General features: G+C 70.7%; 56 protein-coding genes and 1 pseudogene (1 of these 57 only partly in view). 21 read left to right on the top strand and 36 right to left on the bottom strand.

The features are described from left to right. Positions 1–2,166 carry the 5' portion of an ATP-dependent Clp protease ATP-binding subunit gene (locus AB0M35_RS26585; protein WP_363748694.1) on the bottom strand. 390 nt of this gene lie to the left of the window's left edge, so 2,166 of the gene's 2,556 nt are visible here — the first part of the coding sequence; the start codon lies at positions 2,164–2,166; its stop codon lies off the left edge, out of view. 293 nt (positions 2,167–2,459) lie between these two features. Here AB0M35_RS26585 and AB0M35_RS26580 point away from each other — a divergent pair, with 293 nt between their 5' ends. From AB0M35_RS26580 to AB0M35_RS26560, 5 genes are all read left to right on the top strand, one after another. Further along, complete coding sequence (locus AB0M35_RS26580) at positions 2,460–2,837, top strand: hypothetical protein (protein WP_363748693.1); 378 nt, start codon at positions 2,460–2,462, stop codon at positions 2,835–2,837. 272 nt (positions 2,838–3,109) lie between these two features. Continuing rightward, on the top strand, positions 3,110–3,370 hold the full coding sequence (locus tag AB0M35_RS26575) for a hypothetical protein (RefSeq protein WP_013734364.1): 261 nt from the start codon (positions 3,110–3,112) through the stop codon (positions 3,368–3,370). A gap of 9 nt (positions 3,371–3,379) precedes the next feature. After that, a complete protein-coding gene (locus tag AB0M35_RS26570; protein WP_363748691.1) occupies positions 3,380–4,372 on the top strand; it encodes a hypothetical protein in 993 nt (330 codons plus the stop codon). After that, positions 4,365–7,028, top strand: a complete 2,664-nt coding sequence (locus AB0M35_RS26565) for an FtsK/SpoIIIE domain-containing protein (protein ID WP_363748690.1) — start codon at positions 4,365–4,367, stop codon at positions 7,026–7,028. Before AB0M35_RS26570 ends, AB0M35_RS26565 begins: the two co-directional genes overlap by 8 nt. After that, a complete protein-coding gene (locus AB0M35_RS26560; RefSeq protein ID WP_363748689.1) occupies positions 7,025–7,687 on the top strand; it encodes a hypothetical protein in 663 nt (220 codons plus the stop codon). Before AB0M35_RS26565 ends, AB0M35_RS26560 begins: the two co-directional genes overlap by 4 nt. 144 nt (positions 7,688–7,831) lie before the next feature. On the opposite strand, the gene AB0M35_RS26555 is transcribed toward AB0M35_RS26560, so the two are convergent. The 4 genes from AB0M35_RS26555 to AB0M35_RS26540 all read right to left on the bottom strand — a co-directional run bounded on the left by AB0M35_RS26555 (position 7,832) and on the right by AB0M35_RS26540 (position 10,776). Then, complete coding sequence (locus AB0M35_RS26555; RefSeq protein ID WP_363748688.1) at positions 7,832–9,091, bottom strand: cupin domain-containing protein; 1,260 nt, start codon at positions 9,089–9,091, stop codon at positions 7,832–7,834. Positions 9,092–9,100: 9 nt separating this feature from the next. Beyond that, entirely contained in the window at positions 9,101–9,406 is a 306-nt protein-coding gene (locus tag AB0M35_RS26550; RefSeq protein ID WP_013734370.1) for a hypothetical protein, read from the bottom strand. 144 nt (positions 9,407–9,550) lie between these two features. Next, on the bottom strand, positions 9,551–10,363 hold the full coding sequence (locus AB0M35_RS26545) for an MFS transporter (protein ID WP_363748687.1): 813 nt from the start codon (positions 10,361–10,363) through the stop codon (positions 9,551–9,553). Beyond that, positions 10,363–10,776 carry an MFS transporter gene (locus AB0M35_RS26540; protein ID WP_363748686.1) on the bottom strand — a complete coding sequence of 138 codons (414 nt, stop codon included), beginning with the start codon at positions 10,774–10,776 and terminating at the stop codon, positions 10,363–10,365. The genes AB0M35_RS26545 and AB0M35_RS26540 overlap by 1 nt, the downstream gene beginning before the upstream one ends. 101 nt (positions 10,777–10,877) lie before the next feature. On the opposite strand from AB0M35_RS26540, the gene AB0M35_RS26535 reads away from it, so the two are divergent. Next, the gene (locus tag AB0M35_RS26535) at positions 10,878–11,615 is read left to right on the top strand and encodes a PIG-L deacetylase family protein (protein WP_363748684.1); all 738 of its coding nucleotides are present in this window, start codon (positions 10,878–10,880) and stop codon (positions 11,613–11,615) included. Positions 11,616–11,690: 75 nt separating this feature from the next. Here AB0M35_RS26535 and AB0M35_RS26530 read toward each other — a convergent pair whose 3' ends face one another. The 12 genes from AB0M35_RS26530 to AB0M35_RS26475 all read right to left on the bottom strand — a co-directional run bounded on the left by AB0M35_RS26530 (position 11,691) and on the right by AB0M35_RS26475 (position 20,395). Beyond that, positions 11,691–12,119, bottom strand: coding sequence for a DUF2267 domain-containing protein (locus AB0M35_RS26530; protein ID WP_363748682.1), 429 nt, complete (start codon positions 12,117–12,119; stop codon positions 11,691–11,693). A gap of 335 nt (positions 12,120–12,454) precedes the next feature. Then, complete coding sequence (locus AB0M35_RS26525) at positions 12,455–12,946, bottom strand: S26 family signal peptidase (RefSeq protein ID WP_363748681.1); 492 nt, start codon at positions 12,944–12,946, stop codon at positions 12,455–12,457. Positions 12,947–12,976: 30 nt separating this feature from the next. Next, positions 12,977–13,465, bottom strand: a complete 489-nt coding sequence (locus AB0M35_RS26520) for a MauE/DoxX family redox-associated membrane protein (RefSeq protein WP_363748680.1) — start codon at positions 13,463–13,465, stop codon at positions 12,977–12,979. A 14-nt stretch (positions 13,466–13,479) separates the two neighbouring features. Continuing rightward, on the bottom strand, positions 13,480–15,114 hold the full coding sequence (locus AB0M35_RS26515; protein ID WP_363748679.1) for an ABC transporter ATP-binding protein: 1,635 nt from the start codon (positions 15,112–15,114) through the stop codon (positions 13,480–13,482). A 257-nt stretch (positions 15,115–15,371) separates the two neighbouring features. Further along, the gene (locus AB0M35_RS26510; protein ID WP_363748678.1) at positions 15,372–15,911 is read right to left on the bottom strand and encodes a redoxin domain-containing protein; all 540 of its coding nucleotides are present in this window, start codon (positions 15,909–15,911) and stop codon (positions 15,372–15,374) included. Between the two features lie 452 nt (positions 15,912–16,363). Then, positions 16,364–16,588: a hypothetical protein gene (locus AB0M35_RS26505; protein ID WP_363748677.1), complete on the bottom strand. Its 225-nt coding sequence runs from the start codon at positions 16,586–16,588 to the stop codon at positions 16,364–16,366. Between the two features lie 60 nt (positions 16,589–16,648). Further along, entirely contained in the window at positions 16,649–17,047 is a 399-nt protein-coding gene (locus AB0M35_RS26500; protein WP_363748716.1) for a TraR/DksA C4-type zinc finger protein, read from the bottom strand. 125 nt (positions 17,048–17,172) lie between these two features. Beyond that, entirely contained in the window at positions 17,173–17,814 is a 642-nt protein-coding gene (locus AB0M35_RS26495) for a uridine kinase (protein ID WP_363748675.1), read from the bottom strand. Between the two features lie 57 nt (positions 17,815–17,871). Continuing rightward, positions 17,872–18,483 carry a winged helix-turn-helix domain-containing protein gene (locus tag AB0M35_RS26490; protein WP_363748674.1) on the bottom strand — a complete coding sequence of 204 codons (612 nt, stop codon included), beginning with the start codon at positions 18,481–18,483 and terminating at the stop codon, positions 17,872–17,874. Positions 18,484–18,825: 342 nt separating this feature from the next. After that, the gene (locus tag AB0M35_RS26485; protein ID WP_363748714.1) at positions 18,826–19,266 is read right to left on the bottom strand and encodes a winged helix-turn-helix domain-containing protein; all 441 of its coding nucleotides are present in this window, start codon (positions 19,264–19,266) and stop codon (positions 18,826–18,828) included. A 131-nt stretch (positions 19,267–19,397) separates the two neighbouring features. Continuing rightward, positions 19,398–19,889 (bottom strand): rhodanese-like domain-containing protein, encoded by a 492-nt coding sequence (locus AB0M35_RS26480; protein WP_363748672.1) that lies wholly within the window; start codon positions 19,887–19,889, stop codon positions 19,398–19,400. A gap of 44 nt (positions 19,890–19,933) precedes the next feature. Continuing rightward, the gene (locus AB0M35_RS26475; protein WP_363748670.1) at positions 19,934–20,395 is read right to left on the bottom strand and encodes a cysteine dioxygenase family protein; all 462 of its coding nucleotides are present in this window, start codon (positions 20,393–20,395) and stop codon (positions 19,934–19,936) included. Positions 20,396–20,586: 191 nt separating this feature from the next. Between AB0M35_RS26475 and AB0M35_RS26470 the strand changes: the two genes are divergently transcribed. Beyond that, a complete protein-coding gene (locus tag AB0M35_RS26470; RefSeq protein ID WP_363748668.1) occupies positions 20,587–20,979 on the top strand; it encodes an ankyrin repeat domain-containing protein in 393 nt (130 codons plus the stop codon). On the opposite strand, the gene AB0M35_RS26465 is transcribed toward AB0M35_RS26470, so the two are convergent. The 4 genes from AB0M35_RS26465 to secA2 all read right to left on the bottom strand — a co-directional run bounded on the left by AB0M35_RS26465 (position 20,957) and on the right by secA2 (position 25,705). Then, positions 20,957–21,787, bottom strand: a complete 831-nt coding sequence (locus tag AB0M35_RS26465) for a class I SAM-dependent methyltransferase (RefSeq protein WP_363748666.1) — start codon at positions 21,785–21,787, stop codon at positions 20,957–20,959. The genes AB0M35_RS26470 and AB0M35_RS26465 overlap by 23 nt on opposite strands. Before the next feature lie 77 nt (positions 21,788–21,864). Beyond that, the gene (locus AB0M35_RS26460; protein ID WP_363748665.1) at positions 21,865–22,383 is read right to left on the bottom strand and encodes a DUF2231 domain-containing protein; all 519 of its coding nucleotides are present in this window, start codon (positions 22,381–22,383) and stop codon (positions 21,865–21,867) included. A 79-nt stretch (positions 22,384–22,462) separates the two neighbouring features. Then, positions 22,463–23,203: a GAF and ANTAR domain-containing protein gene (locus tag AB0M35_RS26455; protein WP_363748664.1), complete on the bottom strand. Its 741-nt coding sequence runs from the start codon at positions 23,201–23,203 to the stop codon at positions 22,463–22,465. Between the two features lie 207 nt (positions 23,204–23,410). Then, entirely contained in the window at positions 23,411–25,705 is a 2,295-nt protein-coding gene (gene secA2 / locus AB0M35_RS26450) for an accessory Sec system translocase SecA2 (protein WP_363748663.1), read from the bottom strand. Positions 25,706–26,042: 337 nt separating this feature from the next. On the opposite strand from secA2, the gene AB0M35_RS26445 reads away from it, so the two are divergent. The 3 genes from AB0M35_RS26445 to ctaD all read left to right on the top strand — a co-directional run bounded on the left by AB0M35_RS26445 (position 26,043) and on the right by ctaD (position 30,124). Next, a complete protein-coding gene (locus AB0M35_RS26445; RefSeq protein ID WP_363748662.1) occupies positions 26,043–27,059 on the top strand; it encodes a glucosyl-3-phosphoglycerate synthase in 1,017 nt (338 codons plus the stop codon). Positions 27,060–27,302: 243 nt separating this feature from the next. Further along, positions 27,303–28,031: an STAS domain-containing protein gene (locus AB0M35_RS26440; protein WP_363748661.1), complete on the top strand. Its 729-nt coding sequence runs from the start codon at positions 27,303–27,305 to the stop codon at positions 28,029–28,031. Positions 28,032–28,117: 86 nt separating this feature from the next. Continuing rightward, positions 28,118–30,124 (top strand): cytochrome c oxidase subunit I, encoded by a 2,007-nt coding sequence (gene ctaD / locus AB0M35_RS26435; protein ID WP_363748660.1) that lies wholly within the window; start codon positions 28,118–28,120, stop codon positions 30,122–30,124. Between the two features lie 103 nt (positions 30,125–30,227). On the opposite strand, the pseudogene AB0M35_RS26430 reads toward ctaD, so the two are convergent. The 4 genes and pseudogenes from AB0M35_RS26430 to AB0M35_RS26415 form a co-directional block, all read right to left on the bottom strand. Beyond that, positions 30,228–31,082: pseudogene (locus AB0M35_RS26430) on the bottom strand (SigB/SigF/SigG family RNA polymerase sigma factor); the annotation flags it as partial. 221 nt (positions 31,083–31,303) lie between these two features. Then, positions 31,304–32,674, bottom strand: coding sequence for a hypothetical protein (locus AB0M35_RS26425; protein ID WP_363748713.1), 1,371 nt, complete (start codon positions 32,672–32,674; stop codon positions 31,304–31,306). Positions 32,675–32,965: 291 nt separating this feature from the next. Beyond that, on the bottom strand, positions 32,966–34,039 hold the full coding sequence (locus tag AB0M35_RS26420) for a thiamine pyrophosphate-binding protein (protein WP_363748659.1): 1,074 nt from the start codon (positions 34,037–34,039) through the stop codon (positions 32,966–32,968). Continuing rightward, positions 34,032–35,150 (bottom strand): Vms1/Ankzf1 family peptidyl-tRNA hydrolase, encoded by a 1,119-nt coding sequence (locus tag AB0M35_RS26415; protein ID WP_363748658.1) that lies wholly within the window; start codon positions 35,148–35,150, stop codon positions 34,032–34,034. Before AB0M35_RS26415 ends, AB0M35_RS26420 begins: the two co-directional genes overlap by 8 nt. 149 nt (positions 35,151–35,299) lie before the next feature. On the opposite strand from AB0M35_RS26415, the gene AB0M35_RS26410 reads away from it, so the two are divergent. Continuing rightward, a complete protein-coding gene (locus tag AB0M35_RS26410) occupies positions 35,300–35,839 on the top strand; it encodes a hypothetical protein (RefSeq protein ID WP_363748657.1) in 540 nt (179 codons plus the stop codon). 36 nt (positions 35,840–35,875) lie between these two features. On the opposite strand, the gene AB0M35_RS26405 is transcribed toward AB0M35_RS26410, so the two are convergent. Next, complete coding sequence (locus AB0M35_RS26405; protein ID WP_363748656.1) at positions 35,876–36,220, bottom strand: DUF3817 domain-containing protein; 345 nt, start codon at positions 36,218–36,220, stop codon at positions 35,876–35,878. A gap of 153 nt (positions 36,221–36,373) precedes the next feature. On the opposite strand from AB0M35_RS26405, the gene AB0M35_RS26400 reads away from it, so the two are divergent. Further along, positions 36,374–37,852, top strand: coding sequence for a glutamate--cysteine ligase (locus AB0M35_RS26400; RefSeq protein WP_363748655.1), 1,479 nt, complete (start codon positions 36,374–36,376; stop codon positions 37,850–37,852). Between the two features lie 86 nt (positions 37,853–37,938). Next, on the top strand, positions 37,939–39,024 hold the full coding sequence (locus AB0M35_RS26395; RefSeq protein ID WP_363748654.1) for a hypothetical protein: 1,086 nt from the start codon (positions 37,939–37,941) through the stop codon (positions 39,022–39,024). A gap of 11 nt (positions 39,025–39,035) precedes the next feature. Here the strand turns inward: AB0M35_RS26395 and bla are convergent, their stop codons facing one another. Further along, a complete protein-coding gene (bla, locus tag AB0M35_RS26390) occupies positions 39,036–39,893 on the bottom strand; it encodes a class A beta-lactamase (RefSeq protein WP_363748712.1) in 858 nt (285 codons plus the stop codon). A gap of 98 nt (positions 39,894–39,991) precedes the next feature. Then, positions 39,992–40,483 carry an FBP domain-containing protein gene (locus AB0M35_RS26385; protein ID WP_363748653.1) on the bottom strand — a complete coding sequence of 164 codons (492 nt, stop codon included), beginning with the start codon at positions 40,481–40,483 and terminating at the stop codon, positions 39,992–39,994. 76 nt (positions 40,484–40,559) lie between these two features. Between AB0M35_RS26385 and AB0M35_RS26380 the strand changes: the two genes are divergently transcribed. Then, positions 40,560–41,135 (top strand): TetR-like C-terminal domain-containing protein, encoded by a 576-nt coding sequence (locus AB0M35_RS26380; protein WP_363748652.1) that lies wholly within the window; start codon positions 40,560–40,562, stop codon positions 41,133–41,135. A gap of 61 nt (positions 41,136–41,196) precedes the next feature. Here AB0M35_RS26380 and AB0M35_RS26375 read toward each other — a convergent pair whose 3' ends face one another. From AB0M35_RS26375 to AB0M35_RS26360, 4 genes are all read right to left on the bottom strand, one after another. Further along, the gene (locus AB0M35_RS26375; RefSeq protein WP_363748651.1) at positions 41,197–42,990 is read right to left on the bottom strand and encodes a CotH kinase family protein; all 1,794 of its coding nucleotides are present in this window, start codon (positions 42,988–42,990) and stop codon (positions 41,197–41,199) included. After that, positions 42,990–43,664, bottom strand: a complete 675-nt coding sequence (locus tag AB0M35_RS26370) for a DUF4956 domain-containing protein (RefSeq protein WP_102656383.1) — start codon at positions 43,662–43,664, stop codon at positions 42,990–42,992. The genes AB0M35_RS26375 and AB0M35_RS26370 overlap by 1 nt, the downstream gene beginning before the upstream one ends. Before the next feature lie 4 nt (positions 43,665–43,668). Next, positions 43,669–44,586, bottom strand: a complete 918-nt coding sequence (locus AB0M35_RS26365) for a polyphosphate polymerase domain-containing protein (RefSeq protein ID WP_363748650.1) — start codon at positions 44,584–44,586, stop codon at positions 43,669–43,671. A 192-nt stretch (positions 44,587–44,778) separates the two neighbouring features. Further along, positions 44,779–45,780: a hypothetical protein gene (locus AB0M35_RS26360; RefSeq protein WP_363748649.1), complete on the bottom strand. Its 1,002-nt coding sequence runs from the start codon at positions 45,778–45,780 to the stop codon at positions 44,779–44,781. 283 nt (positions 45,781–46,063) lie between these two features. On the opposite strand from AB0M35_RS26360, the gene AB0M35_RS26355 reads away from it, so the two are divergent. Genes AB0M35_RS26355 through AB0M35_RS26345 form a run of 3 tightly spaced genes read left to right on the top strand, consistent with a single transcriptional unit; the run spans position 46,064 to position 47,693 of the window. After that, a complete protein-coding gene (locus AB0M35_RS26355) occupies positions 46,064–46,492 on the top strand; it encodes a hypothetical protein (protein ID WP_363748648.1) in 429 nt (142 codons plus the stop codon). Beyond that, complete coding sequence (locus AB0M35_RS26350) at positions 46,486–46,719, top strand: helix-turn-helix transcriptional regulator (protein ID WP_363748646.1); 234 nt, start codon at positions 46,486–46,488, stop codon at positions 46,717–46,719. The genes AB0M35_RS26355 and AB0M35_RS26350 overlap by 7 nt, the downstream gene beginning before the upstream one ends. Then, on the top strand, positions 46,716–47,693 hold the full coding sequence (locus AB0M35_RS26345) for an NAD(P)-dependent alcohol dehydrogenase (RefSeq protein WP_363748645.1): 978 nt from the start codon (positions 46,716–46,718) through the stop codon (positions 47,691–47,693). Before AB0M35_RS26350 ends, AB0M35_RS26345 begins: the two co-directional genes overlap by 4 nt. Positions 47,694–47,791: 98 nt before the next feature. Here AB0M35_RS26345 and argG read toward each other — a convergent pair whose 3' ends face one another. Further along, complete coding sequence (gene argG / locus AB0M35_RS26340; RefSeq protein ID WP_363748644.1) at positions 47,792–49,243, bottom strand: argininosuccinate synthase; 1,452 nt, start codon at positions 49,241–49,243, stop codon at positions 47,792–47,794. Positions 49,244–49,400: 157 nt separating this feature from the next. On the opposite strand from argG, the gene AB0M35_RS26335 reads away from it, so the two are divergent. The 3 genes from AB0M35_RS26335 (at position 49,401) to AB0M35_RS26325 (ending at position 51,423) form a co-directional block, all read left to right on the top strand. Further along, positions 49,401–49,529 (top strand): ATP-binding protein, encoded by a 129-nt coding sequence (locus AB0M35_RS26335; RefSeq protein ID WP_363748643.1) that lies wholly within the window; start codon positions 49,401–49,403, stop codon positions 49,527–49,529. Positions 49,530–49,609: 80 nt separating this feature from the next. Further along, positions 49,610–50,608: a hypothetical protein gene (locus AB0M35_RS26330; protein WP_363748642.1), complete on the top strand. Its 999-nt coding sequence runs from the start codon at positions 49,610–49,612 to the stop codon at positions 50,606–50,608. A 215-nt stretch (positions 50,609–50,823) separates the two neighbouring features. Beyond that, complete coding sequence (locus AB0M35_RS26325; protein WP_363748641.1) at positions 50,824–51,423, top strand: hypothetical protein; 600 nt, start codon at positions 50,824–50,826, stop codon at positions 51,421–51,423. 138 nt (positions 51,424–51,561) lie between these two features. On the opposite strand, the gene AB0M35_RS26320 is transcribed toward AB0M35_RS26325, so the two are convergent. The 3 genes from AB0M35_RS26320 to AB0M35_RS26310 all read right to left on the bottom strand — a co-directional run bounded on the left by AB0M35_RS26320 (position 51,562) and on the right by AB0M35_RS26310 (position 54,250). Then, on the bottom strand, positions 51,562–52,767 hold the full coding sequence (locus AB0M35_RS26320; RefSeq protein ID WP_363748640.1) for a helix-turn-helix domain-containing protein: 1,206 nt from the start codon (positions 52,765–52,767) through the stop codon (positions 51,562–51,564). After that, complete coding sequence (locus AB0M35_RS26315; protein WP_363748639.1) at positions 52,751–52,924, bottom strand: hypothetical protein; 174 nt, start codon at positions 52,922–52,924, stop codon at positions 52,751–52,753. Before AB0M35_RS26315 ends, AB0M35_RS26320 begins: the two co-directional genes overlap by 17 nt. Before the next feature lie 135 nt (positions 52,925–53,059). After that, positions 53,060–54,250 (bottom strand): helix-turn-helix domain-containing protein, encoded by a 1,191-nt coding sequence (locus tag AB0M35_RS26310; RefSeq protein WP_363748638.1) that lies wholly within the window; start codon positions 54,248–54,250, stop codon positions 53,060–53,062. Positions 54,251–54,536: 286 nt separating this feature from the next. On the opposite strand from AB0M35_RS26310, the gene AB0M35_RS26305 reads away from it, so the two are divergent. Next, a complete protein-coding gene (locus AB0M35_RS26305) occupies positions 54,537–55,421 on the top strand; it encodes a DUF6119 family protein (protein ID WP_363748637.1) in 885 nt (294 codons plus the stop codon). Positions 55,422–55,500: the final 79 nt, after the last annotated feature.

The following is a 55,500-nucleotide window of genomic DNA, read 5'->3' as shown; positions in this document are numbered from 1 at the left end:
CCGGCGCATCAGCCGGTCCCGCAGTTCGTCGCTCTCCTGGTCGCTGCCCGGCGCACCGGCACCGAAGCCGACGGCCCGCTGGCTGCCGGTGATCAACTCTGAGCCGAGGTTGCTGGTCATGATCAGGACGGTGTTCTTGAAGTTGACCGTCCGGCCCTGGCTGTCGGTAAGCCGCCCGTCGTCGAGCACCTGCAACAGGATGTTGAAGACGTCCGGGTGCGCCTTCTCGATTTCGTCGAGCAGCACCACCGCGTACGGGCGGCGGCGCACCGCCTCGGTGAGCTGGCCGGCTTCCTCGTACCCGACGTAGCCGGGTGGGGCGCCGACCAACCGGCTGACGGTGTGCCGTTCCTGGAACTCGCTCATGTCCACCCGGACCATCCGGTCCGCCTCGCCGAACAACGCCTCGGCCAGCGCTCGGGCCAGCTCGGTCTTGCCGACGCCGGTGGGCCCGAGGAACAGGAAGCTGCCCATCGGGCGGTGCGGGTCGGCCAACCCGGTACGTGACCTGCGTACCGCCTCGGCCACCGCGTTGACCGCGTCGTCCTGCCCGATGACCTTCTCGTGCAGGTGGCCCTCCAGGCGCAGCAACCGGTCCCGCTCCTCCTCGGTGAGCTGACTGGCCGGGATGCCGGTGGCCCGGGAGACCACCTCGGCGATCTCGTCCGGCCCCACCTCGGGCACGTGGCTGCCGGTACCTTCGTCGCCCCGGGCCCGGCCGACCTGCTCCTCCAACTCGGCGACCCGGTCACGCAGGGCGGAGGCGCGCTCGTACTGCTCGTCGGCGACCGCCTGCTCCTTGTCCCGGCGTACCTCTTCGAGCTGCTGTTCCAGGTCCCGTACGTCGGCGGCGGGGGTGCGGGTACGCAGCCGCACCCGGGCGCCGGCCTGGTCGATCAGGTCGATCGCCTTGTCCGGCAGGAAACGGTCGGTGATGTACCGGTCGGACAGTTCGGCGGCGGCGACCAGCGCCTCGTCGGTGAACCGGACTTGGTGGTGCGCCTCGTAGCGGTCCCGCAGGCCACGCAGGATGGCCACGGTGTCCTCGCCGCTGGGCTCGGGTACGAACACCGGCTGGAAGCGCCGGGCCAGCGCGGCGTCCTTCTCGATGCTGCGGCGGTACTCGTCCAGGGTGGTCGCGCCGATCACCCGCAACTCGCCACGGGCCAGGGCCGGTTTGAGCATGTTCGAGGCGTCCATGCCGCCCTCGCTGCCGGCACCGCCCGCACCGACCAGGGTGTGGATCTCGTCCAGGAAAATGATCAACTCCTCCCGGTGCGCCCGGATCTCGTCGATCACCTTCTTCAGCCGCTCCTCGAAGTCGCCCCGGTAGCGGGTGCCGGCCACCAGACCCGCCAGGTCGAGCTGGATGACCCGCTTGCCGAGCAGGGTCTGCGGCACGTCACCGTCGCAGATCCGCTCGGCCAGACCCTCCACGATCGCGGTCTTGCCGACGCCGGCCTCACCGATGAGCACCGGGTTGTTCTTGGTCCGCCGGGACAGGATCTCCACCGCCTGCTCGATCTCGGCGGCCCGCCCGATGACCGGGTCGATCTGGTCGTTGCGGGCCAACTCGGTGAGGTCCTGGCCGTACTGGTCGAGAGTGGGGGTGCCGCGATCCGGGCGCGGGTTCGCCATCGGCCCACGCTCGGCGTTGGCAGCCTGCAAGGACTCCGGCTGGATCCGACCGGCGGCGAGCATCCGACCGGCCGGCGACTCCGGGTTCAGTGGCAGCGCCATCAGGATGTGCTCGGGGCCGATGTAGTTCGCACCCATGGCCCGGGACAGCTGGTGAGCGTCCAGCAGGGCCCGCTTGGCCGCCGGGGTCAACGACAGGTTCGGCGGCACCTCACCCTGTGGAGCACCGTCGCCCTGCCCACCCAACGCGTTGACCAGGGTGTCCGGGTCCGCGCCGGCACGGCGTACCAGGTCCCGCAGCGGTTCACGTTGCAGGGCGGCCCAGAGCAGGTGGTCGGTGTCCAGGTCGTTGCTCTTCTTCTGCGCCGCCCGACGCGCCGCGTCGGCCAGCATCTCCCGGGCGTCGGCGGTCATCAGTCGGGTGATGTCGACCCGGTGCGCGGGCCGACGCCCGCCCTCGCCCCGGCCGAAGTACCGGGCCAGGAACTCGTCCCACGGGTCCGAGCCGAAGTCGCCGGGTCCAATCATGTCTGTCCTCCGCGGTCGGGCGCGAGACGGGTCGGCACGGGCTACCCGGCCCCCGGCCGGACAAACGCCACCGGCCGGCACCACCCGGACGGGCGAGGCCACGGGCAGCGGGCGTGATCGACTCGGCGTCGGCGGGCGGGGGCCACGGGCAGCGGACTTGATCGACTCGGTGTCGGCGCAATGGCGGTGTCCGCCGGAGCAGGATGCCGCCGTTTCGCCGATACGGCTGGCGCGGGAAGGTCGGTCGGCGCGGCTGGCGCGCGGGACGCCCGGCCGAGTGGCATGGTGAGGCGATGAACCCGACTCCGCTGCTCATCGTGGACGCCGCCAACGTGGTCGGATCCCGACCGGACGGTTGGTGGCGGGACCGTGCCGGGGCGACCGCCCGACTGCGGGACACCCTGGTGCCGTTGGGTGGGCAGGGCGTGCCGCCGGATCTGCCTCCGCCGGTGGAGGTGGTGCTGGTGGTGGAGGGTGCGGCCCGCGAAGTGCCCGAGGTCGACGGGGTGCGGGTGGTTTCCGCCGCCGGCTCCGGCGACGACGCGGTGGTCGAGCTGGTCGCCGACGCCCGCGATCGGCGGCGCCTGGTGGTCACCGCCGACCGGGCGTTGCGCGACCGGGTCACCGTGCTCGGCGCCGAGGTGTACGGCCCGCGTTGGCTCCGGCCCTGAGCCGGTCCGCGGCGACTCCGGCCCCACCAGCCCAGTCCGCGGCGACTCCGGCCACCACCAACTCGGCCCACGGCGGCGCCCCCTGGAACGGCCCGCCGACCATGTCTCGATCACTGTTGGTGATCTTCCAACCCCGGGTCCCACGAATCGGACTCACGTTGCCTGCGGTCGACAACCGGTCATCAGGGCAGGAACACTGACAGGGCGGATGTTCGTTCCCCGACCGGCATAGGCTCTAATAGGAGTCCTCCCCGCCCCCAGGAGGTTCCCGAGTGGCGAGCGTCGCCGAGCTCAAGGCAGCCATCGACATAGCGCTCCAACAGATCGGTGACGGCCAGAGCGCCGTACAGGCCGCCGGCGAGAAACTGGCCGAGGCGCAGCAGACCCTCGCTGGCGCGCTGGAGGGCAGCGGGCACACCACCGTCGAGGCGGCGCAGGCGTCGCTGACCCAGGCCAGCCAGGAACTTGAGGAGTGCCTCGCCGCGACGCTCGTCGCGGTCGAGCAGGCCCAGCAGTACGTCGCGACGCTGTAGGGGCCGGGGGTGTCCATCGTCGAGGATGTCGGCGCGCAGGTCCGCGCGGCCGCCGAGGAACTGCCGCTGGGCCTGCTGGCGCAGGCGTTGGAGAAGTTCGGGCTGGCCACCGAGCGGCTGCGCTGGGTACGCCAGGAGTCGGCCAACCCGATGGGGGTGCCGGAGCTGTCCGCCGCCACCGAGCACGCCGAGACGGCCGGCTACGCGCTGCGGGTGGCCCAGGAACAGCTGACCGCGTACCTGGCCGCGATCGGTCTGGCCCCCGACGGTGCCGCACCGCCGCCCGCCACGCAGGAACGCCGTCCCCTGCACGACGACCCCCGGGCGGCCGAGCCGGCCGCCGGAGCCACGCCGGAGCCGGCCGGCGAGGTGCGGCTGCGCCGCTGGTGGGCGGTGCGGGTGGCGGAGTTGACCGGTGGACGCGAGGGCCCGGCCGAGCAACCCGACGAACAGGTCACCGACTCCCAGGAACTGCTGCGCCGGGTGGTACGCGGTGTGCGTGCCGGCGACCGCGACCGGCTGCACCGGGACCTGCGCGGGGCCCACGCCGACGTGGGCATGGGCCTGGCCGCCGTGGCGCCGCCGCTGCTGCGCGACCTTGCCGGGCAACTGCTCGGCCACCCGCCGCGCGGCGACGATCTGCCCCGGTTGCACCGCGAGCTGGACGGCCGGGTCCGGGACCTGCTGCCCGGCCTACCCGCCCCGGTGCTGGACACCCTGCTCACCCGGGTCTGCCGGATGCCACCGCCGCGGCGCGGTGACGACGAGCAGCCGCACGCCGCCGACCCGGCGGTCACCGCGGGCGTGCTCACCGGCGTCCTGCTCGACCGGCTCGGCCGCGACCTGCCGGAAACCAACGGCGCCCAGCCGACACCGGATGCGGTGAGAAAATCCGCCGAGCATCCCCCGCCCCGGCGCGAGCCACCGCGCGCCCGGCCACCGAAACGGCCCGACACCGATGACGGGATGAACGGCCGGCCCGGGAACGGGATCGATGGCTGACCGGCGCAACCAACTGGTCGTCCGGGTCCGGGAGATGCTCGCCGAGGCACTCGGCGCGTCCCGGAACAGGTCGACCGCCGCACAGGCCGCCCTGGCCGCCGCCCGGGAACGGGCGGTACGCGTACGCCGGGCCGCCCTCGGCGTACCCGAGCGGGTGGGTGCCGAACGCGACCGGCGCCTCGCCGAGATCGATGCCCAGCACACGTCGAGGCTCGCGGCCCTGGCCCGTCAGGCGGCCGAGGCCGCGGCCCGGGAGGCGCCCGGGGCGGGCTCGGCACCGTGGGCGCAGTGGCGGCCGACCCCGGCCGGTCGGGCCGAACCGCCGGGCGCGACCCGGATCGGCACGGTGCGGCTGCCCGACGCCGAACCGGTGCCGGCGCTGGTGGCGCTGCTCGACGGCGGCCACGTGGCCCTCGACGGGGACGCCGAGGGCTGCGCCGCCGTGGTGTCCGCCCTGCTGCTGCGCGGCCTGGGCCGGGCCACGCCGGGCGGAATACGGGTGGTCGGCTACGACCCGGACCACCTGGGCGGCGGACTGGCCGGATTCGCCCCGCTTGGCACCGCCGGGCTGCTCACCTTCGTCGGCCCCGGTGGGTTGGGCCGGTTGCTGGACGACCTCGTGGAGCAGATCCGCCGGATCAACGAGACGGTACTCGCCGGCGAACACGCCACCCTGCGCGAGCTGGCCGCCGCCACCGGTCGCCGGCCGGAGCCGTGGCGGGTGGCGGTGCTGCTCGGCGGCGACGAGCTGTCCCGGCACGAGCGCGGCCAACTCGACCGGGTGGTCCGGGCCGGCGCCGCGTGCGGCGTACACCTGATCGTGCGGGGTGTGCCGCTGCCGGACGATCCGACGGTCACCCGCGTGCAGGTCATCGGCACCGATGCCCGTGTCGGCACCCTGCCGGTACGCCTGGACCCGCCCCCGCCGGCCACCCTGGTCACCGAGACCTGCCGTCAGATCGCCTCGGTGGTCAGCGCCGGCCCGGCCCCCACCCCGTTCACCGACCTGCTGCCCGCGCCGGAGCAGATGTGGCGGGAGGACTCGGCGACCGGACTGACCGCGCCGATCGGCGAGGGCCCCAACGGTCGACCGGTGCTGGTCACCCTCGGCGACTATCCGCCGCACGCGCTGATCGGCGGCCCCTCCGGCACCGGCAAGACCAACCTGATCTTCGCGTGGATCGGCGCCCTCGCCGCCCGCTACTCCCCCGCCGAGTTGGAGTTCTACCTGCTCGACTTCAAGGAGGGGGTGTCCTTCGCCCGGTTCGCCCAGGGTCGGCGGGATCCGAGCTGGCTGCCGCACATGCGGCTGGTCGGCATCAACGTCAACACCGACCGGGAGTTCGGCCTGGCGCTGCTGCGGTTCCTCGCCGAGGAGCTGCGCCGCCGCGCCGACGCGGCGAAGAAGCACGAGGTCACCAAGCTGGCCGAGCTGCGCGCGGTGGACCCGACCGGCCACTGGCCCCGGATCGTGGCGGTGGTGGACGAGTTCCAGATGCTGCTGGCCGGGCGGGACGCGGTGGCCCGGGAGGCCGCCGATCTGCTGGAGGACCTGGCCCGGCGGGGCCGTTCCCAGGGCATCCACCTGGTGCTGGCCTCCCAGGACGTACGCGGCATCGAGGCGTTGTGGGGCCGCCCGGCGCTGGTCGCCCAGTTCACGCTGCGCATCGCGTTACCCAAGGCGCTGCGGATCCTGGCCGAACGCAACGACGCCGCACAGTCGCTGCCGAAGTTCCATGCGGTGGTCAACGCCGAATCGGGCCTGCCCGAGGGTAACGAGGTGGCGCGGATCCCGTCGGCGAGTGACTGGGAGACCTGGAGCGAGCTTCAGCACCGACTGTGGCGGATGCGGCCGGCCGAGGCGGCACCGGCTCGTCTCTTCGACGGTGACGCGATACCCCGGTTGGCCGACGCGCCGGACTTCCGGGCGTTGACGGCACCGGAGGTCGGCACGCCGCGTGGCCCGGTCGCGCTGCTCGGCGAGATCATCGACGTACAGGCCCGGTCGGCGGCGCTGCGGCTGCCCCGGGCCCCCGGACGGAACCTGGCCGTACTCGGTACCCGGGTCGACGAGGCGTGCGCGGTGCTGGACGCGGCAGCCCGGTCGCTGGCCCGCCAACACCGTCCCGGCAGTGCCCGGTTCTCCATCGCCTGCCTGGACCCGGACGCCGACCCGGCGGCCCGGGCCCTGTACGAGGACCTCGCCGACGACGCCGCCTGGTACGACGAGGAGAGCGTGGCCGAGCTGATGGCCGAGACGGCCGACGGACTGGGTGCCCCGGGAGCCAGTGCCGCACCGCACTATCTGCTGCTGTTCGCCGTCGACGCGGCAGCCGGCGCGCTCGCCGCGCGAACCGGGCAGGCGACCGGCGCCGCGCACCTGCGCCGCATCCTGCACGACGGCCCGGAGCGGCGCACGCACGTGCTGGCATGGTGGCGTGGAGTGGCCCGGATGCGCGCCGACCTGGGCGGACCGAGCGCCCGCACCGACCAGATCGGGGCCTGGGTGGCGCTGGACACCCACGGCGGGGAGTTGGGCTCGTTGTACCCCGGCACGGGGCCGGACTGGTATCCCCGGCCCTGGCGGGGGCTCTTCTTCGACCGGGCGGTACACCGCACCGGGCAGACCATCATCCCCTATGGACCGGCCCGATGAACGAACCGGTGACCAGCCAGACGTACGCGGCACAGCTGCGGCGACTCGCCGAGCTGACCGCGCGGGTGCAGGAGCAGCGGGCCGAGGCGCACGCCTGGTACGAACAACAGTGCGCGGCGGCCGACCGGGCGGTGGCCGAGTCGGCCGACGAGGTCAACCGGGCCGAGCGGGAACTGGTTGCCGCGCGGGAGGTGCAGGAGCAGGTCGACGCCGAGGTCGCGGTGCTGTGGCAGGAGCTGAACACCCGGTTGGGTGGCGGCGGACGACGGGCCGGATCACCGCCGGCTCCCACGCCCGATGCCACCGGCGACCCGGTGCCGTTGCTTGACGGGGTACGCGACCTGCTGCGGCGTACCCGGCAACGGGGCGAGCTGCCGGGCAACGTCAACCCGCTGATGCTGCTGTGCGGCGTGGGCGGTGCTGTGCTGGCGTACGCGCTGGGAGTCGGCGCCCGTGCCCTGGGCGGGCGCAGCGACGGTGAACTCGCTGTCGGCCTGCCGGTGCTGGCCTTGATGATCACGCTCCTCGGCCCGGTGCTGGGCCTGCTCCCGGCGCGCCTGATCGCCGACCGCCAACACGCCACCCTCTCCCCCCGCCCCGTCCTCCTGGTGATAGCCGCCGGCCTGACCACCACCCTCCTCCTCCTAACCACCACCTGACCTCCCGCGCCCTCCGCTTCGTCGATCTTGCACTTCCTGCCTCGACAAAAGGTGCATATCGGCACATACCAGCGACGGAAAGTGCAAGATCGACGGGTTCAGCGGGGGAGGGAGGGCGGGGCGGACGGGGGTGGGGGTGGGTGGTTAGGGGGTTAGGGCGGCTTCTTGGAGGAGGCGGCGGGTGAGGGTGAGGCGGTCGGTGTCGGTGTCCAGGGCGGGGAGGTCACGGACGCGGGTGACTTCGCCGGTGAGCAGGGCGCGTACGGCGGGTTCGCAGTAGGCGGGCAGGGTGATCGTACGGTCGAACAGGCGCAGGGTGGCCTGGTCGCCGGCGACGGTGAGCTGCCACCGCAGGCCGGGGCGGACGGTGACATGGCTGTCGACGGTCAACGCGGCCAGCGCGGCGGCCTGTGCGAGGGGACGGATCGGCGCCGGACGCGACGCGGACCAGGCCCGCTGCCGCAGCCGGCTCGCCACCGCCGCCGGGTCGGCGTGCAGCAACCAGTCGCGCAGCGCCTCGACGGTCTCGGTCAGTTCCGGCTCGATCGCGTCCGGGTCGGCCACGTCGATGCCGAAGGGCAGGGTGGCCCGCAGTCGGCGGTCCTCGGTGGCCAGCGCGAGCAACTCCTCGACCAACGCGTACCGGGTCAACGCGCGGATGCCGACGGTGAGGTGCAGCGAACTGGACTCCTGCGCCTGGGCGCTGTGCAGCCAGCCCCGGGGCAGGTAGAGCGCGTCGCCGGTTTCGAGCACCACGTCCAGGGCAGCCGGGCCCTGGGCGGTGGCGGCGACCTCGTCGGCCCGTCCGCCCCACGGCTGGCGCTCCAGTGGATCGGGGAACACCGACGGGTGTATCCGCCAGTGTTTGCGCCCGTCGACCTGGAGCACGAACACGTCATGGGTGTCGTAGTGGGTGGCGAAGCCCTGGCTACCGGGCGGGGTGAGGTAGGCGTTGACCTGCAACGGCTGCCCCACGGCCAGGCTCAGCTCCCGGGTGAAGTCGATCAGTGGCGGCCAGTTGCGGTGCAGGCCCTGGAGCACGAGGGTGGCGCCGTCGGCGTACAGCTGCAGGATCTTCTCGTCGAGGACCTGGTCGCCGATCTCGGCGCCGGCGCCACCGCCGCCGGTGTAGCGCGCCGCGGGCAGCACCTGCCCGTCCTTGGCCACCCGCAGGAACGGGGTACGCAGACCACGCCGGCTGAGCAGTTCGTCGGCGTCGGCGGTGCTGAGCAGGTCGGTGAAGCCGGCCGGGTTGGGTAGCTCGGCGGCGCGGGACAGCAGCGGTGTATGTCCCCAGTGGGCGGCGGCGAACTTCTCCGGCTCGACGCTGACGCAGCGCGCCAGCGCGGACGGGTATGCAACCGCCGGGCGGACAGTGCCGCCCGGCGGGTCGAGTCGCGTCATCGTGCTCGGCTACCGGGCGGCGCCGTCGGCACCACCGTCGTGCTGCCCCGGCGTCGCGCCACCATCAGCCGGGCCCTCGGCGCTGCCATCGGCACCACCATCGTGCTGCCCCGGCGTCGCGCCACCATCAGCCGGACCTTCGGCGCTGCCATCGGCACCACCATCGTGCTGCCCCGGCGTCGCGCCACCATCAGCCGGGCCCTCGGCGCTGCCATCGGCACCACCGTCGTGCTGGCCGGGGGTCGCGCCACCGTCAGCTGGGCCTTCCAGCCCGCCGCCGCTGGTGCTCTGGATGTCGTCGTCGTTGAGTGGCATCGTGCTCCCTCGGATGGACCCGCCCCCGCCGTCGGTGGGGTTCGTCGTGCCGCGGGTGGTACCCCGCGCCCGATCTTCTCTAACCAATGCACCCCACCGTAGACGCCCGCGCCGTCCGACATGCCCGGTTCGCCATGCGTGGTACTACCGGTCGGTGCCGCCTGCGACGGGGTGGCCGAAGCAGGCCAGCGCGACGGGGACACAACCGGCGAGGACGGCTGCGGCCAGGAAGGCCGCCGAGATCGAGGTGGCCGCGTGGAGCGGACCGAACAGCAGGGGTGCGACGAACTGGCCGGTGAACCCCGCGGTGGCCAGCAACGCAACGGCCTGCGCCCGCCGGCCGGGCGGGGCGTGGTCGGCGGTCAGCACGGTCAGGGCCGGCACGGCCAGACCCATCCCGAGACCGAAGACGGCCGGGGCGACCAGCAGCGCCACCGGCATGTCGACAAGAGCCAGTATCAGCAGCGCGACGGTCCAGGTCAGGAACGCATGCCGCAGCAGCACCCGCTGGGGCAGGCGGGCTCGAAGGTGGACGTACCCGAGCGCGGCCGCGCTCATCGCCACCGACAGACCTGCGGCCGCCGTGGCCACGACGGCGGTGTTGGTGACGTGCACTTGCGCCAACCGGACCGGCAGGAAGACCAGGACGACGTAGAGCAGCATCGTCGCCACACATTGCAGGGCGTAGACCGCCGCCAGCCGGCGGCCGGTGAGCAACGCGGTCCAGCTCCGCCCGGGCTCCCCGATGCCGCGCCGCCGGCCCGGACCACGTCCGACCGGCGTACGCGGCTCAGCCACCCGACGGGGCTGGTCGGGCAGGCGCAGGGCGAGCAGGGCGAGCGGAATGCCGAGCAGGTACACCACGAACGGCGCCCGCCAGGAGAGCACGCCCAACACCCCACCGGCCAGCGGCCACACCACCCCGCCCAGGCTGACCGCGGTGGACCGCCAGCCCATCAGCCGGTCCCGGGCGCGCCGGTGTGCCGGTCGAGCAGCCCGACGGTGGTGCAGGTGAAGACGAGCGCGGCGCCGACCCCGAAGATCAGCCGGGTGGTGATCAGCAGCGGGTACGAGTCGACGACCGCTCCGGCGCCGCCGGCCGTTCCGTACAGCAGCAGGCCCACCACCAGCGGGCGGCGAACCCCGCAGCGATCCACGAGCCGACCGGCGGCGGGCGCGGTGACGGCCAACGACACCCCGTGCACGGTCACGACCAGTCCGGCGGCGGTGGCGGTGAGCTGCCGCTCGGTGATGAGCAACTGGACCACCGGGGTCAGCACCGCCCCCGCCATCACTGTCAGGGTGGAGCCGATCAGCAGCACCGCGAGTCCAGGGCTCTGACGGTTGTCGGTGAAGGTCGTCGCTGCCACCCCGCCAGCATCGGACCTCAACCATGGTTGAGGTCAACCGTACCGGTGCGGTGCGGCGGGAAGTGACAGGATGGAGCCGACGCGAGCAGACGGAGGTGGCGATGACCGAACCGCTGGAGCCGGTGACCGAGGACTGGCAACGCGCCCTGGCGATCGTGGCCCACCCCGACGACCTCGAATTCGGTGCGGCCGCCGCCATCGCCCGCTGGACCGGGCAGGGCAAACAGGTGGTCTACTGCCTGGTCACCAGCGGCGAGGCCGGCATCGACAGGATGCCACCACCCCGCGCCCGTCAGGTACGCGAGCAGGAGCAACGTGACTCTGCGGCTCTGGTCGGCGTGGACACGGTCGAGTTCCTCGGCCTGCCCGACGGGATCCTGGAGTACGGCGTGGCCCTGCGCCGGGAGTTGGCCGCGGTGGTCCGCCGACACCGACCGGAAATCGTGATCACCAACAACTTCCGGGAGACCTGGGACGGCGGGCTCACCCTCAACCAGGCCGACCACATCGCCGTCGGACGAGCCACCCTGGACGCGGTACGCGACGCCGGCAACCGGTGGATCTTCCCGGAGCAGCTGACCGACGGCGTCCAACCGTGGGGCGGCGTACGCCAGGTCTGGGCGGCCTCCTCCCCCCGCTCGATGCACGGGGTGGACACGACCGAGACGTTCGACAAGGGGGTGGCGTCGCTGCTGGCGCACGAGGCGTACCTGACCGGACTGGGCGACGGCAGCTTCGACGCCGAGGAGTTCCTGGAAAGTGGCGCCCGCCCGATCGGTACCCGGCTGGGCGTGCGCTACGGCGCCTCGTTCGAGGTGTTCCACTTCGACCTCTGGTAGCCGGTCCCGGCTCTGGTAGCCGGTGCCGGACGCGCCGTCCGGGTGAGCCGGACGGCGCGCCGGGACCTGCGACGGTCAGGGCATGATCTGGGCGAGATCGGCGGGCATGGTGTCCCGCACGTCATCCCATTCGCCCTGGGTGATGTGCCGACGCAGGGTGTCCAGCACCACCTGGACCACCCGCTGCGGGCCGCCTTCCACGTCGTAGGGGAAGCCCTGACGGACCTCGTAGAGGAAGTCGTCCCGGTTGAGCTTGATCGGCACGTTCTCCGGCTGCCAGCCGTCGAAGTAGATGCCCCGCACCAGCATCGGCAGTTGTGCGGAGAACTCCACGCTCTCCTGCACCGGCATCCGGTCGCGCAGCAGGTGCAGCACGGTACGCAGCGCCGCGTACGACTGGTTACGCTGCGCCTTCGGCCAGCCGTACGCCTGCTCGATGTCCTTGAGAATCAGGTTGGTCTTGTCCACCGAGGACTCAATTGCCGACTGGAACTGCTCAGCCATCTGTCCACCCCCGTAGGTCGGTCTCCCACCGTCGGTCGTCGTGACGTCGCGGCGGACCCACCGGGCCACGCCGCGGCCGGATCGGGCTGGCCCACCCGAGACGTGGTGCCCGCCGAGCCTGATCACGCGCCCCGACGACACGCAGGACCGCGTCCCGCCGCCGGTGCGGCGACACCCGAACCGTCATCGCCAACCACCTCCGTGAGGTCGTCTCGCGCGGACGATCGCGCTCCGACCATCATCGGCGGGGTCGAGGTGAGTCACCGTCACCCCGACCGGGTGAGATGACCTGCGCAGGCGTACATCTACCGGTGGACCACCGCCGTGCCAGAGCGTCAGGCGCCGGCTCCCAACCGCCGGATCACCGTCCCCAGGATCCGCTGCTCGTCGAGGAAACCGAACACTCGCGAGTCGAGGCTGCTCATGCGGTTGTCGCCGAGAACCACCACCTTCCCCGGCGGTACGACAGCCGGTCCGCCGTCACCCACCACCGTGACGCAGTCCGGCGGCACCGGGTCACCGGGCCGGGCGGCGAGCCGTTTGACCAGGTATCGACTGGTACGCAGCAGCAAAGTACGGTCACCGACCTTGACCGGCGCGTAGTGACCGGATTCCTGGCCCGAGTGCCCGGTGAGCACAACGACGCTGCCCACCGGGATCGCCGTTCCCGGCCGGCGACGCGCCAGCAGGCGATCGCCGTCCTCGTACGTCGGTTCCATGCTCGTACCGCTCACCACCACCAGCAGGAAGCGACGCCGCAGCAGGCGCAGCAGAGTTACCGCCAGGGCGACGGCGCCGATACCAGCCAGTGCGAGCGCAACTGTCACGGAAGGTCGCCTCCAGGAGTACGGGCCTAATCAGCGGAAGAGGGCCACCAGATCATCCAACGTGGCAGCGATGAAGACCAGGATGAGCGCCACGCCCAGGGACACGATGACCCCCGCCGACCGGGTGGCCTGATCCGCACCCGAGGCCCAGGCGACCAGACCCAGGGCCGCCACGATGATCAGCCCGATGTTGCGGACGACATGGGACCAGCCGAGCGGGACGTTCGATGCGCCGAAACAGCGGCAGGGCGCCGCCGAACCCCGCCGGACGACGAGGACGACGGCAACCGTCAAGGCGATCAGCAGGGCGAGGGCAGCGCTCAAGCCGGCGAGGACAGTGAACCGGCTGATGAGCAGCCCCGGGATCAGAAGCTCGGCGGCGACCACGGTCACGGCCACGGGCCCCACCAGGCCGGAAGGCAGCAGCCGCATCTGTTGAACAGACAACCGGAAAGCCCTGAAGCCGCCCGGTCCCCGGAGCTTCGTGATCGCCGAATAGAGGAAGACCAGCGCCAGCACGCACCTGCTGGCGATCAAGACGTACGCCACGCAACGCCCTCCCCACGTGGGTCGATCGGCGAGGATTTCTCGACCGGCTGGTAGCCGCGTCCCTGCAGGCGGAAAAGTTCGGCGTAGTGGCCGTCCTGGTGCATCAACTCATCGTGACTGCCCTGTTCGGCTATCCGGCCGTCCACCAGCGTCACGATCACGTCAGCGTCGCGGATCGTGCCCAGGCGATGAGAGATGAGCACGCTGGTGCGGCCGGCTCGGTGCTCCCGCAACCGGGCACTGACTTCGTACTCGGCCGCAGGGTCCAGGCCGGCACTCGGCTCGTCCAGGATGAGCAGGTCGCGGCGGTCGCGGAGCAAGGCCCGGGCCAGCGCGACCCGCTGCCACTGGCCGCCTGAGAGCTCCACTCCGGTGCTGGGATCGGGCTCCTCCAGCCCGCCGTGAAAGACGCGGCTGAGCTGCGTCCGGTACCCGTTCGGGAGCGCCGCGAGCGTTTCGTGCACGCCGGCCTTTCGGGCGGCCTCCTTCAGCCGGTCCGGATCGTTCATCGCCGTGACGTCACCCAAACCGATGTTTTCGGCGGCGGTGAGGTCGTAGTGCATGAAGTCCTGAAAGACGACGCTCATGCGCTCGCGCAACTCGCTCGGAGGGATATCGCGGATGTCCGTTCCGTCCCACGTGATCGCTCCCCGGTCCGGATCGTAGAAGCGACACAGCAGCTTGACCAGCGTGCTCTTGCCGGCACCGTTTGCGCCGACCAGCGCGAGGGTTCGCCCTCGGGGGATGACCAGGTTGACACCCCGGAGGGCCCAAGGGTGGTCGGGGGCATAACGGAACCACACGTTCCGCAGTTCGATACCGATCTTCAGGGCGGGCAGGCGACGCCCGATTCCCCGGACCGGCAGATCCGGTTCGGCACGCGTGACCCTGAGGTAGTGGTCGAACAGCAGCAGTTGTTGGTGCGCCTGGGCGATGGACGAGGTGGCCACGTCCGTTGCGCTCAGGACCCCGGCGATGGCCGCGATCAGCATCGAGATCGATCCCACCGACAGCTGACCCGACGCGGCCTGCAGTGCGGCCCAGATCAGCCCGCCTCCGGTGATGACGGCGGACAACAGTGCCAGCCCTCCGTGGGTCACCAGTTCCTGCCTGTCGAGACGGCGGTGGGCGAGGTTGGCGGTGCTCCGCTCCGTACGCATCCGGTCGCGCAGCAGCGGCCCCGCGCCGAAGAGTCGAATCTCCTTCGCGGCCTCCACCGTGGTCAGCAGCGAGACGTAGAAGAACTCCCGCCGTTGCACCGGGCTGATCTCCCAGGTCATCCGCGCATACGTACGCGACAGCCGCAGCTGGACCAACAAGGACGGCGCGATGGCGAGTACCACCACCGCGCTCAGCAGCGGGCTGATGATCAGCAGGGAGCCGAGAAACCCGACCAGCGAGATCAGCGCGGTTACCGTATTGAGCAGCCCGCCCAGGACCTGACCGGACGCGTACCCGCTGGCCTGCTGAGCCAGCCGCAGGGTGTCCTGATAGGCGGGGTTCTCGAAGCGGGCGATGCCGGTGCAACGTTCGAGGGCGGCAAAGAGCCGCTCCTGCGCCAGCAGCGCGATGGCCCGGTCGCTCTCGGCACGCAGATACTGGATGACCCGGGTCAGCACGGCGATCAGTAGGCCCGCTGTGACGAATCCCAGGATGGCCGGGAACACCGTGCCGGGATCAACGTCCGGGCGCACCAGCCGGTCGATGGTCTCCTTCATGAACCATGCGGCGGTGACCGGAAGGACCGCGCCGACCAGGGTCAACAGAACCATCAGCAACAGGCGCCCACGCCCGGCACGCCATCCCAGTTCGAGCGACTCCACGACGCCGGCTTGCACCACACGCGACTTCCAGGTGGCCGCCCTGGCGGGTCCGATCATGCTGAGATCTTGGCCAGGACCTCGTCGGTACGGATGCCGATCGCCTGGACGGCACCTCCGTCACCCATGACGAAGAACGCCGGGAACCCGGCGACGCCAAAGGCGGAGATCATCTCCTGCTGACCATCCTCCGCGATCACCGTGCCGGCGGCCGGTATCAGCGTCGCCACCGTGTCGGCGACGCGATCGGGCTCACCGACGGCCACCGCCCACACGCTGTCGCGGCGTGACCGTGCCACCTCGACGAACCTGCCGATCTCCGCCGTACATGCCGGGCAGTCCGGCGAGAAGAAGCCGACCAGGGTGTGACCGGAGAGATCATCCCGGGTGGCCGTCCCGCCGGAGACCGTCACCGCCTTGAAGTCGTCGACGACCGCACCGACCGAGAGTCGACTGACCGGCGCCGAACCGGCGAACGACTGTGCGCCGAGCATGTCGTTGTGCTGGCGCAACCGGCGGATCACGCCGTAGGTCAGGGCCAAATTCAACAGGCTCACCAAACCGATGAGGACAACAGCGGCAACAATGTATGCCACGCGCCCTTCCTTTCCCCCGTGGGACCGTCCCGCGATGACAAATCAGGCCCGGACCGCCATTCGGCGCCCAGACCTGACTCGTCATTACGGGGCTGAAAAATTCGTACCGACTCAGATGTCACCCAGCCAGGCCGGGCCTGTCACATCAGCACTCAACCGCCGGGTTGCCCTGCACGCACGGACCACACGTGTGGTCCCGAGGGTCCGTGGTGTAGTAGCAGGTCCTGAAGTGGAGGTACTTCCTGAGCCCGCCGTAGCACCCGCAGTACTGCTGGAACGAGTCGGCCGACGCCTCGATCTCCGGGACGAACATCCCCAGGAGTCGATCACTGAAACGCTGGAAAATAGACACAGATTTCACCTTCCCCGTATGTGTCCGTGCCCTAATCGGACGCGCACTGGCAAGCAAACCATCCATGCATGACGATGTCAATGAGGAATGCGCTCATCGATCAATCCTGGATCGTCCACCTGCCCACACCATCGAGGGAGGTCGTTAACGAACGTGTCACCAGCCGCCAAAAATCGATCTTGTGTGCGTCGCCGATCGTGACGGATGAGCGTTCGGCCACCGACCGCTCAGGCTGCCCTGTGAAGGTCAAAAGGGGGAACGGAACAGCAATCGCCGAGCCTGCCCACAGCCGGGCGGTGCGGTCGGTCCAGGAGGCGGTGCCCACCCTGATCTCGCCCCTGGGTGCAGTTCACCGCGTCCCGGACCGACCGACGATCGTTGCGGCTCAAGCGGCCCGGCGCTCCCGGGTCTGCTTGCACGTCACGCAGGTGGTCGCCGAAGGGAAGATCTCCAGCCGTTCCACCGGGATGGGTGCCGAGCAACCCTCGCAGAAGCCGTAGGTGCCCTCGTCGAGCCGGGTCAGCGCGTGCTCGTACTGGGTCCGCCGGTCGAGGATGGTGCGCAGCAGTGACTGCGCGGTGTCCCGCTCGGCGGTCTTGGTGCCGCTGTCGGCCTGGTCGTCGCCCGCGGTGTCGCCGACCTCGACCAGCCGCAGCACCTGGCTCTGCTGCACGGCCTGCTCGTACTCCTCGGACAGTTCGGCGTAGCGGGCCTGGAGGGAGAGTCGAATCTGGTCGATCTCCGCCTGGGATCGGCCCGTGCCGACCGTGTCGTGGACGAGCATGGCTGCCTGCCTTTCCTGGGAAATCATCGTCATCGCGGGCAGGTCCTCCCCACCCGGTCATACCGCCCAGGCGAGCTGATCATCCGGGCGCTGTGAGCCCCGCGATTACCCCCGTGCCCCGAGGATCAAACCGGGTCGTCCACGGATTCCACGATCGCCGGACGGCGCGGGTCGTCCACCCGGATCACCAGGTCCGCGAAGGTGGCGGGCGCGACCTCGTCGGCGTATCGGGCGTGCGCGGGCAGCGTCCAGGCCAGTTCGGCAACGGTGTGCCGGTTCAGCGCCGCAGCGGACAACTCCAGGTGCACGGTGACGTCGAAGGGCAGCCCGCCGCCGAGCAGGAACGTGCCGCTGACCAGGACCACTCCGTTCGGGGGCAACGCGACGTAGCCGGCTCGGCTGGCCCGGTCCGCCCGGGCATCCCAGAGCGAGGGCAGAATCCGGCCGTCGCCCGCCGGCCCCGCCGGATCGAGCACCTCCCGGCGCAACCCGGCCTCGTCGACCCAGCCTTCGTAGTACGCGTCCGGGTTGGTCCGGCCACGTTCCAGGCGTACGGACGCGGGGCGCAGGAAATCGTCGGACCGGATGTGCCGGGCCGGACGGCCCAGCGCCCGCAGCGGGTCGACCAGGGCAGCGGCCAACTCGTCGGGGCGGGCGGCGGCCGGGCCGTCCACGGCGACCCGCAGCCGCCCGGCCGGCCCGGTCCGGGCCAGTCGCTGCGCCAGTTCGGTGACCAGTCGTTGCGGTGAGATCGGACGCACGCGCATCCGACCATCGTGCCGGGTGCCCGGCGGTCGCCGTCGCCGACCGCCCGTGCGGGCCGCTCAGCCGGTCTGGTCGAGGGTCACCCGGGCCTCGTCGGCCAGCCGGTAGCCGACGCCGTAGACCGTGGTGACCAGGGGTACGTCCACGCCGACCTTGCCGCGTAGCCGGCGCACGTGCACGTCCACCGTACGCACGCCCGCGTGTTCGTAACCCCAGACCGCGTTGAGCAGCTGAAGCCGGGTGAACACCCGGCGCGGGTGCGCCACCAGATGCAGCAACAGGTCGAATTCGAGCCGGGTCAGCGGCAGCGGCTCGTCGTCGCGCAGCACCGACCGCGAGGAGGCCAGGATGTGCAGGGCGGGAATGGTGGGCGCAAGTGGCCGTGCCGGGGAACGCCCGGCCGGCACCGCCTCGGTGCGCCGCTCCGGCACCACCGGGCCACCGTGGGTGACCGTGCCCTCGCCGCGTTCCAGTAGCTCCCGGGCGGCTTCCAGCAGCTGGCGGGCCGCCGGCGTCAGGGACTCCTCACAGGCCAGCGGGATCGACAGGGTGACGGTGATGACCGGAGCCGCTGTGCTGGTGGGACGGCGCTGGCCACCTGGTGGCCGACCGGGGACCGCCGGCTGGGACGTATGCCATCCGGCGCGCGACGAAGCGGGGCTGACCGACATGGTCCTCCTAGGCTGATCCGGGTTTTCCCCACGGCCCCGGGACGCCGCTTTATCGATGTTTCCGGGCGCCGGTGTGCGGGTCAAGGGGCGGCTGCGTTGTGTGAATGTGACAATTGGCCGACACATCGGAGCCGGATGCTCGCTCTGCGTGCGAGGCAAGATGATTACAGCAGAGTCGCCAACTTGACCCGATACGGGGGGTCGACACCGGAGTTCACCTTTCGTGGGGGGTCTCGCACCCACCCGGCGTGACGTCCGCTGATCACGCTCCCAGACAAAGGCTGTCACCGTACGCAGGCAGCGTGGCGAGGCCCCGACCGCGGCCCCGCCACGCCGGCCGGATCAGCGTTCGACGCTCACCCGGGCGTCGTCGGCCAGGCGATAGCCGACACCGTGGACCGTGGTGAGCAGCGGCGTACCGACACCGAGCTTGGCGCGCAGCCGGCGTACGTGCACGTCGACGGTGCGTGCCACGGCGTGGTCGTAACCCCAGACCTGGTTGAGCAACTGAAGTCGGGTGAAGACCCGCCGGGGCCGTTCGGCCATGAACAGCAGCAGGTCGTACTCGATCCGGGTCAGCGGGATCACCCGGTCACCCTGCTGGACGGTCCGGGGCCCGGTGAGGATGCGGACGACGTTCGGATCCGCCGGAACCGGCAGGTGATCGACGCCGTCGCGCGACAGCCGCCCCTCGCCCGACTCGGCCAGCTCGCCGAGCAGTTCCAGCAGCCGGTTCAGGCGCGGGCTCGTGGCTGCGGCGGTGAGATCGACGGTGATGGTCAGGGTGGGACCGGTACGCCGCCGAGCGAGGCGGCTCCGGTTGGTGCGGCCGGACGGGTGTTGGCGCGGGCTGATGGCGACGACGGACACGGCGGCCTCCTGGGACTACCGCCACGCCGGGTGGGCGTGGCTGATCAGTGGGACACCCGACCGGCGGTCGCCGGGGGCGCGGGGGTGGACGGGCGGATCAACGGGGTGGGGCCCAGCACCGGCAGGCCGGCGATCCGCCAGGCGGCGAAACCACCGATCACGTCGGTGGCCCGGAACAGGCCGAGGTCCTGCAACGATGCGGCAGCCAACGACGAGGTGTAGCCCTCCTGGCAGAGCACCACCACGGGCAGGTCGTAGCCGACCGCCTGCGGCAGCCGGGCCGGGCAACGCGGGTCGAAGCGCCACTCGAGCACGTTGCGCTCGACGGCGAGGGAGCCGGGCACCGTCCCGTGCGCGGCCCGCTGCGCCGCCGGCCGGATGTCGACCAGCAACGCACCGCCCCGGTACGCCAGGTGTGCCTGCTCCGGATTGAGGCGGTCGAGCCGGGCCCGGGCGGCGCTCAGGATCTCGTCGATCCCTCGGGAGCCCGGCGGGGGCACCGGACAGTGGGCGGCGGGGTCGGTCTGCGGCATCATCGTTCCTTCCAGGGATTTCGGCTCGGACGCCCGGTTCGGGGGATTCACCATGCCACGCCGGCCTCGGCCACCTCGGCGACCCGCAGCCGACCTCGGTCGAGGTGGTAGCGGGTCATCCGGCGCAGGGCCGGGCGGTAGACGTGCACGCTGACCGCCGGTGCGGCGTGCCGGTTGGTCACCACGTGCACGTGCCGGGAGCCGAACCGGCGGCCGGAGCCGGCCGCGAGCAGATGTGGGCGCAGCCGTCCACCGCTGACCGTCTCCTCGGTGAGCACGCCCGAGGCGACCAGGAAGGCGCCCGACGAGCCCCCGTGGTCGTGCAGGTCGGTGCCCTGTCCGGGCAGCCAGCTCAACGCCCACACCTCGTGGTCGTCGGCGGCGGCGAGTCGGGCGTACCACCGACTGATGGGGTCGAAGCGCAACGGCACCGGCCAGCTCGCGGGGTTGCCGGCCCAGCGCCGGGCGACGGCGAGCAGGTCGGGCTCAGTGGCGGACAGGGCAGGCATGAGGTCCTCGCGACGGTCAACAACTATGGTCCCGACCAGCGTAAACGGTAAACCCTATAGGTTTAGTAGGTTATCTCACGTAATGGGACGACGATCGCACTGAACTGCGGCACCGTCACCGACTGTCGATCGACTCAGGACTGGGGCGGCCGTGGTGAGCGCGACGCGGTGGCGCCGACTAACCTGATCCGGTGAGCGAGGAACTCGACGCCGAGACCCTGGAGTTCGCGCACCGGATGTTCGACCTGGCGCGCGACGGTGCGACCACCGAACTGGCCGGGTACGTCGACGCGGGGCTGCCGGTCAACCTGACCAACGACAAGGGCGACAGCCTGCTGATCCTGGCGGCCTACCACGCCCACCCGGAGACGGTGGCCGCACTGCTCGACCGCGGTGCCGACTTCTCGCGTACCAACGACCGGGGGCAGACCGCGCTGGCGGCGGCGGTGTTCCGCAGCAGCACCGACGCGGTACGCGCGCTGCTCGCCGCCGGCGCCGACCCCGACGGCGGCAGCCCGTCCGCCGTGGAGACCGCTCAGTTCTTCGACCTGCCGGAGATGCTCACCCTGCTGCGTCCCACCTGACCGACGCCGGGCCCGCATCGGGCCAGCGTCGACGCCCGTCCGTCGGGCCGGGCCGCCGCCGGGCCTCGATGAGGAAACGCTTGGCGTGGGCGACGAAGGGTCCTTCGGTGCGGATCCGCTCGTGCAGACGGGCCAGCGCCGGCCGGTGCGCCGCCACGGTGAAGCCGGGCACCGTCCAGACCACCTTGCGCAGGAACCAGACCACGGCGCCGACATCGTGGAACACGGTGCGCAGGGTGGCCGTACGCAGGTCGACGACGGTCAGCCCGGCCGCCTCGGCGTCGGCCACCGCCTGCTCCGGGTGCCGGTGGGCCGGTGGCGGCAACGGCCCGAGGATCGCCTCGCTGAGTTCGCGTACGGTGCCCGGACCGATCTGCTGGGACAGGAACGTGCCACCCGGCCGCAGCACGCGCGCCACCTCGGGCCAGTCAGTGTGCACCGGGTGCCGGCTGACCACCAGCTCGAAGGTGCCAGTGCGAAACGGCAGCGGCGCGTCGGGGCCCACCGCGACCACGCTCGCCCCGATCGGGCGAAGCCTGGCCCGGGCCACCGGCACGTTCGGCGGCCAAGCCTCGGTGGCCACCAGCAGCCGGGGTGGGTGCGGCACCTCGGCGAGCACCTCTCCCCCGCCGGTGTCGATGTCCAGTGCCGCGTCGACGGTCGCCAACCTCGCCGCCACCAGTCGGGCGTACCCCCAGGGTGGGCGCTCCTCGGTGGCCCGTCCGGCGAGCCAGTCGAAAGCCCAGCCCTCGACCGGCGCGGCGGCGCCGTCGATGACCAACTCTTCGAAGCTCGCTTCCCGACACACGGGCTCAGCGTGTCCGGCGTGACTCCACTGTGGCAACTCCATTACCCGGTCGCGCATGCGGACCCACGGTCACACACTTACGGACGGGGGCGGACGATCTCGATCGTCCGGGTGCCGGAGCCACGCAGGCCGCCACCGCCACGCAGGGCGTCGAAGCTGGTCGGCTCGGCCCGCCCGGGCTCGTAGTGGCGCATCAGCCGCGCGCCCAGCGCCACGCCGAGACCGCCGACGGCCAGCGCGAGCACTTCGACGACCAGCAGTACGGCGGTGGCGCCCCGGTTCGACGCTTCCGCCCGCACCAGGCAGGAGAGCAGGAACAGCCCGGCCATCGCGGCGTTGACGAGGTTGAAGCTGATGGCGGTGCGACGGGTCCGGTCCGGCGGCACGTCCCACAGGTCGACCATGCCGGCCATCATGGTCAACCCCGCCGCCACCAGGGCGGCCACCACCGTCCAGTAGCCGACCTCACCGAGCAGGGCCGGGCCGCCGACCACCTGGGCGAAATCGAAGATGGTCGCGCAGACGAAGAGCCCGTACGGGAACGTCACCAGCATCGGTTGGATGGGGTGGCCCTGCACCCGCAGTCGGCTCTGCATCGTTGCCCCCTGGAATCGGAATCAGCCCACCAGTCCAGGGTGCTACCCGGGTGCCATCACGGCGAAACGAGAGTCGCGCTCAGTTGTCCCGGGGTCGCGAGACGGTGCTGACCAGCCGCTCGGCCACCTCCCGCAACGGGATCGACAACGACGACGCCGCGCTGCGCAGCACGTCGAGAGCGTCCTCCGGCGGGCAGCCGCGTTGCGTCATGATCACACCGATCGCCTGGCCGATCACGCCGTCGCCGAGCAGTGCGGCGTCCTGCTCGTCGGCCTGCGCGCTGCGGCGCTGCCGGTCCCGTACCGCAGCGAGCAGCAGGCCGGCCTGCTCGGCGAGGAGCATGGCGGTGAGCTGGTGGCCGGTGGTCAGCGTGTCGGACCGACCGGCGTACAGGTTGATCGCACCGATCACCTGCTCGTCCACGTCGACCGGCGCGGAGATCACCCCGTGTACGCCCAGTTCGCGGGCCCGGGCCGTCCAGTCCGGCCAGCGGGGCTCGGTGGCGAGGTTCTCCGCGCGGACCATCTCCCGCCGCCGGATCGCGTCCATCGCCGGGGTGTCCGGGCCGTAACACAGGTCGTCCAGCCCGCTCATCGGCGCGTCGGAGGCGGCCACCCCGGCCGGCTCACCGGCCCGCAGGGCGGTGAACCCGCACCAGCTGACCCCCGCGATGGCGTCCCGGGTGATCCGGACCAGGGCGGACAGCGCCTCGTCGAAGTCGTCCAGGGCGATCAACCCGGCGGTCAGTTCCCGCAACAGGGCCGCCGTCTCCAGCACACCGAGGGTCTCCGTCAGCGGTGCGCTCGTCTCCAGGTTCACCGACCCTGAGCCCCCGTACGCCTGGCCAGCGTCCTCACGGTCTCCTCCTCGCTCACGACCGGGCACGAGGGCAGCTCCGACGGCAGCCCTGACGTGACGACCCGCCCTACTACCCGCTGCAACAACGGTCGAAACGGTGCAAAGCGGGGCCCCTCCCAGGGTACGGGTACCGCTGGAAGGGGCCACGACCGGCTCAGCGTGTGCGGGTCAGCGGGCGCCTGCCCCGCTGAGCCGCCGGCCGACCGAGGCGATCAGCCGGTCCAGCTCGGAGCCGAACGGGTTGTCGTGCACCAGGTACGTCCAGGTGGCACTCGGCCGGACCAGTTCCGCCTCGTCGGGCGCCCAGTCCTCGTCGAACTCGGTCTCGGCGAAGGTGGCCAGGGTACGCGCCTCGATCTCCGGAACCAGGTTGGTGAACGCCGGCACCGCCGCCCGGTGGAACTCGTCGAGCGGGTCGAGTCGGCCCAGGGCGCGCAGGTGCACACCCTCGCGGACCTCCGACAGCTCGGCCAGGTGGTCGGCCCAGAGTCGGTCGAGGTGGTAGAGGGCGATCGACCGGGCCACCCGGGCGAGCAGGTCCTCGTCCATCTCGCCGGCCTTCTCCGGCATCTTGTCCAACAGCATCAGCGCCGCGACGTCGCTGGTCAGCAGTCGTTCCCGGCGCTCGGCGAGCGCCTTGCGCTGCTGCTCGATCACCACGCTGTAGCGCCAGGTGTTGCGGTGGATCTCGTGGTTGACGCCCTCGGCGACCCGCTGGGCGTGCTCCACCGCGTAATCCACCTGCGGGTCGGTGACCAGGCCGTCGGCGTTCATCCGGGGCGACGGCGGGACGGTGTCGCCGGCGTGCCGGACGACCAGGTCGTCCTCCAGGCTGACGAAGAAGACCGACCCACCCGGGTCGCCCTGCCGCCCGGCCCGCCCACGCAGCTGGTCGTCGACCCGGCGGCTGTCGTGCCGGCCGCTGCCCATCACGTAGAGGCCGCCCAGTTCGGCGACCCGCTCCCGGTCGGTCTGCTCGCTGCCACCGAGCCGGATGTCCACGCCTCGGCCGGCCATCTGGGTGGAGACGGTCACCGCGCCGTACGCGCCGGCCTCGGCGATGATCGCCGCCTCCTCGTCGTCGTTCTTGGCGTTGAGCACCACGCAGGGCACGCCGACGGCGTTGAGCCCGGCCGCCAGCTGCTCGGACTCCTTGACGTCCAGGGTGCCGACCAGCACCGGCCGCCCGGCGGCGTGGCAGCGCTGGATCTCGTCGACCAGCGCCTCGTCCTTCTCCGCCCGGGTGGCGTAGATGCGGTCCGGCTCGTCCACCCGTACGCAGGGGGTGTTCGGCGGGATCACCGCGACCTCCAGCCCGAAGAACTCCCGCAGCTGGTCGCCGACCAGCACGGCGGTGGCGGTCATGCCGCACACCTTCGGGTAGAGACCGATGAACGCCTGCACGGCGATGGTGCCCAGCACCTCACCCTCGGCGGTGGCGTCCAGGCCCTCCTTGGCCTCGACCGCGGCCTGCAACCCGTCCGGCCAGCGGCGGCGCTGGGCCACCCGGCCGCGCATCTCGTCGATCAGCTCGACGGTGCCGTCCCGGACGATGTAGTCGACGTCGCGGTGCAGCAGGGCGTGCGCGTGCAACGCCACGTTCACCGCGGAGAGCTGCTCGACGTTCTCCTCGTCGTACAGGTCGATGCCGAGCTTGGCCTCGACGGCGGCCAGGCCGCTGGAGGTGAAGGCGACGCTGCGGCCGTCCTCGGCGACCGTGTAGTGCTTGCCCTTGCGCAGGCCGCGCACCAGCGCGGCGGCGGCGTGCACCGGATCCTGCTCGCCGGGCACCGAGCCGGCCAGCACCATCGGCACCCGGGCCTCGTCGATCAGGATCGAGTCCGCCTCGTCGACGATCGCGGTACGCAGCGTCGGCTGGACCCGGTCCGCGACGTCGGTGACGAGCTGGTCGCGCAGGAAGTCGAAGCCGGCCTCGCTGACCGCGACGTAGGTCACGTCGCAGGCGTACGCGGCCCGCCGCTCCACCGGGGTGGACGCCTCGTTGACCCAGCCCACGGTGAGCCCGAGCAGGGTGTACACCGGCTCCATCCACTGCGCGTCGCGGCGGGCCAGATAGTCGTTGACGGTGAGCACGTGGACCGGGCCGTTACCGAGCCGTACGTGCCCGTACGCGGCGATCGCCGCGGTCAGCGTCTTGCCCTCACCGGTGGCCATCTCGGCGACCTTGCCGGACAGCAGCGACATCGCGCCGAGCAGCTGGACGTCGTACGGCCGCTGGTCGAGCCCGCGCCGGGCGGCCTCCCGGCCGAGCGCGCAGATCTCCTCGTAGGTCGACGCCACCGTGGCCGCCTCGGTCAGCTCCGCGTCGTCGAAGGCTTGCACCTTCTCCTCGCGGGCCTCGATGGCCGACAGCAGCTTCTCCAGCGGGGCCAGGTCGACCGTGGTTCCCGGGCGCTGGAGGAACCGGCGGAACCTGGTCTTCAACCGTTGCGACACACCCATGAGCGGCAACGGTACGCGACCGGCGGCCCCTTTCGCGCCCTCCCCGGCGTGCCTTCCTTTCCGCGTTGCGTACAGCGCCGTTCCGCTCAGCCGTTGCACACCACCTGGAGCTCCTGCCGGCGCCGCTGCGCAAGGTCGGTGAGCAGGCCCGGCGGGTACGCATTCCGCCCGCCTTCCCGCTCCGGCTGCCCGATGCCCCGATGCGGCGCAATCAAACGTTCATCAGTCGGGAACGTGCCCGGAGCAGGGTCGTGATCAAGCTGGTGGGATCGATCCGGTTAGCTAGCGCGGAGTACCGGGAAATCCCACTCCCGGTCTTCCCGCGAAGGGGGTGCCTGTGCGGAACACCGAATCTCTGGTCTCGCCGGTGGTCGAGGCCTGGGCCACCTATCGGACCAGCTCCGCCGCCGACTGGCCGACCCGGCGGCTGCTGCGGGCGAAGGCGGGCAGCCGGGTCAGCGTGGTGTTGCCGGCCCACGACGAGGAGGCCACCGTCGGGGCGATCGTGTCGACGATCCGCGAGCACCTGATGGACCGAATACCGCTGGTGGACGAGTTGATCGTGGTGGACTCCCGCTCGACCGACCGCACCGCGCAGGTGGCCCGCGCGGCCGGCGCGGAGGTGGTCAGCCAGGACGCGATGACGCACGGGCTGCCACGGCTGACCGGCAAGGGCGACGCACTGTGGGCCGGGCTGGCCGCCGCCGAGGGCGACGTGGTGGCCTTCGTCGACGCCGACCTGCGGGAGTTCCGCCCGCATTTCGTCACCGGGCTGCTCGGCCCACTACTCACCGACCCCTCGGTGGATTTCGTGAAGGGTTTCTACCACCGGCCGCTGATCGGTACGACCGGGGTGGAGGCCGACGGCGGTGGCCGGGTCACGGAGTTGATGGCCCGCCCCATGCTCAACCTGTTCTGGCCGGAACTGGCCGGTTTCGTGCAACCCCTGGCCGGTGAGTACGCGGGCCGTCGCGAGGTCCTGGCGCAGGTGCCGTTCGTCTCCGGCTACGGTGTCGAGACCGCCATGCTGATCGACCTGCTGGAACTCGTCGGCCTGGACGCGCTGGCCCAGGTCGACCTGGGCGAGCGCAAGCACCGGCACCAGGACACCGCGGCGTTGGGCCGGATGTCCGCCCAGATCATGCTCACCGTCTGGTCGCGGTTGCAGCGGCGCGGCTGGGCCAGCCCGGACGTGCTGCCCACCGCCCTGCTCACCCAGTTCCGCCGAGGTGGCTCCGACACGCTACCGAACCTGGACCGGGAGATCGTGGTCAGTGACGTGACGGTCGAGGAACGGCCACCGCTGGCCGAACTGCGGCACCGGCTGCCGCGCCGACGAGTCGCCGCGGCGTGACCGCAGCGGCTGGCCGACGCGGCGAGGAGAGGGCGACGCACGGTGGGCCGGGCTGGCCGCCGCCCGGTTCACTCCGGCGGTGATGGCCCGCCGATACCTCGCCCGCTACGACCGGGTACGCCGCCTCGGCAGCGCCGTACCCGCACTGCGCGCGGCCTGAGCGTTTCCACTGCGCGCACCGTTTCGGCCGGTTGGAGGCCGGGTAGTTGGCAGCTCTGCGACACCGGCGGAACGAGGGCGGAGATGGCGAGCCGGATCACCTGCGACGTACACGACGCGACACCTGTCACGGTCGTACGCCTCGCCGGCAGCCTCGACCTGACCACCACCCGCCAGGTGTACGCGGTCCTGGACCGGTGCCTGGCCGCCCAGCCCGACGCGCTCGTGGTCGACCTGACCGGGCTGACCGTGCACGACCAGTTGGCGGTGGCGGTGTTCGTCGCCGCGGCGCGACGGGCCGAGGGTTGGCCGGCGGTGCCGATGGTGATCTGCGCGCCGCACCCGGACCCGGCCGCGTCGCTGGCCGCGTCCACCGCCAGCCGGGTGGTGCCGGTGCGCCACGACTGCGACGAGGCGGCCCGGGTGGCGGGTGCCTCGGCGGTGCCGAGGATGCGGGTTCGACTCGAACCGGTCGCGGCGGCCTGTCGGCGCGCCCGGGAGCTGGTGGCCGACGCCTGCGCGCGGTGGGACCTGCCCGCGGCGGTCGAGCCGGCCTCGATCGTGCTCAGCGAACTGGTCGGCAACGTGGTCCGGCACGCCGGCACCCCGATGCAGGTCACCCTGACGCTGCGCCGGCCGTGGCTGCATCTGGCGGTGGTCGACGGCAGTCGCGACGCGGCCGAGCCCGGCCGGCCCGGTGAGCGTGACGAGGGCGGTCGGGGACTGCTGCTGGTGCGTGAACTGGCTGCGCGGTGGGGCAGCGCACCGGCCGGCGACGGAAAGGCCGTCTGGGCAACACTACCGGCGAATTGACCGAAATTCCCTCTCTCGCCTGGTTACATGGTCGGCGGGCCGGGTAGTCACGCCCGTCCTTTTCGTCGTCAGCGGGGTGAGAGCTCATGCCCAAGCGGGTACCGACCGTAACCGGACAGGACCGGGGCCCGGCCATCCTCGCACCGGCCCGGTTCGGCGGCTATCCCGGCTCCCTGAACAAGGGCCTGCCCGGCAGTAAGCTGCTCCGGTTCCTGGCCACCACCGATCACAAGCAGATCGGGCTGCTCTACCTGATGACCTCGTTCGGCTTCTTCCTGGTGGCCGGGATCGAGGCGATGCTGATCCGCGCGGAGTTGGCCCGGCCGGGCATGCAGTTCCTCTCCCCCGAGCAGTACAACCAGTTGTTCACCTCGCACGGCGCAGTGATGCTGCTGCTGTTCGCCACCCCGGCGGCGTTCGGGTTCGGCAACTACATCGTGCCGATCCAGATCGGCGCGCCGGACGTGTCCTTTCCCCGGCTGAACGCGCTGGCCTACTGGCTGTACCTGTTCGGTGGGCTGATGGTCATCGGTGGATTCTTCACCCCGCAGGGCAGCGCCGACTTCGGGTGGACCGCGTACACGCCGCTGAGCACCGCCCAGCACTCCCCCGGCGTGGGGGCGAACATGTGGGTGATCGGCCTGGTCGTCTCCGGTCTGGGCACCATCCTCGGTGCGGTCAACCTGATCACCACGATCCTGACCCTGCGGGCGCCGGGCATGACCATGTTCCGGATGCCGATCTTCACCTGGAACATGCTGTTCACCAGCGTGCTGGTGATCCTGGTCTTCCCACTGTTGGCCGCCGCGCTACTGGCGTTGAGCGCCGACCGGCTGCTCGACGCGCACGTGTACAGCCCCGCCACCGCCGGGCCGATGCTGTGGCAGCATCTGTTCTGGTTCTTCGGCCATCCCGAGGTCTACATCATCGCGTTGCCGTTCTTCGGCATCATCACCGAGATCATCCCGGTCTTCTCCCGTAAGCCGCTCTTCGGTTACACCGGGCTGGTGCTGGCCACCGCCGCGATCACCGTTTTGTCGATGACGGTGTGGGCACACCACATGTTCACCACCGGCCAGGTGCTGCTGCCGTTCTTCGCCATCCTCAGTTACCTCATCGCCGTACCGACCGGGGTCAAGTTCTTCAACTGGATCGGCACGATGTGGAAAGGACAGATCACCTTCGAGACGCCGATGCTGTTCGCCATCGGCTTCCTGGTGACCTTCCTGCTGGGCGGACTCACCGGCGTACTGCTGGCCAGCCCGCCGGCCGACTTCCACACCCACGACAGCTACTTCGTGGTGGCGCACTTCCACTACGTGCTGTTCGGCACGGTGGTGTTCGCCCTCTTCGGCGGCTTCTACTTCTGGTGGCCGAAGATGACCGGGCGGCTGCTCGACGAGCGGCTCGGCAAGCTGCACTTCTGGACCATGTTCATCGGCTTCCACGGCACCTTCCTGGTGCAGCACTGGCTGGGCAACGAGGGCATGCCCCGCCGTTACGCCGACTATCTGCCCACCGACGGCTTCACCACGCTGAACACCATCTCCAGCATCTTCTCCTTCGTGCTCGGCGCGTCCACCCTGTTCTTCATCTGGAACGCCTGGAAGTCCTGGCGGTTCGGCGCCCGGGTCACGGTGGACGACCCGTGGGGCTTCGGCAACTCGCTGGAGTGGGCCACCACCTGCCCGCCACCGCTGCGCAACTTCGACCGGATGCCCCGGATCCGTTCCGAGCGCCCGGCGTTCGACGCCAAATACGGTGAGTTGGTCTCCGACCTGGGTCGGGATCTGCCGCAGCGGACCACGAAACCCCCGCAGGAGCTACGCGACGAACTGCACCGCGAGAAGCACCACCGTGAGTCGCCCAGCGCCGAGGGAGCGCACGGCGCGCCGGAGGCCACGGCCTACCATCCGGCGCCGCAGTCCGGGGCCCGGCCGGTCGAGGTGCCGGAACCGGAAGATGTGCGCCGGCCCAGCTTCGAGGAGACCGACGAACCGGAGGACAACCCGCTGGGCGCCGAGCGTCGCTCGGAGCCCGACGACGACCGGTGGCGTCACCCGCGCGGCCGAGGCGACACCCCGGAGAACTGAGCCGGGGTACGACATGCGGGGCGGCACCGATCGGTGCCGCCCCGTCAGCGTCCTGCGGCCAGCGGGTGCCGTCCTGCGGTCAGCGGGCCCGCGCCGAGGCGGGACGCGGCTGGTTCGCCGTCGTCGACTCGGACTCGGCGGCCCCGTTCTGCCACGGTGGCGGCGCGTCGGCGAGCATCGCCTGACGCAGCCAGGTCAACGCCCGCGACAGCAACCGCGACACGTGCATCTGGGAGATGCCGAACCGGGCGGCGATCTCCGCCTGGGTCTGGTTGCCGTAGAACCGCATGGCCAGAATTCGCCGCTCCCGCCAGGGCAGACGGTGCAACAGCCCGCTGACCGTGACCCGATCGTCCACCGATTCCAGCGCGATGTCCGACTCCCCCACCAGGTCACCGAACTCGGCGGAGCTCTCCCCGCCCACCGGCGCGTTCAGCGACGCCGGACTGTAGCCGGCGGCGGACTCCAACGCGGCGAGGATCTCCTCTTCCGGCGTGTCCAGCCGTTTCGACAACTCGGCGACCGTCGGCGCCCGGGACAGCTCGCTGGTCAGCGCCGCGGTCGCCTGCCCGACCTCCAGGATCAGGTCACGCAGCCGGCGCGGCACGTGCACACCCCAGGTGCGGTCCCGGAAATGCCGTTTGATCTCACCCACGATGGTGATCGCCGCGTACGCGGTGAACGAGCCTCGTTCCGGATCGTACCGGTCAACGGCGTTGACCAGGCCCAACCGGGCCACCTGTTCCAGATCCTCCAGCGGCTCCCCGCGCCCTCGGTAGCGGCGCGCCAGGCGGCCGGCGAACGGCAACGCGAAGCGCACCAGGTCGTCGCGTGCCTCATGGCGGCGTTCCGGTGGCATCCCCTCGATCCGTGCCGCGTACGCCAACGCCGCCGCGTCGAGGTCTTCCAGGCCCCGATCGGTGGATGGTGGTGTGCTTGTGGTGGTCTGTCCGAACATCCGCGCCTCCCTCAGGAAGGACCCCGCCCGGATTCGGCCGGCACCGGACACGCGCGTGGACACGCACGGGCCGGTCAGTGGGTTACATGACTGGGATGCGAGCGGGCGACGGCGCCGTGCCACGCCAAGGTGATCAGCCTGTCGCAGCCGGCGGTGTTCCCGCTCCGTAGGTACTCAATCACGGGATCGCGGGTTCGCGAGGATGTTTCGCCAGCCCGGTGTCAACAGACCAGCAGGCCGTGCTGGGCACCACCGTCGCGCAGCGCGGCGAGGGCGTCCACCACCCCGATCCGGGGCGGAGTGGGCAGATCGTACGGCTGGGCGCGGAGCACCTCGGTGGCCCGGCGGGTGGGCACCGAGGTGACCGGGTAACCCCGGGCCGCCGAACGGTCCAGGGCCCGGCGGCGGCGGCCGAAGCCGGCGACGGCCAGCCACTGCGGCAGCCCGGCGAGCGCCGGCGAGCGGACACCCGGCGGCTCCGGCAGTACGTCCACCGAACTGAACGGTTCACTGCCGGCCAGCCACCACTCGGCCTGCTCGACGCAGCGCCGGGTGGCGTTCTCGCACCAGTACGGCACCAGCCCGGCGCGCACCACCTGCCAGGGGTCGAGCAACCGGCCGCACTCGACCACCAGCCGGTTGCCGGTCTTGCCGGCGGCCCGCAGCCAGCGGCGGTACAGGTCGGCGGTGGCCGCGCTCAGCGCCGCCGGCGTGGGAACGACGATCTGGTGCAGGGTACGTCCGTCGCGCGCCGCCCACTGCCCGACACTGCGGTCGAAACCGGGCTCCACCCCGTGCTCGGCGACACCCGGCGGAGTGGAGATCTCCGGCGGCTCCCAGTGCGTGCCGTCGCCGCCGGTGGACCGCAGCACCTGCCGCAGGGTGTGACTGTCGGGATGGAAGTCCACCGGATCGAGCCCGCTGGCCGGGGAGCCCACCTGGAAGCTGTGCCCGTCGGCGGCGTCGAACACCGGCCAGGTCCGCGCGTCGCGCAACACCACCACCGGGGCCCCCGGTTCCAGCCGCTCGGCCAAGAATCGCCGGTACGCCTGCGGCAGGCTGCACCAGCGGCCGGCCAACGCCACCGTGACCGAGGCCAGGGCACCACGGCTGGCCGGGCAGTGCACCTGCCGTAGGTGCAGGTCGGGGTTGCCGGCGAGCAGCCGACCCGCGAGGGCGGCGCCGTGGTCCAGGGCGGCATGGGGCCGGTCCACGGAACCCTTCGGCCAGTGCGCGACCATCTCGAATCCGGCGGGCAGCCACGGCACCCCGAGCGCCACCGCCAGGTGCGCGGCTGCGCCGTGCGGCGAGCCCAGCAGCACCCCCGGGTAGCGGCCGGCCGGATACTGGTCGACGAACCACTCGGCGACCCGGGCGGCGTCCACCTCCGCCGCCTGCCCTGCGGTCAGGGCGACCCGTCCGGCGGAGCGTACGGCCACTGCCCGGCGGATCGGATCGGGAGTGCCGACGAACCTCGACGTCGGCCCCACATGGCCGAGATCGGCGCAATCCTCCCCGCGTAGCGCTCGGGCGGTGGCCGCGACGAGGATCCGGGCGGTACTGCCCACCGCCACGACCCGATCGCCGGCCATACCGGCGCCCGCCGCCGTGACTTTCCGGCGCACCCTGCGCACCGGCCCCACCCTGCCCCGTTCGCTCACGCGCCCCGGCTTCCCGCGCGGATGCGGCTTAAACAGGGCATCACCCCACCGAGCGGCAGCAACCCTCTGATCTTGCCGATCACGACGACACCCACCCCGACGCCCCACTCCTGCCCCGCGATCATGCACTTTCCGCCCGAACAAAGGGTGTAAACGCGACGAATCGGCGACCACAAGTGCAAGATCGCCGCACCGAAGGGGGCGGGGCGGGGTGGGGCGGGGTTAGGGGATTAGGTCTAGTAGGCAGGGGCGGTCGGCGGTCAGGGCCTTGTCCCAGGCGGCGTGGGCCCACTCCGGGCGGTCGACGCGTACGCCGTGCAGGCCCAGCAGTCGGGCCCAGCCCGCGTACGGGACGTCGTCGGCCACCTGACGGCCGGGGTAGCCGGCCCGGGTGTTGAGGACCAACACCACCAGCCGCGGGTCGGGCCACTGCGGCCAACGACGGGCGATGGTGACCAGCTCGGCAAGTCCGTGTGAACGCATCCCGTCGTCGGTGACCAGCGCAAGCACCGGCCGTTCCGGATCGGCCAGCTTGGCGGCGACGGCGGACGGTAGCGCGGCACCGGGCCCCTCGTGGGCGTCGCACGCCAGCACGGCGGTGCCGGGCGACAGTCGACCGGCATACCGGCTCAGAACCGGCTCGCTGTCGACCGTCACGGCGGCCCGGGGCGGCACCCGGACGGAAAGCTCGTCGAAGACCAGCCCGGCCGCACCCGCGCCGGCGGACGGCCGACCCGGGTCGTCGAGGACGAGCGGGTCGGGAAAGGTCTCCGCGCCGGACCGGACCGTCGACGCGCGGGCCTCGACCCGCTGCGGGTCGGACGGGTTGCCGGGCAGCACCAGGCAGGCCGGGCCGTGGCCGGCCAACGCGCTGCGTACCGCCTCGTCCACCAGGCTCACGCCGCGGTACAGGTCACCGACGTGCCACAGCCGCCGGCCCAGCCCGGCGAACATCCGGTCGACCCGGGTCGGGTCGTCCGTCGGCTCGTCGCCGATGATCGCCAGCACGGGCAGCGCGGCCCGCCGGGCGGCGTCGAGGCCACCGAGCAACCCGAACGCGGCCGGGCCTGCCGGGCTCAGGCAAACGCCGAGCCCGCCGGTGAGCCGGGCGTGGCCGATCGCCATCGACGCCGCGCTCTCGCCGTGCCGTACGGGCACGAACTCCGGGTCGCCGCCGGCCGCGTGCAGCGCCTCGACCAGCGCCGCGACCGCTTCCCCCGCGACGCCGAACACCCGCGGTACCCGCCAGGCCGCCAGCCGTGCGACGACCGTCTCCGCCAGACGCGGGTCAGGCACCGCCCCGTCCCGGAGTGGACGGATCGACGTATCGCAGCACCGCGCCGACCCCGTCCGTCAGCTCCGGTGCCTCGTCCGGGCCCAGCACGGTCAGCTCGGCGTCGGTGCCGACCAGGGCGCGGACCAGGGCCGCGTCGGCGCGTACCCGCTCGGGGTCGCCGACACCGGGAAGCTGACCCGGCTCGGTGGCGATGTCGGTGGCGGCCGGGCCGATCCACAGCTCACCGTCGGCGGACGGGTCGTCCACGATCAGCATCGTGTCGACCTGGTTGCGTTGCAACGCGGCAACCACCGCGTCGAGGCCGGCCCCGACGTCCTCCTGCATGCCGAAGCGGTCCAGCGCGGCGCTGATCCGCTGGTCGGCGACCTCGGCGATGGTCTGCACGGTGAGGTCGTCCAGCAGGGTCTGGTCGGCGCCGCCGGCCCGCGACCCGGCGTCGGTACGGACCACCATGTCCTGCCAACGCTCCGGCATCTGAGCGGCGATCATGCCCGTGGCGCGGATGTCCCCGGCCACCACGACCACCTCGGCGCCGACCCGTTCGGCCAGTTCGACGGTGGCGGCGGTGACGTCGCCGGCATTGTGGTGCCACGCCTCCATCGCCGCCCGCTGGTAGCGCGACTGCGACCAGCCGCCGGGCTTGACCCGACGCAGCTGGTAACTCTCGCGACCCACGACGTGGGCCCGGCGCGGTACGCCACCGGCGCTGACCGACATCGCGTCGGCACCGGTACGGTCGGCCACCACCCGCACCCAGGCCACCTGCTCACCACGCTGGGCCAACAACGGCATCACGTGCGGCAGCGGAGCGTACGCGGCCAGATCGCGGCGCGGCGGGGCGGAGAGGTACTCGGAGAGCACCACCCGACCTCGGGTGCCGAAGACGGCCAGACCGTAGTCGCCGGGCATCGGATCGTGGCCCCGGATCACCCGGTCCAGGGCCGCGACCGTCGGTTCGTCGGCGCCCTGCTCGGTCAGTCGCCGTTGCAGGTCGCGCCAGCGCAGATCGAGCGCCGCGTGCGCGTCCTCGGTGTCCAGGGAGGCGTCCAGGTAGACCGAGCACCATGGACCGGGACGGTCGTAGAGCGGGCGCAGGAAGGACAACTGCATGCTCGACCCCTTTCCAGCTCGGCCCACCGCTTACCCGCGTCACCCGGCTTGTCACCTGCCCGTCGCCGCGTGATCGAAGTTCATTCACGTCACGAAACCCCAAGGATCGATACGATCTGTGCACAAACGCGGACTCTGGGTGGTGGTAGATGGACACGACATCGTATTCCCGGCGCAGCCTCCACCCCACCGGACGCATCCTCACCGCCCGGGTCGTCCGCCTGATGGACGGCTACCCTCGGGAGGTACGGGTGGGGCAGCCGGTGCTGGTGATGGTGCTCGCCGCCGCCGGGGTGGTCGGTCTGCTCGCCAAACTGGTCCGCGCCGCGCTGTCCGCCGGTTCCGGCACCGGTCGGCGCAAGTTCAAGGAGCTGAAGAAGGGCCCGGAGTATCTGGTCACCCCGATCCGGCTGCGCGACGACAACGGCCGACTGTACGAGGTCGAGCTGCACGGGCACCTGCCGCAGAGCGCGCTGCACTCGGCCGACCTGGTCCAGTTGACCCTGCGTGACCAGGGCGACCCCGACCTGGCGCCGAAGATCGAACGGATCGTCAACCTCACCACCGGGCAGCTGTTGCGTCCGCGTACCGCCACCATGTGGTCGCACCTCGGGCCGCCGCTGCTGTTGCAGGCCGCGCTGGGCGCGCTGCTGCTCGCCGCACTGGCCGCCTGCACGGCCCTGACCTGAGGTTGCCGGGGGTGCCGGAGCAGTCCGGCGGCCGGGTCAGCCGACGGGGGCCGGTTCGCGGGTCGGCTCGGTGACGTCGAGCATGCCGCGCCGCCGGGCCCAGCGCTCGAAGGCGATGGTGGCGAAGGGCGGCACCGCGCAGGCCAGCGCCACGAAGGTGGCCAGCAGACTCCACCGGTGCAGCCGGGCCACGGCGAGCACCATTACCCCGTAGATCACGAAGAGCGCGCCGTGGAGGGGGCCGAAGATCTGCACCCCCAGTTCGTTGCCAGGCGGGCCGTACTTGACCGCCATTCCGGCCAGCAGGCCCGCCCAGGAGATCGCCTCAGCGATCGCCGCCACCACGAACAACCGGGTCACCTTCTCGCGCACGACGGCCATGCTAACCATGCCGCTGGACCCGGCTCGGTTCACCGGGCCGAGAGGCGACGCCGGTCACCGCGCACCGGATGGTGGACAACCGGACGTTTGGACTTCTCCCGGAGTGCGTGGACATGCGACGTTGGGGGTACCAGTGGTGACAGGGTGGTGACCATGGGCGAGGAAGTCGGCGTACAGACGTTCAGCCGCCAGGATCGGGCCCGCTACCGGGACAAGGTCCGCCGTTGTCTCGACGTCTTCGCCGAGATGCTGCGGGAGTCCCGATTCGATGTCGAACGACCGATGACCGGGCTGGAGATCGAACTGAACCTGGTCGACGAAGAGTCGATGCCGACGATGCGCAACGCCGACGTGCTACGGGCGATCGCCGATCCGAGCTTCCAGACCGAGTTGGGCCAGTTCAACATCGAGATCAATGTGACGCCCCGGCGACTGGCCGGCACCGGCACGGTCGAGTTCGAGGAACACCTACGGGCCACCCTCGACGCCGCCGACGAACGGGCCCGCACGGTCGGCGCGCACCTGGTGATGATCGGCATCCTGCCGACCGTGCTGCCCGAGCACCTGACTGCGGCCGCCCTGTCGGCCAATCCCCGGTACGCGCTGCTCAACGAGCAGATCTTCGCGGCCCGGGGTGAGGACCTGCGGATCGCCATCAACGGGGTGGAGCGGCTGGCGGTCACCGCCGACACCATCACGCCCGAGGCGGCCTGCACCAGCACCCAGTTCCACGTCCAGGTGGGCCCGAACCAGTTCGGCGACTACTGGAACGCTGCCCAGGCCATCGCCGGGGTCCAGGTGGCGCTCGGCGCCAACTCGCCGCTGTTCTTCGGCCGGGAACTGTGGCGCGAGACCCGCATCCCGCTGTTCCAGCAGGCCACCGACACCCGCGCCGAGGAGATCAAGACGCAGGGCGTACGGCCGCGGGTGTGGTTCGGTGAACGGTGGATCACCTCCGTGTTCGACCTGTTCGAGGAGAACGTGCGCTACTTCCCGGCGCTGCTGCCGGTCTGCGATGCCGAGGACCCGTCGGAGACGCTCGCCGCCGGTGGGGTACCCACCCTCGCCGAACTGCGGCTGCACAACGGCACCGTCTACCGGTGGAACCGGCCGGTCTACGACGTGTTCCGGGGTCGCCCGCACCTGCGGGTGGAAAACCGGGTGCTGCCCGCCGGGCCGACCGTGCTCGACACGGTCGCCAACGGAGCGTTCTACTTCGGACTGGTCCGGGCCCTGGCCGAGGCCGACCGGCCACTGTGGTCGCAGATGTCGTTCAGCGCCGCCGAGGAGAACTTCAACACCTGTGCCCGGCACGGCATCGACGCGCACGTCTTCTGGCCGGGCCTGGGCTATGTGCCGGTCACCGAGCTGGTGCTGCGGCGGCTGCTGCCGTTGGCGCAGTACGGCCTGGACCGGTGGGGGCTCGATCCGGACGAGCGGGACCGCCTGCTGGGCATCATCGAGCAGCGATGCCTGACCGGACGTAACGGGGCGACCTGGCAGGTGGCCACGCTGCACCGGCTGGAGTCGGTCGACCAGCTCGACCGGCCGACGGCGCTGCGCGAGGTGGTCCGGCACTACGTGGAGCTGATGCACAGCAACCGCCCGGTGCACGAGTGGCCGATTCCCTGACCGACTCCTGACACTCTGCGTGACGGCGCAGACACGACGATTACGGTGAGTGCGTTTCCCTTCCGCCGGGTCGAGAGGATCCGCCGATGTCACCGCTGTCGCGTCACGCCATCCCACTCACCGTCCTCGCGCTCCTCGTCGGGCTCGGCCACCCGCTGCCCGCCACCGCCGACCCCGGCCGATCCGCCGACCCCAGCCAATCCGGCACCGCTCGCCAATCCGGCACGGCCGGCCGACCTGGCACGGCCACCACCGGCGAGGTACGTACCGTCGTCCGGGACGCCGCCACCGGCGCCGCCGTGCGGGCCTGCCTGAACCTGGTTCCCGCCGACCGTGACCCGCTCACCGTCGTGGGTCTGGGCGAGGTACAGCAGGGCCGGTACGGCGGCTGCACCGACCTCGACGGCGGCCAGGTGATCGCCACCGACGTGGCACCCGGCCGTTACCACCTGCTGGCCCGCCCCTACGACAGCGTTCGGTACGGCGCCCAGTGGGTCGGCCCGCACGGCGGCACCGGCCAGCGGGAGCGAGCGGCGATCGTCCACGTACGACCGGGCCGGGTCGTCACCGCACCCCTGGTACGCCTCGACCCGCCCGGCACGGTGACCGGCCGAGTGACCCGGGTCGCGGACGGTACGCCGGTGTCCGGTGGAGCGGTGCTGCTGCTGCCGGAGATCCAGCACCCCAAGTACGGCAGTCAGGGCGTGCTCACCGACGACGACGGCCGCTACACGATGACCGGCCTCGGGCCGTACCGTTGGCCGTTGTACTTCACCGGTTACGGGCTGGCCAGCCAGTGGTCCGGGGCGACCGCCGACCGGCTGCGGGCCCGGCTGGTGCGGGTACGCGCCGGTGCGACCGCCACCGCGAACGAGGCGCTCACCGCCGGCACGGTGGCCAGCGGGACGATCACCACTGCGGAGATGCCGTTCTACTCCCAGGTCGTCGCCTTCCACGCGCGCACCGGGGACGTGGTGGGGGTGGCCGACGCCGCCGAGAATTACCAGCTGCGACTGCTACCGGGGCAACCGGTGGTGCTGCGCTGCGACTGCGCGTACACGCCGAGCCGCTGGTATCCGAACGCCGCCGGGATCGACGGTGCCCAGCGGCTGCGGGTGCGCACCGCGCCGGTCACCGCGCACTTCGACCTGACCGGTCCGACCGCACCCTGATCCGACGCGCCTCAGCGCAGCGCGTCCAGGGTGAGTTCGGCGGCACGGGCGAGGAGGGCGTCGTCCGTCTCGGCGTCCTCCGCGTCCCGGCTGGAGAGCACGGCCAGCACGATCGGCTCCCGGTCGGGTGGCCAGATCACGGCGATGTCGTTGCGGGTGCCGTAGCCGCCGGAGCCGGTCTTGTCGCCCACCACCCAGCCGTCCGGCGTGCCGGCCCGGATCACCTTCTCGCCCGTGGTGTTGCGCTTGAGCCAGTCGACCAGCACGTCCCGGTCCTCGGTGGTGAGCGCGTCGTCGACCGCGTACGCCCGCAGCGAGGTGGCCAGGGCGCGGGGCGTGCTGGTGTCGCGGACATCGCCCGGGGTGGCCTCGTTGAGCGCCGTCTCGATCCGGGCCGGCTCGGTGACGTCGTCGCCGATGTCGCGCAGTGCCTGCTTGAAGCCGGCCGGGCCGCCGAGCCGGTCGAAGAGCAGGTTTCCGGCGGTGTTGTCGCTGTACCGCACCGCCGCGTCGGCGATCGCCCGCAGCGTCATGCCGGTCGACACGTGCTGCTCGGTGATCGGCGAGTAGGTGACCAGGTCGTCGCGGGAGTAGCGGACGACCTGGTCCAACTCCTCGGGGGTGGTCGCCCTCAGCACCGCCGCGGCGGCAAGGGCCTTGAACGTCGAGGCGTACGCGAAACGCTCGTCGGCCCGGTGCTCGATCGTGCGGCCGGTGCCGGTGTCGACGGCGTACACGCCGAGCCGGGCGTCGAACTCCTGCTCCAGTGGACCGAAGTCGACGGCGACCGGCCCGGCCGACGGGGTGGTCGGCGGGGTGCCCGGCGACGCGGGCGCGGCCGGGGTGTCGGGCGAGCAGCCGGTGAGCAGCGCAGCCGTCACCGCGGCGGCGAGCACACCGGCAGGGGTACGGCGGGTGGTGCTGAGCAAGATCGCATCCTTCCAGTCGGCAGGTGACGACGAACCGGTCAGTTCATCACCTTCGCTATGAAGCCTGCCAAATTGGTGGTGGTGCGGGCAATTTTCTCGTCCAGGCTGATCGTCTCGTGCAGCCGCGCGCCCGCCCCGGCGTCCTTCTTGCCGCGCAGATAGAGCGAGCAGGACAGGTCACTGCACAGATAGGTGCCCACCGAACTGCCGTCCCGGCCGGCCCGACCGGCCTTGGGGGCGACGAGCAGGCTGACCCCGGCCTCCGGGGAGGTCAGGCAGATCGAACACATGTTGCGACTCCCCCGTCCGGCTGCCACGCTCGGGCTGCGCAGGACCAGCGCGGCCCGACGACCTGACTGCTCGGTGACCAGGTAGGCCCGGTCCTCCGCCTTCGGGTCACGCCAGCCCAGGTAATCCAGGTCGGCCCAGGGCCGGGTGTCCAGGTCGCGCGGCACGAACAACCGCTTCGCCTCTCCCTTGCTGCAGTTGACGAAGGCGGCACGGATCTCTGACTCGGTCAGTGCTTCCATAAGGGCATGGTATTTTTCCTAAAGACTTTAGGCAAAGCCATTAAAGGTGTCATGCCACACGTACCCTGGAGGGAACATGGCGCGGCTGGGACTGACCCCGCAGCGGCTGGCGGCCGAAGGTGCGGAGCTGGCCGACGAGGTCGGCTTCGATCAGGTCACCGCCTCGGCACTGGCACAGCGCTTCGGCGTCAAGGTGGCAAGCCTGTACTCGCACATCCGCAGCACCCAGGAGCTGAAGGTACGCATCGCGCTGTTCGCGCTGAACGAGCTGGCGGACCGGGCCGCCGAGGCCGTGGCCGGCCGGGCCGGCAAGGACGCCCTGGTCGCGCTCGGCAACGTCTACCGCGACTACGCCCGCAAACACCCCGGCCGGTACGCCGCCAGCCAACTGCGACTCGACCCGGCGACGGCGGCGGCCAGCGCCGGACCCCGGCACGCCCAGTTGGCCCGCGCGGTCCTGCGCGGCTACCAGCTGGGCGAGCCGGAGCAGACCCATGCGGTACGCCTGCTCGGCAGCGTGTTCCACGGTTTCGCCAGCCTGGACCTCGGCGGCGCGTTCAGCCACAGCCTGCCCGACAGCGAGCAATCCTGGTCGTGGGCCCTGGACGCCCTCGACACGATGCTGTCATGCGGCTCGACCGGCGGCAGCTGATCGGGTCTGCGGGTGCGCGACTGATCGGGTCTGCGGATGCGCGACGCCCAGGGCGCGTAACTCAACTTCGGGTGATCACCTCGTTGCCGGCGAGGCCCTCGGTGCGCTGCTGGATCAGGGTACGCAGGCTCTGGGCGTCACTGGTGACAACCGCAGCGGCGTACCCGTCCACGGTGGCCAGTACCTCGGTGATCGCGTCCACCGCAGCCAGCGCCGCACCGTCGCGGTAGACCTGCTGATAGAGGTCACGGTACGCGTCCTCGTACAGCTGGGTGAACTTCTCGCTGGCCAGGAAGCGTTCCTTGAGCTTGTGCCCGCCACCGCCAGGACCGCCACCGCCAGGACCGGCACCGCCAGGGCCGGCACCGCCCGCGTTGCCCCGGCCGCCACCGAGCTGGCCCTGCTCGTGCGGGCCCTGGTTGGCGCTGCCGCTGAACGTCAGGTTGTAGTCCCAGCCGATCACCGTGAACCGTTTCGCGCTCAGGTCGTACCAGAGGTAGTAGTTGCGGCCGGGACCGGACATGTCGTCGAAGTTCAGCAACAGGTTCTGCCAGGCCACGTACCGGGCGAAGGACGTCACGTCGACCCGGTCGGCGAGCTGCTCGTCGAACTCGGAGTCGCTGGCGGTGTCGACCCACCTGATCAGATCGATGACCGGTTGCAGGTCCTGGCTGCCCTTCATGGTGATCTGCTTGAAGTCGTCGGCGTACGCGGTCTGGTCGTCACCCTGATCGGTGAACCGGCTGCTGGCCAGGGCCTTGTAGAGCACCCCCGCGGTGTCGAAGTCCTCGGCGAAGTGCTCGTCGGGATGTTCGATCACCAGGCGGGCCGTGGTGGGTCGATCGTTGACCGTGAAGCTGGTGTAGGCGTACTCCTGGGCCACCTCACCGGCGGCGGCGAGCAGGTTGAGGGTGACCGCCTCGTTGAGCACGGTCGAGCCGCCGCCCATCCCCGCCACCCGCACCGCGATCTCCCGGTGGCCCTGGTAACGGCGGCCGTCGACGTACTCGTCGAAGCGGATCAACCACGGCAAGGTCTCCGGCTCCTCCGCCTTCAACGTCGCGGTGGAGAACCCGCCACCCCCGGGCCGACCACCCGGCCGACCGGTCTGCCCCTCGCCCGGCATGCCCGCACCCGGCTCGGTCGCGTCGCCCTGCGGCGCATCGCCGTCGCGCTGGTCGGTGTCCGTGGCACCACCGGGGCGCAGGCCACCAGGACCGCCCGGACCAACCTGACCACCCGGCCCGGTCTGGCCGTCTTGCCCACCAGGTGCTCCCGGACCACCTTGCCCACCCGGCGCACTTTGCCCACCCGGCGCACCTTGCCCACCAGGCCCACCTGGCACGCCTTGCCCACCGGGCCCGCCTTGCCCACCGGGCCCGCCTTGCCCACCGGGTGCACCGGGCCCGCCGACGCCACCCGGCCCGCCGGGGCCGCCGGGGCCACCTTGCCCACCCGCGCGTTGCGGGGTCTCGCCGTTGCGGGTCAGGCTGCGCAGGGTGGAGTTGCCCTTGAGTCGGATGCCGACGCTGGGGATGGCGGTGCCATCGATGACCAGGTCGGCCTCCAGGTACTCCTTCTCCCCCTCGTCGTAGAAGGCGTCCAGCATCCGTTCGTAGTCGGCGTCGCGGAAGACGAGTTCGATGCGGTGGGCCACCGTCTCGTCGAAGAGGTCGACGGTCCCGGCGATGTCCTGGGTGACCAGGTCACCGCCGCTGGCGCTGGTGCTGGTCACGTACGGGCGGATCGGCACCGAGCTGAGGGTGACGGTCAGCACCAGCACGAACGCCAGGCAGCCCGCCAGGAACTTCCAGTAGTGCCGGACCCGGATCGGGATGCGGTGCCGCCAGCGCATCACAGATCCGTCTGGTCGTAGCCGGTCAGCACGGTCACCCGCTGGCCGCCGGTCCGCTCGGCCAGCGCGTTGATCAGGTCGGCGGGCTCGGTGCCCTTCTTCAACCGCACCGTGTACATGATCTCGGTCAGTGCGCCGCCCCGGATGGTCTCCATGCTGACCAGTTCGAACTCGCTGGTGAAGCGGATCAGCACGTCCTGGATGTGGTCGGTGTGGCTGCCGGGCGGCACCTGCACCTTGACCACCTGACGCTGGACGTTCGAGGCGAACCAGTTGAAGCGGTACATCAGCACGATGATCAGGCTGATCGTCACGGCGGCGACCACCGCCAGCAGGTAGAACCGGGTGCCGCAGGCCATGCCCACGCCCATCACCAGGAAGATGAACCCGACGTCGCGGGTCTCCTTGATGGCGTTACGGAATCGCACCACCGACAGCGCGCCGACCAGGGCGAAGGCACGGGCGATGTTGGAGCCGACCACGAGCATGATCAGCGAGATGAGCATGCCGAGGATGACCAGCGTCTGCACGTACGACTGGCTGTACGACACGTTGCGGTGGGTGAACCGGTAGACCCAACCGATCATGGCGCTGAGCAGGAACGACAGCGACAGGGCCAGGGCGATGTCGCCGACACTGAAGGTGCCGGACAGATCCTGGAACTCGAACGGCATGGGTTCAGACCTCGCTTTTCAAGGGGCTGCCGGCGGTAGCCCGGTCGGCGTCGTCGGCGACGTGGAAGAGGGAACGGGGGGCGTGACCGAACGCCTCGACGCTCTGGCAGTACTTCGACATGCGGACGATGGACAGGTTCGTCCGGGCGGCCAGGTCGGTCAGCCAGTACGGCACCCGCTCGTTGGCCTTGATCTCCAGCACGGAGAACTTCGGCGGCACGATGAGCCGGTTCTCGGCGTCCGCGCCGAGGTGGAAGTCGCGGTCCCGGCCGCGTACCCGGTGATCGAGGGTGACCCGCAGGCCGAGGTCGGAATCCCGGCCGATGAACGCCTCCCGCTGGTAGCCGGTCATCGCCACCGGCTTCAGGTCCAGGCCGCAGAGCAGTTCGAGGACCTCGTCGAGGAAGGCCCGTTGCTCCGGGGCGTGCTCGACCAACTGCCGCCGGTCGCACAGGTCACGGGCCAGGTGGTACGGCAGGGCCACCCGCCGTTTCTGGGTGACCCGGTTGACCCGCTGCTTGATCTCGACGTGCACGATGCTGTCGTCGGTGACCGTGGACCGGTCGCCGTAATGCCGCACCCGCAGCTTGCGACGGAACTTCAGCCCCTCGATCTTCTCCCAGTAGAAGCGCAGCTGTGCGGTGTCGTAATAGACGCTCCACACGCCGTACCCGGTGTCGCCGCCGTGGCTGTCGCGGTCCATCCGGGCGGCGAACCGCTCGCGCAACGCCGGGACGTCGCCGGTCGGCACCAGGTACTTGATCTCGTACCGGTTGAAGGCGTGCAACCTGCTCGGCGCCCGCAACGCGTGCCCGCCCCGGTCGTCACCACCCGACGGCCCGCCATCGGGGGTGGACGGTGCGGCGGCGGGCGGTGGCGGTTCTGGGGCGTGGGAGGAAGCCCGACGGAGCCACGAGCGCATGCGGGTGAGCCGATCTCTGCGGGGACAGGGACCAGCAGATACAAGCGGACGAAGCTATGAATCGGCTTTGCGTTCCGGGTGAACCAGCGGTGAACCGCCACAGAGCCGCACCGACGGTGGTCGTGGGCGGGCTGTCAGGTGGCGTAGAGCATCGCAGCGGGTGCCGTCCGCTGCGGGCCCTGCGCCGGACCGCTACCGGAACAGCGCCGCGCGCCCGTCCCGGCTGCCCACCAGCCGACCCCGGATGTCCAGGTCGTTCACCTCGTCGGCGGCACGGAGCCCACGGGTGGTCAGGTCGACGGTGCGCCCGGCCCACCACAGGACCGGCCGCCGTGCACCGGTGGCGGTCTCGCCGGTGCCGAGCACCGCCCCCAGGTCGTTCACGGCAGTCGCCCGACTCGTCGCGCCGCCCAGGGTGCCCAGATCGGTCAACACTCCGGCGCGCCAGCGGAAGGCCCGGCCGCCGTCGACGCCGACCACGTGCCCCAGATTGTTGATCGCCGTCGCCGCGTCGCCGATCGGGGTGAGAACCCCGCCGCGCAACCGGCCGCCCACGCAGGTGCACGGGTAGGCGTACGGCGGGACGTTGAAGGTGCCGACCACGTCGCCCCGGTTGTTGAAGCCGGTGGTCGTCTCGTAGAAGTCCTGCCGGCCGAGGTCCGTGACGACGCCGTTGTGCCACACGAAGCGGTGCGGGATGTCGGTGGGCGGATTGCTCAACCCGAGCACCTGCCCCCGGTCGTTGACGGCGACCGCCTCGCTGTAGTCACCGCCGAGGGTGCCCAGGTCGATCATCTGACCGTTGCGCCAGAGCACCGCCCGGGTGATCGGTTCCAGATACCCGCCGATCAGTTCCAGGCCGGTCGAGGTGCCGACCACGTCGCCGCGCTCGTTGACGTCGACGGCGATGGACTCGAAGTGCCCCGATAGCACCCCGAGGTCGGTCATCACGCCGTTGCGCCAGACGAACGCGTGCCGGGTGCCGTCGGCGGTCAGGCTCCAGCCGACGACCACGCCCCGATCGTTCATCGCGGTGGCGGCACTGGCGGCACCGCCCAGGGTGCCGAGGTCGACGGCCCGGTAGGTGAGCGTGGCCGGGAAGGCGGACGCGGCGGTGGCGGGCAGGACGGTCCATGTGCACGCGCCCAGCACGGTCGCGGTCACGGCGGCGGACAGGCGGGTCGGAAACCTCAACGGATCCTCCTCGACGGCTATGACAGGCCGCCGCCCGCACTGAGCGTGGACGATGCGCGGCCGGCCGGCTACGCAAAGTAGAGCGGATTCACCAGAAGGTCACCTCGGTTGATCGGCCATCGATGGATGGCCATGCGCCGCACGCCTGGCCGCGACCCCCCGGGACACACTCCGGCCCGGTACGGCCCGTCGACGAACCTCGGCGGTGTAAAAGTTTCTAGACACGATGTCAAATACGCCTTACTCTGAGGATGTCAAAGATTCTTTACCTCGGGGAGCGGTCATGACGCACGAGGAGAAACGCGCCTGGATCATGCTGGTGGTCAGCGTGATCGCGTACGCCGGCTATGTGACGGTCGTGCTGGGCCGGCACGACGGCGGCCCGCTCACCGCGGTGCCCTATGTCGGCGCGCTGCTGTGGACGGTGGGCGGCGCCATGGTCGCGAGCATCGTGGCCGAGATCGTGATGGGCGTGGCCAACCCGCGGGCGTCCCGGGTCACCGACGACCGGGACCGGGAGATCGGGCGTCTCGGCGACCACGTCGGCCACGCGTTCGTGGTGATCGGCGCGGTGTCGGCGATGCTGATGGCGATGGCCGAGTGGGACTGGTTCTGGATCGCCAACGTCATCTACCTCTGCTTCGTGCTGTCGGCCGTGATCGGCGCCCTGGCGAAGGTGATCGTCTACCGCAGGGGCGTTCCGCAGTGGTGAAACCGACCCGCGTCACCAACAACATCCGGGCGTTGCGCTTTGCCCACGACGAGATGACCCAGGCCGATCTCGCCGAACGGATCGGCGTGACCCGGCAGACCGTGATCGCCATCGAGCAGGGCCGCTACTCCCCCTCCCTGGAGATGGCGTTCCGGATCGCCCGCGTGTTCGGCGTACGGCTCGACGAGGTGTTCCAGTACCCCGACTCCGAGGAGGTGGCACCGTGAGGGCCATCGTTCAGGACAACTACGGCCCGGCCGACGTACTGCGGCTGGGCGAGGTCGACCGGCCCCGCGTCGGCGACGACGAGGTGCTCGTGCAGGTACGCGCGGCGGCGGTGGATCCCGGCGTGTGGATCTTCATGGTCGGTCAGCCCTACCTGGTTCGCCTGGCCAGCGGGCTGCGCCGGCCCCGGGTGGCGGTACGCGGCCGGGACCTGGCCGGCGTGGTGGCCGAGGTCGGCGCCCGGGTGACCCGGTTCCGGCCGGGCGACGAGGTGTTCGGCACCTGCCTGCGCGGGTCGTACGCCGAGTTCGCGAGCACCTCTGCGCGGCGGTTGGCCCACAAACCGGCGAACCTGTCCTTCGCCCAGGCCGCCGCGGTCCCGGTTTCCGGGTTGACGGCGTTGCGCGCCGTACGCGACAGCGGCAAAGTGCGTCCGGGGCAGCGGGTCATGGTGATCGGGGCCTCCGGCGGCGTCGGCTCCCAGGCGGTGCAGATCGCCAAGGCGTACGGCGCCACCGTCACCGGCGTCTGCGCCCCCGCCAAGGCCGACTTCGTCCGTTCCCTCGGCGCCGACGACGTGCTCGACTACACCCGCGAGGAGATCGACCGGGACGGTCCGGTGTACGACGTGGTCATCGACACCGGCGGCGACCGCCCGCTGTCGCTGATGCGCCGTGCGCTCACCCCGCGCGGGACGCTGGCGCTGGTCGGTGGCACGTACACCCGGGGTGGGCTGCTCGGCGGGTACGGCCGACAGATGTTCGGCGCACCGCTGCTGTCCCTGTTCGTCAGCCATCGACTGCGCAACGTCAGTGCCGTGGAGCGCAGTGAGGACCTCGACGAACTGCGCGACCTCATCGCCTCGGGCGCACTCACCCCGCCGATCGACCGCTGCTATCCGCTGGCCGAGGCGGCCGACGCCCTCCGCCATCTCCGCACCGGACACCCGGCGGGCAAGATCGTGGTCACCATCTGACACCTCCCGGCCACCGTCGCGAGGTCTCGTTCACCGGCGACTCCACCGGCCAGCCGCGACAGGGCTGGCCGGTGACGAGTCAGTCCCGGCGGCGCCGGTCAGTCGACGCCGAACTCCATCGCGGCACGGTCGAGCGCCTCGTCCTCGGCCGAAGGGACGCCCCGGGAGGCGATCGCCTCGGCGCCGCCCTGCGGCATCGCGCCGATCAGCCCGGTCGAGGCCGCCTGCGCGGCGCCGACCATCCGCTGCGGGGATCCGCCGCCGACCATGCCGAGGTTCGCGTACTGCTCCAGCTTGGCCCGCGAGTCGGCGATGTCCAGGTTGCGCATGGTGAGCTGGCCGATGCGGTCCTGCGGACCGAACGCCGAGTCCTCGGTACGCTCCATCGACAGCTTGTCCGGGTGGTAGCTGAACGCCGGGCCGGTGGTGTCCAGGATCGAGTAGTCCTCGCCCCGGCGCAGCCGCAGCGTCACCTCGCCGGTGATCGCCGTGCCGACCCAGCGCTGCAACGACTCGCGCAGCATCAGCGCCTGCGGGTCCAGCCAGCGACCCTCGTACATCAGCCGGCCCAGGCGGCGACCCTCGTTGTGGTAGTTGGCGAGGGTGTCCTCGTTGTGGATGGCGTTGACCAGCCGCTCGTACGCGGCGTGCAGCAGCGCCATGCCGGGGGCCTCGTAGATGCCGCGGCTCTTGGCCTCGATGATCCGGTTCTCGATCTGGTCGGACATGCCCAGGCCGTGCCGACCGCCGATGGCGTTGGCCTCCAGCACCAGGTCGACCGCGCTGGCGAACTCCTTACCGTTGATCGTCACCGGGCGGCCCTGGTCGAAGCCGATGGTGACATCCTCGGTCGGGATCTCGACCGACAGGTCCCAGAACCGCACACCCATGATCGGATTCACCGTCTCGATGCCGGTGTCCAGGTGCTCCAGGGTCTTCGCCTCGTGCGTGGCGCCCCAGATGTTGGCGTCGGTGGAGTACGCCTTCTCGGTGCTGTCGCGGTACGGCAGGCCGCGTTCCAGCAGCCACTCCGACATCTCCTTGCGCCCGCCCAGTTCGGTGACGAAGTCGCCGTCCAGCCACGGCTTGTAGATGCGCAGCTGCGGGTTGGCCAGCAGGCCGTAGCGGTAGAACCGCTCGATGTCGTTGCCCTTGAAGGTGGAGCCGTCGCCCCAGATCTGGACGTCGTCGGCGACCATGGCCCGCACCAGCAGCGTCCCGGTGACCGCCCGACCCAGCGGGGTGGTGTTGAAGTACGCCCGCCCGCCCGAGCGGATGTGGAAGGCGCCGCAGGTCAGCGCCGCCAGCCCCTCCTCGACCAGGGCGGCTCGGCAGTCGACCAGCCGGGCGAGTTCGGCACCGTAGTTGAGCGCCCGACCGGGCACCGAGGCGATGTCGGGCTCGTCGTACTGGCCGATGTCGGCCGTGTAGGCGCAGGGGATCGCGCCCTTGTCGCGCATCCACGCGACCGCGACCGAGGTGTCGAGACCGCCGGAGAAGGCGATGCCGACACGTTCACCGATGGGCAGGGAGGTCAGAACCTTGGACACAAGGAAGAGTATGCACCATGCCGCATACCCATGCAAGCCGGGTGGGTGCCTACGGGCAAGGGCGTCAAGTACGTCGATGTCCGGCGACAGCGGGGGCTGCGATGCCGGACGAGTCACGCAACCGCGCGACCGGCGGCAGCGGCGTCAGCCGTCCTGATTGCCGGGCTCGGCCCTGGGTCCGGCAATCACCCAACACCTGGTCAAAGCACACGGAGGCACGCTCACCGCGCAAAGCGCCATCGACGAGGGCACCGTCTTCACCATCACCCTCCCGACCACCACATAGCGCAATCGAGAAGAAAAGCACGCTAGGACAATCCAGCATCATCAAATACCTCACCCTCCGTGATGCTGAGGAGCCTCTCCGTGACACAGGCCGATCGCCGTTCTCGCCCTCCACAGGCCGCCGACAAAATCCAGCTGCCGTCCGACTCCCGCGCCACCTCCCTGTTCGCCCCCGGTGACGTCCCCCGCCGCCGCGGGTTGATCATCCTGCTCAGCCTGCTGGGCGGTTTCCTGCTCACCGTGATCTGGTCGGCGGAGTTCGTCGACTCGACCATCGGCGACAACGTCGCCAACACCCTGCTGGGCCACGACGCCAAGGAGACTCCGATCAGCGGGGCCATGGCGGGCGTGATCTTCGCATTCGTCTCCGGCGTCGCCGGCACCTTCACCGCCTGCAACATCGCCGCCTTCGGCGCGCTCGCACCGCTGACCGGCACGGCCGACAGCCGGATGAGCCGTCTCATGACACCGCTGCGTCCGCTCGGCTGGATGGCGGTCGGCATGATCGCGGTCTCCGCCCTCTACGGCGTGATCGTCGGCCTGGTCGGTACGGCGATGCCACAGTTCTCCACCGCCCCGAACGTGCCCGGCTCGCTGTCGCCACGCAGCATCCAGTCCATGGTGGTCTACGGCATCATCGGCCTGGTCATGATCTACCTGGGGTTGGCCGCGTTGAAGGTGGTGCCGGACCCGTTCGCCCGGATCTCCCAGCGGTACCCCAACGCCCCGCTGGTCTTCATGGGCGCGCTCATCGCCGGCTTCCTGATCGGACGGCCGTTCCCGCTGTTCCGGCAGATGTTCCGCGACGCCGCAGAGAGCGGCAACCCGCTGTACGGCGCGGCGGCGTTCACCCTCCAGTCGATCGGCAACATCGTCATCATGGCGATCCTGTTCCTGCTGCTGACGTGGTTCGCCGGCAGCCGACTCCAGCGCTGGTTCGCCGCCAAGCCGACCCGGCTGGCCGCCACCATCGCGGTGGCGTTCATCATCGCGGGCGCCTTCATGTTCCTCTACTGGGACGTCCGTCTGCTCGCCCGCCGCGAGATCATCCCCTGGTACCCGGTGGCCCCCTGGGTGTAGCCCCAGGCGCTGGATCCGTTCCCCGCCGCGGGCCGCGACCCGGCCCTGCGCGACAGCCGCTCACATGATCACGCTCGATCCCGGATCGAGGGGCCTCACCCCTGCCGGGACGCCACTCGATCCGGGATCGAGCACGATCTTGTCGCGGGGTCACGCGACGAGGTGCCGCAGGCGGGCACCGGCGACGGGCACCGCACGGCGTCGAGGGACCAACGATGATGATCGGCATGCGGGAGACGGTCGCCATCGCGCTGATCACATCGCTGTCCACCCTGACGGCCGCCGGCCTCACCGGGCTGGTCACCGCGCTGACCGTGCGCCGGCAGGTCGCCGGCCAACTCGCCGCCGCCCGGGAGGACCGCGCCGAACAGCGCACACTGCGCCGGAACCAGGAACGGCGGGACACGTACGTGGGCTTCCTGGCCGCCTGCGACCGGGCCTACCGCGCGCTGGACACCGAATGGGTCGGCGCCGAGACCGCGCCCGGCGAGGACACCCCGTACCCGACACTGCGGGCACTCGACGAGGCGTACAACCTGGTCCTGTTGGCCGGTCCGGAGCTGGCGGCGCAGGCCGCCGGGCGCACCGTGCGCAGCATCAACGAGGAGTACGCCCAGCAGCGCCGGCTGCGCCGGGAGGACGCCGACGATTCCGGCCCGTTGGCGGTACGCCACCGCACCGAGCACCTCGCCGCGCTCCGATCCCGCACCGAACGACGCGATGCCTTCGTCACCGTCGCACGGGAGGCGTTGGAGGCATCGTGGAGTTCTACCGCGCCTGGAAACGCGCCGGCCGCTGAACCAGCATCGGGGTGACGAGCGTCGTTGGTCGCCGCGTCACGTTCATGATCACGCTCGATCCGGGATCGAGTGGCCTCACTTACGCAACGAGACCACTCGATCCCACATCGAGCGTGATCTTGCGAACGTCACGGCGGCCAGGGCAGCGGTGGGTCAATGGGTGAGCCCGACGAGGGCGGTCAGGCGGGTCACGCCGGGTGGGGCGGGGCGGCCTTGGGCAAGCTCGGTGAGGAGAGTACGCGCCGAGGGGCGCAACCGGACCTCAGCGGGCGCGACACCATCCGCCGCGATTAGCATCCGCCCCGCCCCGGACAGGTCACCGGCCAGCAGGTACGCCCGCGCGGCGTCCACCAGGTAGGCACCCCGGCACTCGGCCGACAACCGCCGCCACCCGTCCCGCCGGATCAGCAGCTCGTGCCGACCGACCGCCTCGGCCGCATCGCCCCGCTCGACCGCCACCACCACCCGCGCCAACTCCACGGCGACCGGCCCGAAACTCGTACCGTACGGATCGTCGGCGACCTCGACCCGACTCGCCACCGCTGCGGCCTGGTCGAGCAGCACCCCGGCCTGCCCAGGCTCGCCGCAGCTCGCAGCAGCGAGAGCGGCCTGGAGCAGCAGCGTCCCACCCACCGCCAACTCCTGCGCCCGCCGAACCGACGACACCTCATCCCCTGCCGGTCGGGTCGCAGCGCTGGTCAGCCGCTGCGCGGCGGCAACGGTGGCCGCCAGCGCCAGCCGCTGCCGACCGGCGAGCCGCAGCGCCTGCCCGATCGAGATGGCCGCCGTACCCGCCAACACCGCGTCCTCGCCGGCCGCCGCCACCGCCCGGTCGGCGGTCAGCCACCCGAGGTCGGCCTCACCCAGCTTGACCAACACCGACGAGGCGATCCGGTACGCCTGCACCGGCAACTCCCCGTGCTCCGACCCCGACGACAGTTGCACGGCGTCCAGCAGCCCGGGCAGCGCCCGCACCACCTGCGCGTACTGCCCATGCTGAAAGCTCAACCAGGCATGCCCCACCTGCCGACGCAGATCCGCCACCGGCACCGAACGCATCGGCGCCTCGAAGACCCCGTACCGCGCGAGCGCCGCTCGTACCCCGTCAAACCCATCGCGTACGTCGCCACCGGCCGGCGGCGGATGCTGGCCGAGCAGCACCGCCGGGTCGATGCGCAGCACCTCGGCGATAGCCTGGATCACCGAGAACCTGTCGAGTCGACGGGCACCCCGCTCCACCTTGTCCACCCAGCTCTTCGACTTCCCCAGCCGGTCGGCGAGGCCCTGCTGCGTCATCTGCCGCCGCACCCGCCACTGCGCCACCCGCCGCCCGATCGGCACCTCACTGCGGCCGGTCACGCCGCCACCGCCGATCCGGCACAGCCCGCGTGGTCTCCTCCATCGGTACGCGCTCCGCCTCGGCCTGCTCCAACAGCCGCCGCTTCGCCGCCTCCCGCTCCGCCGCCTGAATCTGCTCACCCCGACTGACCGCCGCCTCGTCGCCCTGACCTGGCATCCCTACCTCCAGCAGACTCGGCCGTGGAGATCGTGATCAGGAGAGGGCTGCTCACCGTCTCATCTGGCCGAGGAAGGCGATCGCCTCCCCGAACCGGACGTTAGGGCAGTGCGGTAGCTGCCTGATTACTAATGGTTATGCCGCCAGGCGAATGCCCATTCGGCTCGCTAGCAGCCGCAGGTCGTCCGAGACGGCTCGACGCCTCGCGCGCTGGGCAAGAGTCACCACCGCATCGCGGGCGAGCGGGTTCAGCGCAAACGGTACGGGTGCGACCCGCTCGGCTCGCACGAAGGCGCCCAGCGCTTCGGCATCCCGACGACCGGTGTCGGCGTACGCCCGACCAAGGTCGAGCCAGTACGACATCTGGCGAATGGTGGCCACAAGAACTTGCGGTCGTACCGTTCGGGACAGCTCGATCACCCGACCCATCTCGCCCTGCTCGGCGGCGATGGACATCTTCCAGAGGCCCACATTGGTCGGGCCGAACCCGCACCCGTTGAAGCCGCCGCCGTCCACAGGATCCCCGAGGCTCGCCGCCTCACGGCTCGCCTCGGCGATATGGTCCTCAGCGACATCTACACGGCCATCCACCACCGAGGTCAGGGCGGCCGACAGATGAAGCTGACCAAGCATCTGCCGCACCTGCTCATCGCCGGCGTCGTTCTGCAACTCGACAAGTGATCGGCCGGCGGCCCGGGCAGCGAGCGACGCGGACTCAATCGGCAGGCTCTGCACGTACGCGAACCGTGCCGCACCGAGCCATGCGGAGTGCTCGGCTTCCTCTGCGGCTGATACGGCGACCCGAGAGGCGTTCAGCGCCAGATGGCGGTACCCGAGGTTCCGCAGACACGTCGCAGCCTGGTACGCCGCTTGCACGAGCACGGTACCGCCCACAGCAGCGGACTCCAGCAGCAGGTCGGGAAGCATCCGCGCCATCGCCGGGTAGTTGCAGAAGTTGCGAAGCTGATCAGTGCGCGCCAGCTCTGCCGTCAACTGCTCTGACGTACGGGTCGACGGTCGACGCTCACCGTCCTCGATCTCGATCAGCGCGGACCAGATCGCCGGTACGCACTCGGCCGCACCCTCACGGGCCGGATCGCCCGGTTCCGTGCCCTGACCGAGAAGGTCAGCCACGGTGACCTGGAGAGCGGCGGCGATAGCGACAAGAGTCGAGCGCCGTTCGACTGTCTTTCGCCCTGACTCGACCTGCGACACGTACGACTGGCTCAATCCGGCGAAACCAGCAAGCATCGCCTGAGTCATCCCGCCCCTACGCATCCGCCAGTATCGGATTCTAGCGCCGATCGTGTCGGCCTTTCGGATCATATCTATGCCTCACCTAGTCTCAATAATCTTGGCCAAAGCCATCAACCCGCACGCTACACCGTCCAACTCGGAGCGTGTGAACGTTGACGCGCTGTCAACTCTGCCACGTTGCACCCGCGCAACGCGGATTCACCACAACTGATCAACCATGCGGGATATCCGCAGGCCGCGATTCCCGCACCCGGAGACTGCCGACTGTCCACTATCCGACAAAATGCCACTTGAGCAACAATATAAGGTGACGCGGAGGCCATATAGTTTTACCGATTCACAAGTAGGAGGCATTATGGATTTAGTCCTCTTTAAGGTTCGGGACGACCTCGATGAAGGCGACTGGGGGCTGAGGCGAGTCATCGATGATGAATACGAAGAGGTGGCAGTCAAAAGTATCCCAGGCGTTGAACTTGGCCTACACATAAAGACATCCAAGGAAAGTGTTCCCAGATGGCAGGAGGACCTCATGCTCATCGCAAAGGAACAGGACTCGCCACTAATCAGGGGACTAAGAAACCAAAGCTCAGGAGCCGTTGTTCGAATCGGACGTTGTGGACATCGATTCCTGCTGGTTTATGGAACTGGCCGTCATGCGGTTGAATCAACGAAAATCGAGGCAAGATTCGGCCTGCAAGTAGCAGCAAACTTAATTGACCCTGAAGCTCTTAAGGGGGTCGATACTCGGAGGCTCGTCGGCGCTGGCCGAAATCAGATCATATCCATGGCATCCGTCGGGCCGTTGCACAAACTTGGCATCGAGCCGACTGTCGACATTGTCCGTCAGCTAGAGGGTCGGCCACCCGAAGGGTTTGCAACTGGAATCATCGGGGGTGACACTCTTAGGCTTACCCTGAATTCTTTCAGGTTCGGAGACTTGCCGATCAAGCTTGACGAGATAATTGCGGCGTACAACTCAGACGCATACAAAGGGACCTTTCCTTTCCTCGACTACTTCACCCGCATTTCCCGCTCCAATGCGACGCTTCACTCAAGGCTGAACTCAAGGATAGATGAAATGATTCTATCCAAGAGCCACGAGGTTGACTTCATGGAACCTGAAACTGATGCCACCGTGAAGCCCGATCGATTTGTGTTGAAGCTGGGTAGAAGATCTGTTCCGATCGAAGGCGAACTGAACCGGGAGGTCGTCACCAAGGCAGTCTCAGAGGGTGTTTGAGAAGGGGCTATGACGTCGGTTGTTGGTGGTAGGTGCGGCGTTGTTGGCGGGTGGCTGGTTGGCCTCGGGTGAGGCGGCG

Source organism: Micromonospora sp. NPDC051196, assembly GCF_040682415.1.
GTDB lineage: Bacteria > Actinomycetota > Actinomycetes > Mycobacteriales > Micromonosporaceae > Micromonospora.
Note: the sequence above shows the minus strand (reverse complement) of the source record. Positions and strands in the feature narration are given on the sequence as shown.

Coding starts and splice junctions, on each gene's coding strand:
- AB0M35_RS26580 (WP_363748693.1), top strand. CDS start 2,460: ATGAACCCGACTCCGCTGCTCATCGTGGACGCCGCCAACGTGGTCGGA.
- AB0M35_RS26565 (WP_363748690.1), top strand. CDS start 4,365: ATGGCTGACCGGCGCAACCAACTGGTCGTCCGGGTCCGGGAGATGCTC.
- AB0M35_RS26560 (WP_363748689.1), top strand. CDS start 7,025: ATGAACGAACCGGTGACCAGCCAGACGTACGCGGCACAGCTGCGGCGA.
- AB0M35_RS26555 (WP_363748688.1), bottom strand. CDS start 9,091: ATGACGCGACTCGACCCGCCGGGCGGCACTGTCCGCCCGGCGGTTGCA.
- AB0M35_RS26550 (WP_013734370.1), bottom strand. CDS start 9,406: ATGCCACTCAACGACGACGACATCCAGAGCACCAGCGGCGGCGGGCTG.
- AB0M35_RS26545 (WP_363748687.1), bottom strand. CDS start 10,363: ATGGGCTGGCGGTCCACCGCGGTCAGCCTGGGCGGGGTGGTGTGGCCG.
- AB0M35_RS26535 (WP_363748684.1), top strand. CDS start 10,878: ATGACCGAACCGCTGGAGCCGGTGACCGAGGACTGGCAACGCGCCCTG.
- AB0M35_RS26530 (WP_363748682.1), bottom strand. CDS start 12,119: ATGGCTGAGCAGTTCCAGTCGGCAATTGAGTCCTCGGTGGACAAGACC.
- AB0M35_RS26500 (WP_363748716.1), bottom strand. CDS start 17,047: ATGCTCGTCCACGACACGGTCGGCACGGGCCGATCCCAGGCGGAGATC.
- AB0M35_RS26495 (WP_363748675.1), bottom strand. CDS start 17,814: ATGCGCGTGCGTCCGATCTCACCGCAACGACTGGTCACCGAACTGGCG.
- AB0M35_RS26490 (WP_363748674.1), bottom strand. CDS start 18,483: ATGTCGGTCAGCCCCGCTTCGTCGCGCGCCGGATGGCATACGTCCCAG.
- AB0M35_RS26480 (WP_363748672.1), bottom strand. CDS start 19,889: ATGATGCCGCAGACCGACCCCGCCGCCCACTGTCCGGTGCCCCCGCCG.
- AB0M35_RS26475 (WP_363748670.1), bottom strand. CDS start 20,395: ATGCCTGCCCTGTCCGCCACTGAGCCCGACCTGCTCGCCGTCGCCCGG.
- AB0M35_RS26460 (WP_363748665.1), bottom strand. CDS start 22,383: ATGCAGAGCCGACTGCGGGTGCAGGGCCACCCCATCCAACCGATGCTG.
- secA2 (WP_363748663.1), bottom strand. CDS start 25,705: ATGGGTGTGTCGCAACGGTTGAAGACCAGGTTCCGCCGGTTCCTCCAG.
- AB0M35_RS26440 (WP_363748661.1), top strand. CDS start 27,303: ATGGCGAGCCGGATCACCTGCGACGTACACGACGCGACACCTGTCACG.
- ctaD (WP_363748660.1), top strand. CDS start 28,118: ATGCCCAAGCGGGTACCGACCGTAACCGGACAGGACCGGGGCCCGGCC.
- AB0M35_RS26425 (WP_363748713.1), bottom strand. CDS start 32,674: ATGGCCGGCGATCGGGTCGTGGCGGTGGGCAGTACCGCCCGGATCCTC.
- AB0M35_RS26415 (WP_363748658.1), bottom strand. CDS start 35,150: ATGCAGTTGTCCTTCCTGCGCCCGCTCTACGACCGTCCCGGTCCATGG.
- AB0M35_RS26410 (WP_363748657.1), top strand. CDS start 35,300: ATGGACACGACATCGTATTCCCGGCGCAGCCTCCACCCCACCGGACGC.
- AB0M35_RS26405 (WP_363748656.1), bottom strand. CDS start 36,220: ATGGCCGTCGTGCGCGAGAAGGTGACCCGGTTGTTCGTGGTGGCGGCG.
- AB0M35_RS26400 (WP_363748655.1), top strand. CDS start 36,374: ATGGGCGAGGAAGTCGGCGTACAGACGTTCAGCCGCCAGGATCGGGCC.
- AB0M35_RS26395 (WP_363748654.1), top strand. CDS start 37,939: ATGTCACCGCTGTCGCGTCACGCCATCCCACTCACCGTCCTCGCGCTC.
- AB0M35_RS26385 (WP_363748653.1), bottom strand. CDS start 40,483: ATGGAAGCACTGACCGAGTCAGAGATCCGTGCCGCCTTCGTCAACTGC.
- AB0M35_RS26380 (WP_363748652.1), top strand. CDS start 40,560: ATGGCGCGGCTGGGACTGACCCCGCAGCGGCTGGCGGCCGAAGGTGCG.
- AB0M35_RS26375 (WP_363748651.1), bottom strand. CDS start 42,990: ATGCGCTGGCGGCACCGCATCCCGATCCGGGTCCGGCACTACTGGAAG.
- AB0M35_RS26370 (WP_102656383.1), bottom strand. CDS start 43,664: ATGCCGTTCGAGTTCCAGGATCTGTCCGGCACCTTCAGTGTCGGCGAC.
- AB0M35_RS26365 (WP_363748650.1), bottom strand. CDS start 44,586: ATGCGCTCGTGGCTCCGTCGGGCTTCCTCCCACGCCCCAGAACCGCCA.
- AB0M35_RS26355 (WP_363748648.1), top strand. CDS start 46,064: ATGACGCACGAGGAGAAACGCGCCTGGATCATGCTGGTGGTCAGCGTG.
- AB0M35_RS26325 (WP_363748641.1), top strand. CDS start 50,824: ATGATGATCGGCATGCGGGAGACGGTCGCCATCGCGCTGATCACATCG.
- AB0M35_RS26315 (WP_363748639.1), bottom strand. CDS start 52,924: ATGCCAGGTCAGGGCGACGAGGCGGCGGTCAGTCGGGGTGAGCAGATT.
- AB0M35_RS26310 (WP_363748638.1), bottom strand. CDS start 54,250: ATGATCCGAAAGGCCGACACGATCGGCGCTAGAATCCGATACTGGCGG.
- AB0M35_RS26305 (WP_363748637.1), top strand. CDS start 54,537: ATGGATTTAGTCCTCTTTAAGGTTCGGGACGACCTCGATGAAGGCGAC.